The organism is Nocardioides sp. zg-1230, from assembly GCF_013155335.1.
Lineage (GTDB): Bacteria > Actinomycetota > Actinomycetes > Propionibacteriales > Nocardioidaceae > Nocardioides.
The window spans coordinates 564,028-617,894 of record NZ_JABJQZ010000002.1; the positions used below are offsets into that span (position 1 = coordinate 564,028).

Below are 53,867 nucleotides of genomic sequence, written 5' to 3' on the forward strand. Positions count from 1 at the left end.
GCGGCGAACTTGAGGCCTTCGACGTCGACGAGGTCCTGTTCCAGTACTCGCGTGCCGCGAAAGAGCTATGGAAGTTCTGCAACATCGGCAACGTCCAGGTCACCGCGGGCCAGCTGCATGAAGGCCCGCCGATCGACTGGTGGGAACGCGGGGCGCCGAAACGCGCACGCCGTCCCGCCACCGAAGTGCCGACCAAGGATCTTGGTTGACCGTCACGCGATCAAACGTGTGTCTTTCCGCCGCTTGTCGCCGTCATGAGTTGCTGTGGCATCGGAGACCTCACTGCGAGTTGACCTCGGTTAGTTGGCTTTCCACCGATACGGTGCGAGCGGAAGCTCGAGATGGCGAATCGGGGGATGAGTCGGTGTCTGCACTGGACGCGCTAGGTCAACGACTGCGAGCGTCCCTACGCGATTGGCTTCAAGCGGAGCCACCGAGCGATGGTAGTACCCACCTCGAGCGCGTCCGGTCCGGATGGTCCGACGGACGCAAAGCACTCGAACTGATCAGCACTCAGCAGGAATGGACTCACCGACGAGTTGAGACCTACTCACTTGAAGAGCACGGCGAGACGCGTCAGAGAATTTCGTGGGATTTCACAGTCGACCAGTCGCTCGCCATACCTGCGAGCAGGGGCCGGACTGCTGTGCCTCTTGCCACAATTCGAAAACAGTCCTTGAAACGCCTCGACGTGACCGATGCCAGTGGCACGGCCCTGTCCGTGTGGGGAAGAGACGACAACGGCCGCCTCGCGCAGGCGGCTCTGACCTCCTACCTGACCGGGCTCCTCGGCCGCGACTTAACAGATCGCGAGGGGCTAACCCTGCACAGAATCGTGTTCGCCACGGACGCCGACGCCGCCTACCCGGAACTGCAGCGCTTGGGTCGAACTCTTTCCAAAGCGGGCGACGGCGGTGCGAGCTAATGGCTATCGCCAGCGATCTCGCGGCTAACTTCCTTCTTGTCGTTGAGGTGCCCAACGACTTCGTCGGCTCACGCTCGCTGGTGAAGCTGCAACATGAGGGCGACATCGGTGAGGGCGAGCAGTTCAATGCCCTAGCCACAGTTCACGGCTATCGGTTCGAGGGGGCTGCGTGGTCCAGTGTTGCCAGTTGGCACGTTGAGATACACGCCCCGCCTGGTTTGGCAATCGCTGGCCTCACCGCTCGAGTCTCGGACACGGATGACAGGGGAGAGTTGGTCACGCGGGAAGTCCTAATCTCGCCGGCGACGGGGCCGACGGCGCACATCAGCGGCGAGAAGACGCCGCTTGGGTCCTTGTCGTTCGCCGATCTGGAGTTACGCCCTGCCGCCGCGGGGCTTGTCAACCAGACTGTCGCTGGCGCGATCGTTGCCTCGTTGCTCCTCGGTGCAGGGTGCATCTGGACCGACCGGCTCTTCGACGCGATACAAGAAGCCGATCGAGCAGCCGCCGTCGCAGCGGTGATGCTCGCTGTCCCAGCCGTCCTCATCGCGCTCGTGGCCAGAGGTCCCGAGCATCCGTTGGTATCCCGCCTTTTGCTCGCTCCCCGACTCGTGAACTTCGCGGTCGCGACGGTCCTGCTTGCGACAGCGGCCGCGCTAGTCCTGGGACTTGACCAAGGCTCCTTTGAGTGGACGTTGAGAGCCTTGCTAGTAGGCCAACTGGTGCTCCTCGCCGTCGCGATCGGCATTCGGATTCGCGCTGTCGGTGGTCGCACCTAGCCTTCGCTTCACAGGTAGAGTCGATCTCGCACCATCAGGTGCACGGCTGGAGGAGCACACATGGCGAAGAAGAAGCACCTGCGCGTGACTCGCAAGGGCTCCACTGTGTCCGCCCCCAAGAAGGGACTCATGGTCCGCTCGGCTGAGAGCACGCGAATGACCGGCTTGCGGAGCCTGCCAGTAGAGAAGCGCCAGGCGGCTGTCACTGCCATGCTGCGCACTGCCCGCTGAGCTCAGAGTATCCAGCCCTGAAGGGCCGTTCGTCCCTCCTCGTACGCAGCAAGCAATGGGCGAGGCCAGCCCGCCTGCGGGCGGGTAGCGCGTCAAGCCGCTAGTGGATTGGACTGAACCTGCGTCACCCATTCAGCCCTCAAGCCAACAGCGTGACAACGTCGCCGTGGTTCTTCTCCCACCACCCAGCGAACAGTCCGTGGTGCCTCCTGACGAGAGCTTTCATCTTCTTCACCTGCTTAGAGTTCGCCCAGGGCGGCAGGTCACCGTCGATCTCGGCGGTCTCGAGGTTGATCTTGATGTACTCGTGGTCGGGCTCGGACTTCTTGAGGATGTGCACGTGCGGCGGCGGGTGGTCATTCGGCCATACGTGGACGCTGATGCCACCGTCGAAAAGTTTGCCGTCCGCGACCAGGGCGGTGATGAAACCATCGTCGTTGAATGCGACCGACCAGTCGTCCTTGTTCTCGCCGAACTCGAAGAGCGTAATCGCGACGAGTCGCCCCAATACGTCGTCGGCCTCGAGGCGGTCCTCCGACTCGGCCAACTCCCATCCTGCCGGCTCGCCGAGGTTGTACCCGGCTCGCTCGCGCGGAGTCAGGTCGGTGTCCTTCACGGGGTAAGTCTCCCAGCCCGGGGACGACCTAATCGACTGTTCTCGGTGACGGGACTGTTGCGTGAATCCGTGACATCCAGACCTAGCCCATTCCGCCGCCAATGGCCCACATCGTCGACCGTCCCTAGGCGAACGGGTCTCTTGCCCTCCCAGGGTGACTCGGGCCAGAAGCGGTCCAGCCCCGACCAACCGGGCGCTGGCAGACTCGCCCGGTGGTTGCCGACCCTGGCGACGCGGGTGGAGACTGGTCGGTGCGGTCGAGGGGTGCCCGACCGCAGGGAGGGACCGCCCGTGGTCGAACCTGCACCGTTCCCGGACCGGGGAACCGTCAGCGCCGCGGAGCACGAGCGGCTCCGCCGGGACTATGACGCCCTGGCTGACCAGTTCGGCGCCACGTCCGAGGTGCTCGAGGCCATGGGCCGGTCGACCGCGGATCCGGACGCGGTGCTCACGACCATCGTCGAGAACGCGCGCAGGCTGTGCCGGTCGGAGGCCGCGCACCTCTACCTCTTGGAAGGCGACACGTTCCGCCTCATGGAGACGGTCGGGATGTCCGAGGAGTCCCGGCGGGTGCTGACCGAGCACCCGATCTCCATGGACCGGGAGACCCTCACCGGACGCGTCGGTCTGGAGCGGAGGACGCTCCAGATCCGCGACGTGCTGGCCGACCCGGACTTCGGCCGCCACGACCTGCAGAGATCGGCGGGCTTCCGCACCGTGATCGCCGCCCCTCTGATCGTCGACGACGCGGTCGTCGGCGCCCTCAACGTGTGGCGCAACGAGGTCCGCCCGTTCGACGACCGAGAGGTGGGCATCGTCAGCGCGTTCGCCGTCCAGGCGGCCATTGCCGTCAACGGAGTCGGGCTGGTCCAGCAGCTGGAGATGCGAGGAGCGGAGCTGGCCCGCAAGGTCGACGAGCTGGAGGCGCTCCGCGCGGTCGGCGAGGCAGTCAGCTCCACCCTCGACCTCCAGGACGTTCTCGACACGATCGCCGAGCATGCGGTCGCACTGTCCGGCACCGACGGTGGCTCGATCATGGAGTACGACGAGCGAGAACGCCGGTTCGTCGTGCGCAGCGTCCACCGCACGGCTCCCGAGGTCGTCGAGCAGCTGCGCTCCGTGAGGATCGACCTCGACACGACGCTCGTCGGGAGAGCTGCGCTGGAGCGGCGCCCCATCGTCGTCCCCGACCTCACGGCCGTCGAGCTCGACCCGCACCTGGCGATCCTGCACGGCGCCGGGTGGTCCTCCCTCGTCGCCGTCCCCCTGCTTCGCGAGGACACGATCGTCGGCTCGCTGATCGTGCGGCGCAAGCGCACCGGCGACTTCTCCCCGGAGGTCGTCGACCTCCTGGAGACCTTCGCCAGCCAGTCGGCGCTGACGCTGCTGAACGCCCAGCTCTTCCGGGAGCTGAAGGAGCAGAGCCTGGCGCTGGAGCTGGCGAGCCGGCACAAGTCGGAGTTCCTGGCGAGCATGTCGCACGAGCTGCGCACCCCGCTCAACGCGGTGCTCGGCTTCTCGGAGGTGCTGCTCGAGCGCATGTTCGGCGACATCAACGAACGACAGGAGGAGTACCTGCGCGACATCCATGGCTCCGGGAAGCACCTGCTCGAGCTGCTGAACGAGATCCTCGACCTCTCGAAGGTCGAAGCCGGACGGATGGAGCTCGACTACTCCGCGTTCGACCTGCGCCTGCTCCTCGAGGAGGCGGTGACCATGCTCCGTGAGCGGGCGACGGCGCACGGGGTCGACCTCACCGTCGACGTCGAGCCGGGCCTGGTCCAGGCGTACTCCGACCAGCTGCGGCTCAAGCAGGTCGTGCTCAACCTCGTGACGAACGCCGTCAAGTTCACCGGCGACGGCGGCTCGGTGACGGTGCGGGCACGGCGTACGCCGATCGACATCGAGGTCACGGTGACCGATACCGGGGTCGGCGTCCCGGAGGTGGATCGTGAGCGCATCTTCGAGTCCTTCCAACAGGGCGGGCGGGGTCCCTCCCGCGAGGAGGGCACCGGACTCGGGCTGACCCTGTCGCGCCGCATCGTCGAGCTGCTCGGCGGCCGGATGTGGCTGGAGAGCGAGGTGGGTGTCGGCAGCACCTTCGGCTTCACGCTTCCGTCGCGCACCAGCGACGACGCCGCCGCTCCGGTGTCGACCTCCGGGATGTGCGAGGTCGTGGTGATCGAGGACGACCGACCCTCGCTCGATCTGTTCACGGCCTTCCTCGACGGCGCCTCGGTGCGGGTCATCGCCGCGCGCGACGGGGCGGCTGGGCTCGAGGCCGTGCGCTGGAGCCGGCCGAGCGCGGTGCTGCTGGACATCAGGCTGCCGGGCATGGACGGCTGGGCGGTGCTGACCGCCCTCAAGCAGGACCCCGAGACCCGCGACATCCCCGTGATCGTGGTGTCGATCGTGGACGAGCAGCAACGCGGCGCCGCGCTGGGGGCCGCGGCCTACCTCGTGAAGCCGGTCGGGCGCGGCGCACTGCTCGACGCCCTTGCTCGGGTCGGTGTGCTTCACTGACGCCGTGTGGCGGCTGCTCGAACCGCTGCGAGCCGAGGATCGGGAGGCGTTCCTCGCCCTCGCCCACCCCCGCACGTTCGCGCGCAACGAGATCTTGTGCCACGAGGGCGACCCGGCGGACTCGCTGCACCTCGTCGAACGCGGCCACCTGGCCGTGAGCGGCACACTGGCGTCGGGCGCCGCCGCGACCTTCACGGTCCTCTCGCCCGGGGACTACTTCGGCGAGCTTGCGCTGCTGCGCACCGACAGACGTCGCACGGCGACGGTGACGGCGCTCGAGCAGAGCCGGACACTCGCGGTCGCGGTTACGGCTTTCGACCGGCTCTGCGAGCACAACCCGGGCATCGAGCGGGTCGTGTCCACGCTCCTGGCCGATCGGATCGACCTCCTCAGCCGGCGACTCCTCGAGACCATGTACGAGAGCTTGGATCACCGGGTCTGCCGCCGTCTCCTGGACCTCGCAGATGCCTACGGCGGGGGCGACGGCGCCGTCGTGATCCCGCTCAGCCAGGCCCAGCTCGCGGACCTGGTGGGTGCGACGCGGCCGCCGGTCAACCAGGTCCTGCAGCGGCTCGCGGACCGCGACGTGGTCCGCCTGAGCCGCTCACGGATCGAGGTCCTCGACCGGGCGGAGCTGCGCAGACTCAGTCCCTGAGAAAGGGCGGAGTGTCTTCGGGCGAACAGAACTTTCCATGGCAGCGGCTCAGGATCGGTTCATCACCCAGATCCCAGCGAAGGAGCCCGACATGTCCCCCTACGAAGCCGAAGCCATCAGCCGAGTCATCATCGCCGACCGCCTCCGCGAGGCGGACCACCAGCGCCTCGCCCGCGAGCTCAGGCAGTCAAAGCGCCGCAGCAACGTCGGTGCCGCGACCGCGTCCGCCAGCCGGCGCACCCGCCTCTGGAAGCTGGTCCACCTCTCGCACGCCTACGGCTGACCGGACGGAGCCGACCATGTCCACCCAGCCCGCCACGCAGCCCGCCACCCAGCACGCCACCCAGACCCACCTGCTCCACGACGCGCTGCGTCAGGAGCTGCTGCGTCTGGCGCAGCACGAAGACGACGCGGCCAGCCGGGAGGCGGCACGCGTGCACTACTGGGAGCCCACTCCCGTCACCGTGGTCGTCCACCGACAGTGCGCCGCAGCCCTGCGCGACGCCGCTGACGAGCTTCTTGCGAAGGACGGTCCGGATCACGTCGCCGGCGCCCAGGCGTAGAAGCACAGCTCGTCGACGTCCTGCTCGATCAGCGCGGACCGGGTGGTGCCGCCGCCGTGTCCGGAGTCGCGCAGCGGCAGCAGCAGGTACGGCCCGCCGTCGGTGGCGTCTGCCTGCATCCGGGCGACCATCTTCACCGGGTCGTACGGCGGCGCCAACGTGTCGTTCATCGCCGGCACGAACGCGATCGCCGGGTACCGGACCCCTGGCCGGACGTTGTGGTACGGCGAGTACCCGGCGAGGTACGCACCTTCGACCGGGTCCTCGGGCGAGCCGAGCTCGACGGTCGCGGTTCGGCCGTTGTCGAACCGGGTGAACCGGATCATGTCCAGCGTCGGCGCCCGGCAGAAGACGGCCCGGAACGCGTCCGGCGCCTGCAGGGCGGTGACAGCCACGAGGATGCCGCCATTGCTGTTCCCGCGCGAGACCAGCTGGCCGGTCGTCGTGCAGCCGTTGTCCACGAGCCAACGGGCGGCGGCGATGTAGTCGTCGAACGCGTTCTGCCGGTTGGTCTTGATGGCGGCCTCGTGCCACTCCCGTCCGTACTCACCGCCGCCGCGGATGTTGGGGAAGGCAAGGGCTCCGCCGTTCTCGAGCCAGACCGCGTGGACGGGTGAGTACCACGGCGAGATGTCGATGTTGAACCCGCCGTACCCGCTGATCCGCGTCGGCAGTGGTCCGTCGGCCCCTCTGGGCCGCACGATGAACATCGAGACCTGCGTGCCGTCCTTCGACTCGTACCAGACCTGTTCGGTCACGGCGTCGATCGCCCCATCAGGCACGTGGTAGCCCGTGAGCTCGTCGTCATCGAAGTCGTAGCGGTAGATCGACAAGGGTTGGACGAATGACTGGAACTCGACCCACACCTCGTCGCCGTTCCAGCTTCCGGTGACGCCGCTGACGACCCCGCCCCCCTCGTTCCCGTTGACCGATCCGAGACCGGGCAGTGCGACATCGCGGATCTTGGCGCCGTCTGGGGCGTGCACGGTGATTCGGTGCGACGCGGCGTGGGAGTAGACCGCGTACAAGCGCCCACCGATCCCGCTGACGGTCTGCAGGGTGTCGTTGCCCTCGGCGATGACGGTGTGCCACACGGTTGGGCTCATCAGTGGTGCCCTGCACAGCCGGCCGCGCGGTGCCTCGAGGTCGGTGACGATGAGCAGGTCGTCGTCGACCACCTGGACCTGGTTCACGGCTTGCATGGTCGTCGTCACCGGCAGCAGCTCGTCGTCGGCCAGCCTGAGCAGGGACACGGTGTTCGCGTGGACGAAGTCCCACTGGTACAGGACGGCGTACCGGCCACACTCGGTCACGTCGACCCAGCACCAGTAGTCGGCGTGACCGCCGAAGACCTGCCGATCCTGAGCCGTGCCGATGCGGTGCTCGAGGATGACTTCGTTCGCGTCGGCAACCGCGGGATAGAAGAACGACCCCGAGTCCGGTCGCCATGCGGGGCGATAGTGGCTCGTGCCGCTGGGCTCGTCGGCGAGAACGGTTCCGGTGTCGATCTCGAGGACCTGGATCCGCGCGTCGTGGGTGCTTCCGGTCGCCGTGCCGAAGGCGACCAACCTGCCGTCGGGTGACGGTACGGCGTACACGAGCGCCTCGGCGGTCGGCCAGGTGTTCGGGTCGAGGACGGTCTCGAGCGGCCCGTCCGCCTCGCGGCGCATCCGCAACGCGAGCTTCTCGTCGTCGGGTGCGGCCTGCCAGACGAACTCGCGTCCGCCCGCGCGCACCGGCCGGGACAGCCGCTCGTAGCGCGACGCACGGCTCACGGCGGCGCGGAACCGGTCCCGCGCCGGGACCGCGTCGAGGAGCACGTGAGTGGCCGTCTCCTGCTCCGCGATCCAGTCCATCACCTCGGCGTCGTCGAACCGTTCGAGCCATTCGTAGGGATCAGGGATCCACTCGCCGTGAAACCAGAACCCACTGCCCGGATCGACCCTCACCATCCCGTCCCTCCGCTCGATGCGCCCGATGATGCCGCAGCCCGCACGCCACGAGGTACGACACGCGACCCGCGAGAACTGTTGTCGCTCTACCACGCCGGGCCAGGAAGCGAACCACCAAAATTGGGCCTGCTGCTGGCCGGACGCCGGTGTTTTACTTTTAGCTTGTTCCTAGCGCGGGGAGAAGCCATGAACCACCGCAGGCGTACGTCAGTCCTCACCTCGGCCCTCGCCCTCGGCCTGCTGGCCGCGGTCGCGCCCGCCGCGGCCGATCCACGCGAGGACCACCCGGTCCGCGAGCAGGAGTCTCGCGACCTCCGCGTCGACCACGCCCCGGATCCGGGCGCCGGCAAGGCGCTCGACGTCGCCCGGGGCGTCGACCGTGCGTTCCCGCGCCAGACCGTCCTGGAGGAGCCGCCGGCCGACCCGTCCGACGCCGCGATCAAGCTCGGGCTCGTGCCGTACCACGAGATCGCCCCGAAGCTGAATGAGCTGCAGCAGGCCAGCGACCGGGTCAGTGCCGAGGTCATCGCCGAGACCGCGCGCGGGCGTGACGTCTACCTGGTCACGGTCACGTCCCCCGAGTCTCCGGGACAGGCCCGGCGTCAGGAGCAGCTGCGTCGGCGCATCGTGGACCAGGCCGCGCAGGCCACCCGCGACGCGAGCATCGTCAAGGGCTACAAGGCCCCGCTGTTCTTCAACGGCAACATCCACGGCAACGAGTTCGAGGGGGCCGACGCCAACCTGCGCGTCATCGAGGACCTGGCGACGAGTGACGACCCGGCGGTCGAGTCGCTGCTGGACCGGACCCGTCTCTACTTCGTCGTGACGATGAACCCCGACGGCCGGGTGGCCAACACGCGCGCCAACGGCAACGGGTTCGACATGAACCGCGACTTCATCACGGGCAGCCAGCCAGAGGTGCGGGGCGTGCGCCAGGCGCTGATCGACACCCAGCCCCTCGTGATGCTCGACCTGCACGGGTACGTCAACGGCACGCTCATCGAGCCCACGACACCGCCGCACGGTGAGAACTACGAGTACGACCTGTTCATCAAGCACGCCTACCCCAACGGTCTCGGGATGGAGGCCGCCGTGAACGGTCTCGGCTACACCCCGGCGAGGGACGGGGTCCAGCCCGCGGTGATCCCGTTCCGCGACTGGGACGAGGGCTGGGACGACTGGCCGCCGATCTTCACCCCGCAGTACGCCGCCTTCCACGGCACCGTCTCGCACACCGTCGAGATCCCGCTGCGGGTCAACAACGCCTCCTACAACTTGCCGGTGGACGAGCTGCGCCGGCGGAGCGCCATCAACACCGACGTCGCCGAGGCGGCCGTCCGCGCCTCCATCGCGTACGCCGACGAGAACCGCGCCGAGCTGATCGCCGATCAAATCGAGATCTTCCGCCGCGGTGCCGCAGGGGAGGAGCAGCGGGAAGTCACCTCCGACCTGTTCCCCGAGATCGGTCCCGAGGACGTCTACACCACCGACTTCCCCCGCGCCTACGTGATCCCGGCCGGCGCGGACCAGCGATCGGCCGTCGCCGCAGCCCGGCTCGTCGACCACCTCGTCGCCAACGACGTGGACGTCGCGAGGGCCACGAAGGCGTTCTCGGCCGGAGGGAAGCAGTACCCCGCCGGCAGCTACGTCGTGGACATGCACCAGCCGAAGCGCGGCCTGGCCAACGTGATCCTCGACGAGGGCTCCGACATCAGTGACCGGGTCGACCAGATGTACGACATCTCCGGCTGGAGCCTCAGCCTGCTCTGGGGCGCCACCGTGGACACCGTCGAGGACGGTGCTCTCTCCGTCGTGAGCAAGCCGGTCGCGGTCGCCGACGGCACCGGCAGCGTCGAGGGCAGCGGTCCGCTCGAGCTCCGTCTCGACGACCCGAAGGACGTCGAGGCCCTGAACTACCTCACCGGTACGGGGACCGAGGTCCAGTGGACGGACCAGGGAACCGTCGTGCTGCCCGCCCCGGACCCCGCTGTCGTGGCGGAGGTCGCCGACCGGTACGGCGTGGTCCTCCGCGCCGCGGGGAGCACCGGTGGGACGCCGATGGAGGAGACGGTCATCGCGGCTGCGGCTCCGCCGGACGAGCTCTTCGCGTTGGCGGAGATGGGCTTCACAGTGCAGCAGGTGTCGACGACGACCCTGAACAGCGGGTTCGACTGGACCGGTGTGGACACCCTGTTCGTCTCCAGCGGGCTGTCGTACGCCGCCCTGACGCCGCAGGCGCGAGCCGCTTTCACCGCGTTCCTCGAGTCCGGGGGTGGCGTCGTCACGCGAGGCGCCACCGGCGCCACGTTCAACCAGGCCGCCGGGCTCCTCGTGGCCTCCCGGGTCGCCGGCAGGCCCGACGCGAACGGCGTCGTACGCGTCGACAACTCCGGCGGTCCGCTCACCGACCGAGCGACCCCGCACACCTTCGTCAGCGCTCCGTCCTGGTTCACCGGGCTCGGCAGCGACGTGACCGTCGAGCAGACCTACAGCATCGACGGCCCCCTGGTCTCGGGGCACTGGCGGGCAAGGCCCGACGGCACGGGCGGCCCCGAGGCCGCGCGTGGTCAGGCCGTGGTGGTCCGGGGCGAGGACGAGACCGGTGCCGGCGTGGTGCTGTTCGGCAGCGAACCGCTGTACCGGGCCCACCCCAAGGGTCAGTACGCCCTCGTCGGACGGGCGCTCGTCTGGTCCACCCTCTAGGTCGCGTGCCTGGCCCGTACGGCGTCTACGACGCCGTGCGGGGCCACGCCCACGCGGAGCGGAGGATGTAGGCGAGCAGGATCACCTCGACCACGACGCCGAGGCCGTAGAACCACAGCCAGGACCCGCCGGACAGGTTGAACACCGACACGGGGATGTAGAGCGATGCCACGACGAGGTTGAGCGTGCGGTTCGCCCGGGCCGGCAACGCCGTGGACAGCACGACCATGAGGGCCGGGATCCCCACGAGCGCGAGCGAGGTGAAGGCGAAGGTCTGGCTGATGTCGAACTCGAAGACGACGCCGGCCAGGATGTCCTCGATGGCGCCGGGCTTGTAGAGGTGCAGGTGGTCGACGTAGACGTAGAAGAACATGAAACTGGCCCAGGTCGCGGCGAGCCGTGACCTGACCGGCATCGGCGGATCGTGCAGGGCTGTCGTCGTCTCTGTCGAGGTCATGGTCGAAGTGCTCACGGTCTCTTCCTTCTTCTCGGGTCGTTGGTGCCACGATCTCCGGACGGCTGCTCGGTGCCATCGGTCTGCGGGCACGCCTCTCCGGCCGCTGGGACGGTGGTTCCTCGTCCATTCGGCTGATCTCCGGCTGATCTGGGGTGCCCGTGGGGCGCACGATCCGGGGTTCTCACCCACATTGGGAGGGTGAGCCATCAGCTGTCCACCACACGCGGCACGGTCGCCGACGCGGCCGCCACGCTCGCCGTGCTGGTGGCTGGGGCTTCGCTGCTGGCCATGACCGCCCCGCTGGTCTCCGCGCTGGCGGTCGTGCTGACGCTCGCGCTCTACGTCCCGGCGCGCGCTCGTGCCCGTGCGCGCTCGGTGGGCAGCGGTACGCCGACGGGTTAGCGCGCGAGGGCTACGCGCCGCCGACCCATGCCAGCAGCTCCATCTCCTGCGCGTCGCGGGGCCCGAAGTGGTCGCCGTCCACCCAGACCACCTCCCCGTTGGTCAGGTGCTGCGACCACCACGCTGCATGACTCGGCGGGACCGACGTGTCCTCACGAGCCAGCATCACCTTGGTCGGCACCGCGACGTCGCCGATTGCGAAGCCCCATGCGGTGGTCACGGCCAGAAAGTCGTCGACGAAGCCCCACGGGCCCGAGCGAACCCCCTCGGCGAAGGCTTCCTGCAGCATCTCTCGATAGCCCGGTGTCCCGGACCCGAGGTCGGGCATCCCCGCTCGCACCCAGGCCGCCGCGTCCTCGAACTCGCCGAGCAGGTACTCCTCGCCGCGCTCGCTGGCCTGTCGCCAGAACGCGCGATCCTCCTCGGTCAGGTCGGCGAGGAAGTCCAGGCCGTCGGCTTCCGGGGGAGGACCACACACGATCGCTGCGCAGCGGGTCACCCGATCCGTGGCCAGGGCGGCGACGGCGAGCGCGGGAGGTCCTCCGCCGGAGACTCCCGCCACCCCGAAACGGTCGAGCCCGAAGGCGTCCGCGATGGCGGTCACGTCTGCCGCGGAGTCGGACACGGTGCGCCCGGGTGCGCGGGTCGACTCGCCGTAGCCCGGCCGGTCGTAGGTGAGCACGCGCAGCCCGGCACGCTCGTAACGGTCGCCCGGGTGACGCAGGTACCGGCTGCCCGGAGTGCCGTGCAGCCAGAAGATCGGACTGCCGTCAGCGGGCCCCCACTCGCAGACCGCCAGAGCTCGACCATCCCCGGTCGTGACCATCGTCGTCGACTGCATCAGCGCCTCCTCCGGTGTCTCGAGGATAAGCCTCCGCCCCGCTCGCCGGGACGAGAAGTGATCGTCAGCGAGCAGGGTCGACGAGCGTGATGCCGGCCGCGGTGGCCTGGTCGAAGGTGGGCAGGAGTGCCGCGGCCTCGTCGAGACCGATGGTGCGCCCGATCAGCTGGTCGGGCCGGAGCAGGCCCTGCTCGACGAGGGCCAGCATGTCCGGGTAGTCGACGGCGGCCATCCCGTGGCTGCCCAGCACGTCGAGCTCCCAGCCGATCACCCGGTCCATCGGCACGCGCGGGTGACCGTCGACCGGCGGCAGCAGGCCCACCTGCACGTGGCGACCGCGGCGCCGGAGGCTGTGGATCGCGTCGGCGCAGGTCTGCTCGCTGCCCACGGCGTCCACCGCGACGTGGCTCCCGCCGCCCGTGAGGTCGGCGACGGCGGCCGGGACGTCCGAGCCGTCGGATAGAAGCACGCAGCTCGCGCCGAGGTCCGCGGCCAGGGCGAGGGCGTCGGGGTTGCGGTCAACCGCGACCACGCGGCATCCCAGCGCGCGGGCGATCATCACCGTGCTGAGTCCCACGCCCCCTGCGCCGAGGACGGTCACCCACTCACCCTCGGTGACGCGGGCACGTCCGACGAGGGCGCGGTACGCCGTCGCGAAGCGGCACCCGAGGCCGGCGGCGGTTGCGAAGTCGACCGACTCGGGGAGGGCGATGAGGTTGGTGTCCGCGGAGTGCAGGGCGACGTGCTCGGCGAAGGATCCCCAGTGGGTGAAGCCCGGCTGCTGCTGGTCGGGGCACACCTGGGCGTTCCCGGACAGGCACCACTCGCAGCGACCGCACCCGCAGACGAACGGCACCGTCACCCGGTCGCCGACCTTCCACCGGCCGACACAGTCGCCGACCTCCACGACCACGCCGGCCAGCTCGTGGCCCGGCACGTGCGGGAACGCGATCTCGTCGTGTCCCGCCCACGCGTGCCAGTCGCTCCGGCACATCCCGGTGGCTATGACGCGCACGACCACCCCGCCGGGCGGACACGCCGGGTCGGCGACCGGCCGGACCGTCGGACGTCCCCGGACTGCATCGATGACCACCGCACGCACCCCGGCATCGTGTCACCCGGGCGGCTCACCCGCCGGTAGCCACAGCTCACCGAGCGGACGGCCGCCGGCACGCCCGATCGCCGCCAGGAGTGGTTCGGCCCAGAGGTGCTCCAGTAGTGCGACGGCGGCGACCCCGCCCGGCGGCACCGCGTCCGCCAGCGACCACGCCTCGTCGAGGGGCACGTCGGCATCTGTCTCGCCACCTCCGCCGAGGACCTCTGCCGCGACCTTGCCCAGGTCGGGATCGCTGCCGGGCGGCGGCTCGAGGACCTCGAAGGTCCCGTCGTCGCCGCGCTCGACCAGCAGGACGTCGACCAGTCGTACGACGCCGCGCTCGCGCAGCCGGGTGAGCTCGGCCAGCACCTCGCCGGAGAACGACGGCGCCTCGAACCCGACCACCAGGACTTGGACCGGCCCGCTCACCGCTCGACCCGCTCCCGCAGCTCGTCGAACTCCTGCTGCGTGAGCACGCCGGCGTCGAGCAGGTGCTGAAGGGCCTCCATCGGGTCCTGCGCGGGCCGGGCCGACGGCTGCTCGGCGGCAGGCGGGGCGGGCGGCGGCGACGGGTGCGAGGCGGCGTACGCCTGCGCCGGGGTGAAGCGCCCGCCGTAGTAGGGCACGCTGCCTGTCATCCCGGTCATCCGGATCTGTCGCGGCACCAGAACGACCACACGTCGATGATGCCGCACGCGACACCTGTTCCTCTACGGCCGACTGTCGGGCAGAGCGGACCCGATGGCGGACGGGAGGCTCAGCCCGCCGCGGCGTACGCCTCCCGGAGCCACGCGCGGACCTGGTCGTCGACCTGGGCGGCGTCGCGCAGCTCGAGGTGGTGCATCCACACGTGGCGCGCCGGGTGGGCGACCTCCTTGAAACGGTCGGACGTGACCTCGTGGGGCAGGGCGATCGAGAGCACCGCGGGCACGTCGCTGTCGACGTACTGCCCCGGTCGCCAGACGTAGGCGAAACCTCGGCGGCGTCGGAAGGCGACCTGGCTCTTCGTCACCGCCATGGATGCGTCGCCGATCGTGGACACGGCCTGCTCGACCGCCCGGCACACCGCGAGGCCCGCGGGGAACCCGTCGAAGAGGTCCTCCGGCGCCCGCCCGGCCATCCCCGTCACCCCGGCGCGTCCCGCTGCAGCAGGCTGAGCACGGCGCGCGCGGCCGCGTCGGCCGGCCCGACGTCGACGTGCTCCTCCTCCGCCTGCCCGACCTGCACGCGTACGACGTGCCCGCCCGAGCGCGCGGTCAGGCTGAGGAAGCGCGCGCCGAGGACGTCGAGCAGCTGGTCGAGGCGGGGCAGCCACACCGCCTCGTGGTCCTCCACGCCGTCGAGTGCCCACTCGGTGGTCCCGTTGAAGGCGAGGACGCGCCCGGCGGCCACGTCGCGCACCTCGATCACCATGTCGCTGACGAGGAAGTCAGCCTCGTCGAGATCGCGTTCGGGCAGCCAGAACCGGTCGCCGTTGCTCGGCGACCAGGCGAGTCCAGCGTCGTGCAGGCGGCGTGCGAGGTCACGGGAGATCACCTCGCCAGTGTCGCTCAGCACCGGTGGCGCACGCGCGCCCGAGGCTGCAGGGTGTCGTCATGGCGTGGAGAGGGGGCGGTCCGGTGCTGCCGACGGTGGACCTGGCCTACCCGTTCGAGGGTCGGTGGCTGACGCAGAACAGCCCCGGAGATCGCGTGCCGAGCCACGGCACCTCCCTGCTCGCCACGTCCTTCTCGATCGACTTCGTCCCGGTCGACCGGGCGGGTCGCACGGCACCGTTCACGCTGCGGTCGTTGCTGCGTCCCGAGCCGCCGGAGCGGTTCCCGGGGTTCGGTCGCCCGGTCCTCGCGCCTGCCGAGGGCACGGTCGTCGCTGTGCACGACGAGGAGCCCGACCACGACGCCTACCGAGGGCTGCCGTCCGTGGGGTACGCCGTCACCCAGCGCCGGCGGTTGGCAGCGGGCTGGCTGGGGCTGGCCGGCAACCACGTCATGGTCGAGACCGTCGACGGCACGGTGGTCGCGGTCTGCCACCTGCGACGCGGCAGCGTCCAGGTGGGGCTCGGGCAGCACGTCCGGGTGGGCGAGGTCCTGGGGCGGTGCGGCAGCTCCGGCAACAGCACCGAACCCCACGTCCACCTGCAGGCGATGGACCACACCGACCCCTCACGGGCGTCCGCCGTCGCCATCAGCTTCGGCGGTGGCCTGCCGCGCAACGGCGACGTCGTCGACGCGGGGCCAGCGTGACGGGTGGCGCCCGAGCGGCTACTGCTCGAGTGCCCGCAGCGCGAGGCCCTGGGCGCGGGAGAACTGGCCGGTCTTCCGTCCCCACTCCGTCACGTCGGCGTCGCGCAGGCTGGCGAGCTGGTGGGGGTCGCGCTCGAGGTCGTAGAGCTCCCACTCGCCCGCGTCGTGGTGCTCGACGTAGGCGGACGAGCCCTCACGGATCATCGACCAGTCGAGGTTCGTGTTCTCGACGAGCAGCCGGCGGCGCCAGCCGGACCAGTCACCCGACCTCAGGGGCTCCAGCATCGAGCGGCCGTCGAGGTCGCGGCCGGCGTCGGGGTCCAGACCGGCCACGTCGAGCGTCGTGGGCATCAGGTCGACCTGCGACACCAGCGCGTCGACCGTGCGCGGCTCGACGCCGGGACCGCGGACGGCGAACGGGATGCCCGCCGACTCCTCGTAGGGCTGGGACTTGTGGAAGAGCCGGTGCTCGCCGAGCAGGTAGCCGTTGTCGGAGACGAAGAAGATCCAGGTGCGCCTGAGCTGGCCGGTCTCCCGCAGGACGTCGAGCACGCTCGCGACCTGGTCGTCGACGTCCTGCAGCTCCTCGAGCTTGCCTTCGTAGATCCTGCGCATGCGCTGGCGGTCCTGTGGCGGCAGGTCCTGCATCCACGTCGGCTTGTCGCCCATGTCGGCCTCGTTGGAGGCGGGCGGGTCCCACGCGACGTCGTCGAAGTCGTCGGCGTGCTCGGGGCTCGGCGTGTAGGGCCCGTGGGGCGCCGTGGGCGCGAACACCGCGAACCACGGTCCGTCGTCCTCGCGGCGCCGGATGAAGCGTCGGAGCCTCTTCGCCGCGAACCGGTCGAACTCGCGCTGCGACGCGACCTGTCGCACGGTGCCGTCGACGTTCACCCGCGGGTCGTCGATCATGCCGTCGAGCAGCGCGACCCAGCGGTCCCAGCCGGGGGCGACGTACGACGGCTGCTGGGCGAGGCCGTTCATGTACTTGCCGAAGTAGCCGGTGTCGTAGCCGGCAGCCTTGATCCGGGTGGCGACCGTGTCTCGGTCGTGGCCCTGGGCCACGAACGGCGGATGGGTCATGTTGCTGTCGCACCCGTGGTTGTGGGGGTAGCGGCTGGTGAGGATCGAGGCGCGTGCCGGCCCGCACAGCGGCATCGCGCTGTAGCCCCGCCGGAAGTGCACCCCCTTGCGCACCAGGCGCCGCCACGTCCGGTCCATCGACCTCAGCGTGGAACGCATCTGGTCGTCCGTGACGATCCACAGGACGTTGTCGGGCATGGCCGACACCCTACGCACGCGCGTCAGCCCAGCTTGCGCAGCAGCCCTGTCGGCACGCGCTTGACGACGAACCCGAGCGGCACCCAGGGCCAGGCGGGGACGACGGCGGACCGCTTCTCCTTCTCCATCGCCTCGACCATGGCGCGCACGCCCTTCTCGGTCGAGACCATGAGGGGCGTCTTCGCCGAGGTGCCGGACATCTCGGAGACGATGTAGCCGGGGTAGAGCACCGTGACCTTGATGGGCGTGCCGTGCACGTCGGCGCGGAAGCCCTCGGCGAGGTGGGCGACCGCGGCCTTCGTGGCGGCGTACGTCGTGATGTTCCTCGGCATCCCGCGCAGCGCGGAGAACGACGAGACCATCACGAGGTGGCCCGAGCTCTGGGCGCGGAAGATCGCGGCGGCGGCCTCGGTCTGGGCGAGGGCGCCGATCACGTTGGTCTCGGCGGTCTCCCGGTTGGCGTCGAAGCGGCCGGTGCCCAGGGGCTGGCCCTTGCCCAGGCCGGCGTTGACGACGACCCGGTCGAGGCCGCCGAGCTCGTCGCGGAACTCCTCGAAGACGCGGAACACGGCGTCGTGGTCGTTGACGTCGAGTGCCTTGACGACGACGCGGACGCCCGGGTGCGCGACCAGGATCTCGGCGCGGAGTGAGTCGAGGCGGTCCGTACGTCGTGCGCAGAGCGCGAGGTCGTGCCCGCGGGCGGCGAGCTGGCGGGCCATCTCGGCACCGAGGCCGCTGCTGGCGCCGGTGATGAGTGTCGTCGGCATGGAGGATCTCCTGGGAGTGGGGCCGGAAGCGTGGGGCTAGCGGTAGGTGATCAGGTCGGGGGAGAGGTGGTCGGCGGCATTGAACGTGACGAGCGTCGTGCCGCGCGAGCCGCGCACGATCGTCGAGGTGCCGGTGTTCAGGGAGACCGGGTTGAGCCGCAGCCACAGGTCGGTGCGCGCCCGGTCGGCGTCGGCGAGCAGCGACGCGGCGGCCCATGCGACGGGACCGCCGCTGGTCAGCACCACGGCCGTGCCGCTCCGGGGCAGCGCGTCCGCGAGCCGGGACAGCGCAGCCCCGACCCGCGCCGTGAAGGCGGCGAAGGACTCGTCGTACGCCTCGTCGTGGTCGCCCGATGTCCAGCGCCGGGTCGCCTCCTCGAACCACCGCTGGAACGCGGCCTTCTCCGACTCGCCCTCCACCGTGGTCGGCTCGTCGTGGACCGCCAGTACCTGCAGGTGGTCGAACTCGTTCCAGCCGGGATCGACGTCGACGGGAGCCGACCAACCCGCCCCCTCGAGCGCCCCGGCCGCGGTTTGCGCGTGGCGCCTCATCTCACCCGCCACGACGAGGTCGGGCACGACCCCGCGGGCCGCGAGCGCGGCACCGAGCACGCGGGACTGCTCGTGGCCGGTGGGGGAGAGGTCGTCGTAGTCCGCGGCGCCGAACGACGCCTGCCCGTGCCGCACCAGGAGGATGCGGCTCACGAGTCTCCCTGCTCGACGAGCCCGTCGAGGCGGCGGCAGATGATCTGCACGGCCGGGCCGAAGAGGGCGTACATCTCGTTGGTCGTCTGCCCGTGGAAGAAGCGGTAGTAGATCTGCTGGGCGATCACCGCCATCCGGAAGAGCCCGAACACCTCGTAGAAGCGCCACTGCTCCGGTGTGACCGTCCGGCCGGTGCGCTCGGCGTACGCCGCCACGAACTCGTCACGGGTCAGCATCCCGGGCAGGTGCGTCGGCACCCGCCGCACCATCTGGAACTCCTCGGAGTCGTCGGCCTGCACCCAGTAGGCCATCGACCCGGCGAGGTCCATCAGGGGGTCGCCGAGGGTGGCCATCTCCCAGTCGAGCACGCCCACGACGCGCGTGACGTCGTCGGCGTCGAGCACGAGGTTGTCGAGCTTGAAGTCGTTGTGGATCACGCAGGTCGCCACGTCGTCGGGCTGGTGGGCGTCGAGCCAGGCCATGACCGACTCGAGGTCGGGGACGTCGTCGGTGCGGGCGTTGCGGTAGCGCGTCGACCAGCCCTCGACCTGGCGGCGGACGTAGCCCGCGCCCTTGCCGAGGTCGGCCAGCCCGGCGGCCTCCGGGTCGATGCCGTGCAGCTCGGCGAGCACGTCGACGGCGTGGAGGCACAGCTCGCGCGCCTGCTCGGGGGAGAGCGGGACATCGGCTGGCCACTCGCTGCGAGGGATCACGCCGGGGATGCGGTCCATCGCGTAGAAGTCGCCGCCGATGACGTCGGGGTCGTCGCAGAAGGCGACCATCGTCGCCACGTGGTCGAAGACCGGCGCGAGCGCCGACTGGATGACGTACTCGCGCCGCATGTCGTGGGCGCCCCTGGCCTTGGTGCCTGCCGGGGCACGTCGCACGATGAGGTCGCGGCCGGACGGGTAGCGCAGCAGGTAGGTGAGGTTGGACGCGCCGCCGGTGAACTGCCGGACCTCCGGCTCCCCGTCGAGGCCTTCGGGGGTCGTCGCCTGGGCCCGGATCCACGCCGCGACCCGCGCGACGTCGAAGGCGTCCTCCGCGCGCACCTCGCGGGCGCCCGGCACCGCGGCGGTCATGCGTCCGCCCCAGCCGCCTGGAGCTTCACCGCCTGGTCGCGCATGACCGCGTCGTAGGCGGGTCGGTCGGCCCACTTGAGGAAGTAGGCCTGGCGCGCTGCCTCGTCGGGGACGATGACGTCCTCCCCGGCGTCTATGCCGGCCAGCACGGCGGCGGCGATCTCCTCGGCGGTGACCTTGGAGCGCTCGACGAGCCCGCCGACGACGCGGCCGACGACCTCGTCCGTGCCCTGCATCGAGTCCATCAGGTTGGTGCGGAAGTAGGAGGGGCAGACCACGCTCGCCCGGATGCCGAACGACGCCAGCTCGTGGCCGCAGGTCTCGGTGAACGCCACCACCGCGGCCTTCGTGGCGTTGTAGGAGCCCATGCCGCCGGGGTGGACGAGGCCGGCGAGCGAGGCCACGTTGACCAGGTGCCCGGAGCCCTGCTCCTTGAGCATCGGGACGAACGCCCTGGTGCCGCGGACCAGCCCGAAGAGGTTGATGTCGGTGATCCATTGCCACTCCTCGAGCGTGCAGCGGTCCACCCGGCCACCGCCGGCGACGCCGGCGTTGTTGACGAGCACGTCGAGGCCGCCCCAGCGCTCCCGGACGGCGTCGACGGCCGCGGCCCAGTCGTCGTCGGAGGTGATGTCGAGGACGAGGTCGATGCCACCCTCGACAGACGACGTGGCGACGCGGTCGGTGGCGAGCACGTCGTCGCCCCGGGACCGGAAGGCAGCGACGAGCGCCGCCCCGAGGCCGGAGGCTGCCCCGGTGACCAGCACACGCCGGCTCTCGGTGGCGCTCATGCCGTGTGCTTCCCGAGCTCGATCTTGGCGACCACGTTGCGGTGCACCTCGTCGGGCCCGTCGGCCAGGCGCAGCGTGCGGGCGCCGACCCAGGCGGCGGCCAGCGGGAAGTCGTCGCTCATCCCACCACCGCCGTGGAGCTGGATGGCCATGTCGATGACGTCGAGGGCCATGTTGGGCACCTCCACCTTGATCTCGCTCACCGCGGAGTAGGCCTCGCGGCTCATCCCCTGGTCGAGCAGCCACGCGGCGTGCATGACCAGCAGCCGGGAGCGGTTGATCGCGATCCGCGCGTCGGCGATGCGCTCGCGGTTGCCGCCGAGGTTGGCGATCGGCTTGCCGAAGGCGGTGCGCGACACCGCGCGGGCGCAGGCCAGCTCGAGGGCGCGCTCGGCGAGGCCGATCGCCCGCATGCAGTGGTGGACCCGGCCGGGCCCGAGGCGGCCCTGGGCGATCTCGAACGCGCGACCGGGGCCGAGCAGCACGTTGGACGCCGGCACCCGCACGTCGTCGAACGACACCTCGCCGTGGCCCAGCGGCTCGTCGTAGTAGCCCATCGTGGTGAGCATCCGCTCGACCTTCACCCCGGGGGTGTCGCGCGGCACGAGCACCATCGTGTGGCGCGAGTGGCGGTCGGCGTCGGGGTCGGAGAGACCCATGAACACGAAGATCCTGCAGTCGGGGTTGCCGACGCCGGTGGACCACCACTTGCGCCCGTTGATGACGACCTCGTCGCCGTCGACCTCCGCCGTGGCGGCCATGTTGGTCGCGTCGGAGGACGCGACGGCCGGCTCGGTCATGCAGAAGGCGCTGCGGATCTCCCCGCGCAGCAGCGGCTCGAGCCACTGCTCGCGCTGCTCGTCGGTGCCGTACTTGAGCAGCACCTCCATGTTGCCGGTGTCGGGGGCGTTGGAGTTGAAGACCAGGGGAGCCAGGAACGAGCGCCCCATCGCCTCGGCCACCGGGGCGTAGTCGACGTTGCTGAGGCCCTCGCCGCCGTCGGTGCCGAAGTCGGCGGCGTAGCGCCCGGCGTGGGCGGCGGGCAGGAAGAGGTTCCACAGGCCCTGGGCCCGCGCCTTCGCCTGCAGCTCGCCGATGACGGGGTCGGGGGTCCAGCTGTCGCCACCGGACTCGCGCAGGCGGGTGATCCGCTCGTGCGCCTCGGCCTCGATCGGCTCGATCTCGTCGGCGACGAACGCGCGCACGCGGTCGCGGAGGTCGGCGGCGCGTGGGGAGAGGGAGAAGTCCATGACGTTGACCTTCGCACACTGTTGAGCAATGCTCAACAGCATGTCCGACACCGCCGCGACCGCTCCCACGGAGGGCGTACGCCGTCGGTTGAGCGCGGACGAGCGACGTCGCCAGCTCGTCGCCATCGGTCTGGCCAAGATCGTCGAGACGCCGATCCAGGACCTGTCGATGGACGACATCGCCACCGAGGCCGGCATCTCCCGGGGACTGCTGTTCCACTACTTCCCGACCAAGACCGACTTCTACCTCGCCTGCATCGCGGCGGCCGGCCGCCGCATCCTGCGCACGACGGCGCCCGACGAGGACGCGCCGGGGGAGGCGCAGGTCGAGATGACCACGCGGCTGATGATCGAGCAGATCGAGCGCCGGCGCGGGTTCTACCTCGCGCTCGTCCACGGCCACGGCGTCGCCGATCCACGCGTCAGCGAGGTCATGGACTCGGTCCGCGACGGCAGCACGGAGCGCGTGGTGGCCGCGCTCGACGTGCCGGAGGAGCGGCGTGACGTCGTACGCGCGTGGTGGGCCTACACAGAGGACCGGGCGCTCACCTGGTCGGCAGTGCCGCCCGGCGAACGCCCGGTCTCGTTGTCGCAGCTGGTCGAGGAGTGCGTCGCCGCGCTCCACGCCCTGCTGCGGATCAGGTCCTGATCATCACTTGGTGACGCGCCCCTTGACCGCGAAGCGCAGGCGGTCGTCGAGGGGCTTGCCCGCGCAGGCGAGCAGCGTCTCGCGACCGCACCGGTAGCGGGTCGAGCCGTTGACGAGCGTCACCGACACGGCGCCCACCTTGCGGTTGTCGAAGGCCACCTTGAGGTGTCCGTCGCCGCCGCGGTTGAGGCGGACCATCTTGACCTTGCGCTTGCCGTCCAGCTGGTGCACGACCACCACGGCGGCCGGCGAGGTGCGCTTGGCGGGGCCCTTGACCATCAGCTTGAGCTTCCACTTCTTGCCGTCGAGGCCCTTGCCGGGGCCGTAGACGTAGGACGCGGAGGCGAGGTGGTTGACCTTGGTGCCGAAGCGCTTGGCGCGCTTGCGCTTGCTCAGCAGCTTGGCGCCCCGGACCTTGGGGCCGGGGTACTCCGCGCCCTCGGGGAAGTTGGCGGCCGGGGTCAGGTTGCCGGCGGCGAACTGGGCGTAGTTCTTGTGGAAGCCGCCCTTGCGCTTGAGCACCTTCTGCAGCGCGGGGAGGCTGTTCTTCCCGCCGTCCTTCTTGAGGCTGCCGGCCTGCTTCCACGTCTTCAGCACCAGGCCGTTGCCGTAGCGCGAGGTGAGGTACTCCCAGAACACCCAGTTGCCGTACTGGAAGCCGTTGGTGCGGCTGAACGCGTCGAGCGGGATGTTGGGGGCGTAGATCTGGCTGACCGGGAGGTACTGGCGGTTGTCGTTGACCGTCGTCGCGATCCGCTCCTCCATCCAGGTGGCCGTGGACTCCATCATCCACGGGTCCTCGGCGTAGTCGTAGGCGTATTGGACGGCGTGGAAGAACTCGTGGCCCGCGGTCACGACCAGGTTGTCGTAGGGGGTGCCGTTGGGGAACTGCGCGGCGGCGAAGTCGTTGTCGAGCACGCAGTAGCCGGAGGCGGTGCGCTTCTTGGCGCGGTCCTCGCCGGCGCAGAAGCCGTAGAGGTCGCCGCCGAGGTCCTTGAGGTAGACGTCGAAGAGCGGGCTGCCGCCACGCGCCCCGTCGCTCACCGGCGCGCGGTAGCCCATCGCGTCGACGATCGTCGTCCACACCGAGTCCATCACCGCGAGGTTCTGGGCCGGCCAGTCGGGCGACGGCGGCGCGTCGGCTCCGGTCGGCACGTAGTGGACGCACAGGCGGGTGTTGCACAGCGGCGGCGCCTCGGGAACGGTGTAGCCGAACCCCTGGTCGTCGCTCACGCCGTCGGTGGGGCGGGCGAGGAGGGCGTCGGCCTGGCGCCGCTCGGCACCGCGCAGCTGGGACCGCTTCATCCACAGGTCGCGCAGGACGAGCGTCGCGGACGGGTCGCTGGGACGGGCGTTGCCGGCGAGGACACGGCGCGCGGTCGTCAGGGTCTCGGTGGCCGTGGGCTCCAGCTGCTCCTCGAGCACCGGCAGTGCGGCCTCGGGCGTGAGCTCGAGCAGGTCGGAGGGGTCGAGGACCCCGGCCGATCCCGGGAAGGATCCGGGCACGCCCGGACGGTCGTTGTCAGCAGCGACGGCCGGGGCGCCGAGCGCCCCGCCCACCAGTGCGATGGCCACGGCGGTGGTGACGAGTCTGCGCATGGTTCCCCTCGTGTAGGTCATGTCCGCACGACCCTAACCCGGCGGCACCGCCGGGACACGATCAGAGATCCGCGATGTGCTCGATGATCGCGGTGGTGGAGATCGCCGGGGTGCGGGCCAGGTAGACGACCTCGCAGACGTCGCCGAGCTCGTCGAACTTGCCGGCCCAGTCGTCACCCATCACCAGCACGTCCGCGCCGTGCTCGAGGATGTAGTCGCGCTTCTGCTCCAGGCTCTCCTCGACGAAGACGGCGTCGACGACCTTCAGGGCGCCGACGATCGCGAGCCGCTCGCGCTCGCTGAAGATGGGGGCACGGCCCTTCTTGCGCTCGTTGAGGGCGTCGGCGGAGACGCCGACGACGAGGCGGTCACCCAGCTCGGCCGCGCGCTCGAGGACGCGCAGGTGCCCGACGTGGAAGACGTCGAACGTGCCGAAGGTGATCACGGTGCGAGACATGCGCGGCATTCTGGCACGCGGGTCGTCACAGGGGTTGGGGGAGGATGGCTGCCATGGCCGCCACCTCTGCCACCTCCTCCCGGGGCTCCTCCGCGCGCTCCTCGACGAGCCCGCCGCCGAGCCCACCCCCGATCTCCCTCATCACGCCCGACCCGGGCGCCGACGAGGCCCGTCGCCGCGGCCTGCGCCGGATGCGTACGGTCGCCGTGGGGCTGCTGCTGTTCGCGGCCTGCGTGTACGTCGCCACGCTGGGACGCGACGGGTTCTGGGGCTTCGTCAACGCGGGCGCCGAGGCGTCGATGGTCGGCGCCATCGCGGACTGGTTCGCCGTGACGGCGCTCTTCAAGCACCCGCTCGGCCTGCCCATCCCGCACACCGCCCTCGTGCCCAAGCGCAAGGACGAGCTCGGCAAGGGGCTCGAGGAGTTCGTGGGGGAGAACTTCCTCCAGGAGGACATCATCCGCGAGCGCGTGGCCGCGGCCACGATCTCCGCGCGGGTGGGCGCCTGGCTGGAGGAGCCGGCCCACGCCCGGCGGGTGGTCGACGAGGCGGCGGAGGTCGCCGTCATCGCGCTCGGCAAGGTCCGCGACGACCACATCGCCGACCTGGTCACCCACGCCCTGGTGCCGCGGTTCCGTGAGGAGCCGATCTCTCCGCTGCTGGGCTCGACGCTGATGGAGGTGCTCCGCGACGACCTGCACCACGGGCTGGTCGACCTCGCCGTCGAGGAGCTCTACAGCTGGCTGCGCGACAACCCGGAGACCTTCACCCGGGTGCTGGAGGAGCGGGCCCCGTGGTGGGCACCGCCCAAGCTCAACGACGCGGTCACGTCACGGCTGCACGTGCAGGCACTCGCGTGGCTGGAGGACATCCGCGACGACCCGCACCACCGCGCCCGCGAGGCGCTCGACTCGATGCTGGGCCAGCTCGCCCACGACCTGCTCAACGACGAGGAGACGGTCCGCCGGACCGAGGCGCTCAAGGAGCGCCTGCTCGAGCACCCGCAGGTCGTCACGACCGCGATCTCCCTGTGGAAGGCGATGCGCTCCGCACTGCTGGGCTCGATCCGCGACCCCGAGGGAGCCGTACGGCACCGCCTCCTCGTCGAGCTCAGCTCCTTCGCTGAGCGGCTGCGCGACGACGCCGCGCTGCGCGAGCGCCTCGACCGGGTCGCCGCCGACCTCACGGTCTTCGCCGTCGAGCGCTACGGCGCCGAGGTCACCACCGTGATCACCCACACGATCGAGCGCTGGGACGGCAAGGAGGCGGCGCGCCGCATCGAGCTGCACGTCGGGCGCGACCTGCAGTTCATCCGGATCAACGGCACCATCGTCGGCGGCCTGGTCGGCGTGCTGATCCACGCGATCAGCCTGCTCGTGCACTGACGTCGAGTCAGCGGCGGCAGGGCTTCATGACGGGCATGATCCGCGAGCGGCTCTGCCACGCGCGGGCGTACGCGTCGTCGAAGTGCGCGAGGTACTGGTCGTGCAGCCAGCTGTTGCCCACCACGCGGAGCATGACCTCGTCGTTGTAGAGCAGGCCCCCGCAGGTGGTGTTGGAGGTGCCGGTGAGGACGAGCTGGGTCGCCTTTCCGCGGAACTTCGCGTCCACCACGAGCATCTTGTCGTGGGTGAGGACAGTGCGGACCTGGCGGTCCGGGATGTCGCCGCTGGGCAGCGACCGCTGCACCCAGTTCTCGACCGTGTCGCGCGAGGTGATGATCCGCACCCGGCAGCCGCGGTCCGAGAGACGGGCGAGCTGGGCGCGCACGTCGGCGCGCTGGATCACCGCGAACATCGCCGACACGTCCCGCGCGCCCCTGCTGCAGGAGATGTCCTTGAGCGTGGAGAGCAGCAGGTCGCTGCGGTTGGGGTAGACGGCCGCCGTCACCGACCCGCCCTTCCAGACCTTGCGCCGGTCGTCCCACCGCTCGCCGTCGACCTTCAGGCCCTCGGCCTCCAGACGGGAGAAGTACGCCACCCCGAAGGCGTACAGGCCCGGGTCGTCGATCTTGATGAACGAGTTGTACTGGCGGTACTGCCGGTCCTCGAGGTTGGCCGACGACGTCATGAACGACTGCACGCCGCCGATGTCGGTGACGTAGAACTTCAGGTGCTGCACGTCCTGGCTGTCGGGGTAGGGCCCGGGAGCGCGCCACGGCAGGCAGGCGCCCTTGCAGATCGTCACGTTGCGTCGTGCCGGGTCCTGCTCCTCGAGGGTCTTGATGAGGCGGCGTCCGTGCCGGTTCAGGCGCAGGTCGTCGTCACCGACGAGGAGCACCGTCGCGCCGCGACGTTGGGCGGCCAGGATCGCGTCGGTCGGCGCCTTGATGTCCCAGCGGAACATCGCGACCCGGATCGTGTCGCCCGGGCCGGCGGTGTCGAAGAGGCGACTCGCCCGGTCGAGCACCGTCGGGTCGCGCGGGACGGTGGGGGGCGAGGTGAAGCACACCTCGAACCCGGCTTGGGCCTCGCAACCGGTCTTGCCGGCCACGGCGGCAGGGCGCGCGTCGGCGGGCGCGGCGGGCGTGGTCGCGGCGAACAGGGACGTCACGAGGCACAGCGATGCCACGGCGAGGAGGAGGCTTCGGGTGCGCACGGACACCTACCCTAGAGACATGCCACCGACCAGCGAGCCTGTCGACGTCCCGATCCGCGACGAGTCGATCCGGCTGGGCCAGTTCCTCAAGCTCGCCAACCTCGTCGAGAGCGGTGCGGAGGCCAAGCCGGTCATCGCGGACGGAGCGGTGCAGGTCAACGGGGAGGTCGAGACGCGGCGAGGCCGCCAGCTCGCCCCTGGTGACGTGGTCACGCTGGGCGGGCTGGCGGCCCGTGTCGCCACCGGAGAGGTCGAGATCGACGTCCCCTGGTGAGGGGTGGCGACGCGATGAGGTGAAGCGCCCCCCGGCTACTTCACCTCACGGTTGAGGACCCGCCAGGTGCCGATCGCCAGGGGCAGCAGCACCCAGAAGCCGACGCCGGTGCCGAGCTGGGCCCAGTCCTGCCCCGCCATCTCCCCGTCGAACAACGGGCGGGTGACCGCATCCAGGTCGAGCCACTGCCCGACGTCGGCGAGCGAGCTGAAGACCTGCGTGACGATGCTCCAGGCGGTCGGCAGGACCAGGACGGTCACGATCGCGATGGGCGTGTTGAGGAAGAGCAGCCCGAACGCCACGCCCTGCAGGACGTAGATCAGCAGCGCCAGCACGAGCCCGCCCCCCGCCGCGGCGTCGAGGTCCCACGTGCCCGTGCCGGCCAGGTTGGCGAGCGCGGCGGCTGCGAAGGCCACGGCCATGACGACCAGTCCGAGCGCCAGGGCGCCGAGCGCCTTGGCGAGCACGACGCGACCGCGCCGCGGCTCGAGGGTGAAGGTGACGAGGCCGGTGCGCTGGGTCCACTCGGCAGTGGCGGCCATGATGCCGACGACGGGCAGCAGGATCGCCAGCGGCAGCGTGGAGATCTGGAGCAGGTTGCCGAACGTCGCGTCCTCGGCGGGGCCCCAGAGGACGAAGGCGGCCAGGATCACCACGGTCAGCGCGGCCATCACGATGACCATCCAGCGGCCGGCGCGGGTGTCGACCATCTTGCGCACCTCGGCCTGCAGGGTGCGCGAGAAGGGAACTCCCGGACGACCGGGCAGGGCGGTGGGTGCGCCGGCGGAGCCGCTGGGGCCGCCGACAGCGGGTGCGGTGCTCTGGGTGCTTGCGGTGGCGCTCATGCTGCGTCTCCTTCACGAGAGGTGGCGGCCGTGAGGCCGAGGAACATCTCCTCCAGGCCCTCCGAGCCGCCGGATCGCAGCTCGAGGAGGACGACGGACTCGCGGGCGGCGATCTCGCCGACCACGCGCGGCTCGGCCTCGACCACCAGTCCGGAGCCGGTCCGGGTGACGGGTACGTCGGCGGCCTGCAGCAGCCGGGCGAGGCGGCCGTCGTCGGTGGAGGACACCGTGGTGCCGCCGCGGCTGAGGAGCTCCTCCTTGGAGCCCATGGCGACGATCCGGCCGCGACCGATCATCACGAGGTCGTCGGCGACGATCTGCACCTCGTGCAGGAGGTGGCTCGACAGCAGCACGGTCCCGCCGCCGTCGGCGAAGCGTCGCAGCAGCCCGCGCATCCAGTGGATGCCCTGCGGGTCGAGGCCGTTGGCGGGCTCGTCGAGCACGAGGACCTGCGGCTCGCCGAGCAGCGCGGCGGCGATGCCGAGACGCTGGCGCATGCCGAGCGAGTAGTTGCGGACCCGGCGTCCCGCCTCCTCGTCGGTCAGGCCGACGAGCGCGAGCGCCTCCTCGACGCGCGCCTTGGAGACGCCGATCGAGACGGCGGCGACCCGGAGCACCTCGCGGCCGGTGCGGCCGGGGTGCTGCGCGGACGCGTCGAGCATGACGCCGACCTGGCGGCCGGGGTTGTGGAGCTCGCGGTAGGGCTGGCCGAGGATGGTGGCCCGCCCGGACGTCGGCGGGGTGAGACCGGTCATCATCCGCATCGCGGTGGACTTGCCGGCGCCGTTGGGCCCGAGGAAGCCGACGACGCTGCCGGGACGGACCTCGAAGGAGATGTCGTCGACGGCGGTGAACCCGCCGTAGCGCTTGGTGAGGTTCTCGACTGTGATCATGGCTCCAGCCTCGTCGCGACAGACGTCCGGGACATCGGGCGCAGGGGTCGGCGGGGTCCGACCTGGGTATCGGCGTGAGCCTCGCGACGACACCTTGGTCGGACGCGGTCAGCCGGGCGGTGCGCCTAGGGTCGGTGCCATGGTGGGGACAGGCCGGCTCGCAGCGACCTGGCGCTACGGGTTGGCGGCGCTCATCAGCCTGACCGTCTGGGGGATCCCGCTGGTGGCCGCCGCGGAGCGCGCCCCGGAACCTGTGGTCCTGTGGTGGCTGGTCGGCGACCCGGTGCTCGGGCTCGTGTCGTTCGTGCTGATCCGCTGGCGCCACCGGCGTCCCGCGCTCGTCGCCGGCCTGCTCGCGGCGTTCTCCTTCGTCTCCGCGTCGAGCGCCGGTCCCGGGTCGTGGATCATCGGCTCGCTCGCATCCCACCGGCGCTGGCGTCTGCTGGCGGTCGTGGCTCCGCTCAACGTGCTCGCCGGGATCGTCCAGGAGCGGGTGGGGATCACCGAGGACACCCTGCCCCTGTGGGCGTCCACGGCGTTCGGCTGCCTCGTCGTGGGCATCCTGGTCGCCACCGGCTACGCGATGGGCTCCCAGCGCGACCTCGTGGACTCCTACCGCGATCGCGCCCTGACCGCCGAGCGCGAGCAGCGGGCCCGCGTGGCCCAGGCGCAGGCGGCGGAGCGCACCCGGATCGCCCGCGAGATGCACGACGTGCTGGCGCACCGCATCTCGCTGGTGGCGATGCACGCCGGTGCCCTCAGCTACCGCACCGACCTGAGCGAGGAGGAGCGGGGGAGTGCCGCGAAGTCGATCGAGGACAACGCCCACCGGGCCCTCTCCGACCTCCGGGCCGTCCTCGGCGTGCTCCGCGACCCGACCCAGCCGACCGACTCCGTCCCCGAGCCGCCCCAGCCCGGGTTCGACGACGTGGCCGCGCTGGTGGCGGAGGAGCAGGCCGGTGGGATGCGCGTACGCCTGTCCAACCGCGTCGCGGACGACGTACCTCCCGGCACCGGCCGGACGGCGTACCGGATCGTGCAGGAGGCGCTCACCAACGTCCGCAAGCACGCGCCCGGCACCGCGGTGACCGTGGACGTGGCCGGCTCGCCCGACGACGGGCTGGTCATCGGGGTGCGCAACGCGGCCCCGGTCGGACCGGCACCGCAGCACCTCCCGGCGTCAGGCCTGGGCCTGCTGGGCCTGGCCGAGCGCGCGGCCCTCGCGGGTGGCCGGATCAGCCACGGCACCGACCCGGGAGGCGGCTACGCCGTACGGGCGTGGATACCGTGGACCACGTGACGGGCACGAGCAGCGGGGGCGTGGTCCGGCTCGCCGTCGTCGACGACGACCCCATGGTGCGCGCAGCCCTGCGGATGATGCTCGGCGGCGACTCCGGGCTGGCCGTCGTCGCCGAGGCCGGCGACGGCGAGGAGGCGCTGCGGATGGTGCCGGCGTCGGGCGCCGACGTGGTGCTGATGGACATCCGGATGCCGGTGCGTGACGGGCTCAGTGCGACCGAGGAGCTGCTGGCCGCCGACCCCGGCCTCAAGGTCATCGTGCTGACGACCTTCGACACCGACGACATGGTGCTGCGCGCGCTGCGCATCGGTGCGGCCGGCTTCCTGTTGAAGGACACCCCGCCGGCCCGCCTCGTGGAGGCGATCCGCACGGTGGCAGCCGGCCAGCCGATGCTGTCGCCCAGCGTGACCGCCCAGCTGATCGCTGCCGTCACCCGCGCGGCCCGCGACACCGGCGGGCAGGACCGGGCGCGGTCGGCACGCGCGGCCCTCGATGCCCTCACCGACCGCGAGCGCGACGTGGCCGACGCGGTCGCGCGCGGGCTGAGCAACGCCGACATCGCGGCCGAGCTCTACATGGGCGTCCCGACGGTCAAGACCCATGTCGGGAGGCTGTTCACCAAGCTGGGCGTCGAGAACCGGGTGCAGGTGGCGATCCTGGTCCACGACGCCCAGGCCTGACGAACGTCCGGGCAGGACGGGTCAGCGGACCTCGAGCAGGTCCACCACGAAGATCAGCGTCTCGCCCGGCTTGATGGCACCGCCGGCGCCACGGTCGCCGTAGCCGAGGTGCGGCGGGATGACGAGCCGGCGACGACCGCCGACCTTCATGCCCTGCACCCCGGTGTCCCAGCCGGAGATGACCTGGCCGATGCCGAGGCGGAACTGCAGGGGCGTGCCGCGGTTGTAGGACGCGTCGAACTCCTCGCCCGTGGAGTGGGCGACGCCGACGTAGTGGACGGAGACGGTGGAGCCGGACGTGGCCTCGGCACCGTCTCCCTCGACGAGGTCGGTGACCTCGAGGTCGGCGGGCGCGTCGCCCATGTGCGGGTCGACGTCGGGCTTCTCGCTCACAAGTGTCTCCAATTCGTTGGTGTGTCAGGTCTGGTGCACGTAGTGGTCGAGCTGGTCGCGCTCGAACTCGAGCTCGCCGATCCGGTTCTTGACCACGTCACCGATGGAGATGATGCCGGTCAGCCGACCGTCGGCCACCACCGGGACGTGCCTGATGCGGTGCTCGGTCATGGTCTGCATGAGGTCGGTGAGGCCGTCGTCGCCCGCGCAGGTCCGCACGTCGGCGGTCATGATCGTGCTCACGGCGCTGTCGAGGACCGCGGTGTCCTCGTGCAGGCGGCGTACGACGTCGCGCTCGCTGACGATCCCGGCGACCCGCTCGCCGTCCTCGCTCACCACCAGAGCGCCGACGTTGTGCTCGGCCAGAAGCGCGACCAGCTCGCGCACGGTGGCCTCCGGGGCGATGGTCACGACCGCCTGGCTGGCCTTGCCCTTGATGACGTCCTTGATCTTCATGGTGTCCGCCCTCTCGTCCCGCAGAACTGGTGAGAAGTCACCGTAGCCAAGCCGGACCGCGAGGGACAGTGCCGAACGCCCCGACTGGAAGCGGACTCAGTCCAGCACCGGCGGGGCCTGCCGGGCCCGCAGGCTGCTCACCGAGCCGGGCCCGCGACTGGGCACGTCGGGGTCGGTGCCGTCGTCGTCCGTCGCGCCCAGGAAGGAGAGCGCGGCGTCGTGCAGGTGGCCGTTGGAGGCCAGCGCGTTGCCGCCCCACGGCCCGTCGGTGCCGTCGAGCGAGGTGAACCGGCCGCCGGCCTCCCGGACGATGACGTCGAGGGCTGCCATGTCGTAGAGCTCGAGCTCGGGCTCGGCGGCGAGGTCGACGGCGCCCTCGGCCAGCAGCATGTAGGACCAGAAGTCGCCGTAGGCGCGGGTGCGCCAGCAGCGACGGGACAGGGACACGAAGTCGTCGAGGCGGTCGCGCTCGTCCCACCCGGACAGCGACGAGTAGCTCAGCGACGCGTCCTCGAGGCGGCGTACGTCGGAGACCTCGCACTTCGTGGCCTTCAGCAGGGAGCGACCCGTCCAGGCGCCGTTGCCCGCCGAGGCCCACCACCGGCGCTGCAGCTGCGGGGCGGACACCACGCCCAGCACGACCTCGTCGTCGATGGCGAGCGCGATGAGGGTCGCCCACACCGGCACCCCGCGCACGTAGTTCTTGGTGCCGTCGATCGGGTCGACGATCCACCGGCGCTGGCTGTGCCCGGTCGTGCCCTGCTCCTCACCGACGACCGCGTCGCGGGAGCGCACGCGCGACAGCGTGCGTCGGATGCCCTCCTCCACGGCCTTGTCGGCGTCGGTCACCGGCGTGAGGTCGGGCTTGCTCATGACGTGCAGGTCGAGCGCCTTGAAGCGGGCCTGGGTCAGCGAGTCCGCGTCGTCGGCCAGGACGTGGGCCAGCCGCAGGTCGTCGGTGTGGTCGTTGGAGCCGGTGATGGGCATGTTCACAGGCTATTCCCAGCAACACGCCCTACATTGCAGGCATGGAGCTCAACGGTGTGCCGCTGCACCCGCTCGTCGTGCACGCAGTCGTCGTCCTCGGGCCGCTCGCGGCGCTCACCGGCCTGGTCTACGCCGCCGTGCCGAGGTGGCGCTGGCTGCTGCGGTGGCCCGTCGTGGTGCTGGCCGCCGTCACCGCCGTCACCGCGCTCGTCGCTGTCGTGGCCGGTGAGGACCTGCTGGCGGCGCGCCCCGAGCTGGCGCCGATCGTGGAGGACCACCAGGAGGCGGGGGAGATGCTGCGCAACGTGGCGCTGGGCTACGTCGCCGTCGCCGGCCTGGCGGCGTGGGCGTTGGGCGGGAGCTCTGCGCTGGCATCGGGGCGCGGGGCGCGGGAGACGCGCTTCGGCATCCCGGTCGCGGTGCTGCTGGCGGCCGGTGCGGTGGCGCTGCTCGTCACGGTCTACCTCGCCGGCGACTCCGGAGCGCGGGCCGTCTGGGGTGGCTGATCGGCGTCACCAGTCGCTGGACGCCTCCCGGGCGGCCAGCAGCCGACGGAAGGACTCGACCCGGTCGGGGTCGGCCTCGCCGGCCTCGATGGCCTCGTCGAGCCCGCACTCGGGCTCGTCGCCGCCGTGGGTGCAGCCCCGCGGACACGTCTCGGTCATCTCGTCGAGGTCGGGGAACGCCTCGATGAGGTTCTCCGGCTGCACGTGCGCAAGCCCGAAGGACCGGATGCCGGGAGTGTCGATGATCCAGCCCTCGGCGTCGGGGAGCTCGAGCAGGTAGGCGCTCGTGGAGGTGTGCCGGCCGCGACCGGTCACCGCGTTGACGATCCCGACCTCGCGGTGGGCATCGGGCACGAGGGCGTTGACGAGGGTCGACTTCCCGACGCCGCTGTGGCCGACGAGGACGCTGGTGCGCCCGCGCAGGCGGTCTCGCAGCTCGGTCAGGTCGCCGGCGCCCTCACCCTTGAGCTGGGTGACGACCCACGGCACGCCGAGCGAGCGGTAGGTCGACAGCAGGGTCTCGGGATCGGCGAGGTCGGCCTTGGTGAGGCAGAGCAGCGGCGCCATCCCGGCGTCGTACGCCGCCACCAGCGCGCGGTCGATCAGGCGCGGGCGCGGCTCGGGGTCGGCCAGGGCGGTGACCACGACGAGCTGGTCGGCGTTGGAGACGATGACGCGCTCGACCGGGTCGTCGTCGTCAGCCGTGCGGCGCAGCGTGGTCGTCCGCTCGACGACCTCGACGATGCGCGCGAGCGACCCGTCGGCGCCGCTGGTGTCGCCGACCACCCGGACGTGGTCGCCCACCACGACGCCCTTGCGACCCAGGGGCCGCGACTTCATCGCCATCACCCGGCGGCCGTCGAGCAGCAGCGTGAAGCGGCCGCGGTCGACGGTGACGACGCGGGCGTCGACGGCATCGTCGTAGGTGGGCCGGTCCTTGGTGCGCGGGCGGGTGCGGCGGCGCGGTCGCTCGTAGTGCTCGTGGTCGTGCTCGGAGTAGCGACCCGTCACGGCTGACCGCCGTGCACCGCGCGGCTCCACGCGCCGGCGAAGTCGGGGAACGTCTTCGACGTCGTCGCGACGTCCTCGACGAGCACGTCGTCCACGGCCAGCCCGAGGATGACGGCGGCGTGCGCCATGCGGTGGTCGGCGTAGGTGTGGAACGTGCCGCCGTGCAGCGTCGACGGCCGGATGGTCAACCCGTCCTCGCGCTCGGTGACGTCGGTTCCCAGGCGTCCGAGCTCCGTGGCGAGCGCGGTGATCCGGTCGGTCTCGTGGCCGCGGATGTGGGCGACCCCGCGGAGGTGGGAGGGCGAGTCGGCGAGGGCGCAGAGGGCGGCGATGGCAGGGGTCAGCTCGCCCACGTCGTGGAGGTCGAGGTCGACCCCGGACAGGCGCGGGGGTCCGACGACGGTGAGGTCGCCGCCAGCGAGCGTCACCTCGCAGCCCATGAGCGTGAGGATCTCGCGCAGCTCGTCACCGGGTTGCGTGGTGGCGGCGGGCCAGTCGGTGATGGTGACCCGGCCGCCGGTGGCGGCGGCGAGGGCGAGGAAGGGCGCGGCGTTGGAGAGGTCGGGCTCGATGTCGTGGTCGACCGCCCGGACGGGGCCCGGCGCGACCGCCCAGCGGTTGGCGTCGGCGTCGTCCACCTCGACGTCGTGCTGCCGGAGCATCTGGACGGTCATCTCGATGTGGGGGAGGGAGGGCACCGGCTTGCCGACGTGGCGCACGTCCACGCCCCGGTCGTAGCGGGCCCCCGCGAGCAGCAGCGCCGAGACGAACTGCGACGACGCACTGGCGTCGATCGTGACGGTGCCGCCGGGCACGGACCCCGTCCCGTGCACCGCGAACGGCAGGGCACCTCGGCCCCCGTCGTCGACCCGCACACCGAGCGCGCTGAGCGCGCTGAGCATCTGGCCGACCGGGCGCAGCCGCATGTGGGGGTCGCCGTCGAAGCGCACGGTGCCGTCGGCCAGCCCGACGACGGGCGGGACGAAGCGCATCACCGTTCCGGCGAGGCCGCAGTCGACGTCGGCGTCGCGGTCCCAGGCGCCGGGGGTCACGCGCCAGTCGCCGGCTCCCGGGCCGTCGGTGTCCTCGACGCCGGTGCCCAGCGAGGTGAGGGCGGCGGCCATGAGCAGCGTGTCGCGCGAGCGCAGTGGACGGCGTACGACGCTGGGGCCGTCGGCGATCGCGGCGAGGACCAGCGCGCGGTTGGTGAGCGACTTGCTCCCCGGCAACGACACGACCCGATCGAGGGGGGCGGTGGGGCGCGGGGCCGGCCAGAGGTCAGTCACCCGCGCACCCTATCGAGGTCAGGTCAGCTGGGCCCTGGCCAACTTCGCCTCGCGACGCGCTTCCCTGGCGACGTGCTTGGCCTCGCGGCGCACGTCGGCGGCGGCGCGGCGGGCCCGCCAGGCCAGCCCGGGCCTGCCCTCGGTGTCGACAGCGGCGAGGAGCAGCCCGCCGAGGACGGAGGTGTTCTTGTAGAACTGCAGGCGCTGCGCGTTCTTGGCCTGCGGGTCGGTCTCGTTCCAGAAGGCGTGACCGGCGAGCGTGGTCGGCACGAGCGAGGCCGCCAGGACGCTGGCGCTCAGCCGCGGGGCGCGTCCGGTGGCGAGCGCGGCGGCGGCGAGGATCTGGGCGCCGGCGTTGATGCGGACGAGGGTGGCCGGGTCGGACGGGATCGGCACCTGGGGCGCCGCCTTCTGGGCGGCCGGGACCACCTTGTCGGTCACCTTCTTCGCCTTCGCGGCGTGGCCTTCGGTGTTGCGGAGGGCGTTGACACCGCCGGCGACGAAGATCGTGGCCAGCATGGGACGTGCGAGCAACCGGGTGATCGTCATGGGCCCCTGTCTACACGATGCGCGGGGAGCACGCTCCGTCCGCAGGGGTGCGTGGCTGGGGGGCCGGTCGGGGTCAGCCGAGGGTCGCGCGCCAGGTGTTGTTGCCGGCGTTCGAGTCGGCCCCGGACGGGGCGAGGGTGGCGACGACGCTGCCGCCCCGCGGGATCACCACCTCGACGGCGACGGAGGTGTCGCCGGAGACCTGGCAGGTGGCGACCGTCTTCACTGCCGTGCAGCGCCCGTCAGCCGTGCGCACGACCTCCGCGTCGACGCCCTCGATCCTCAGCTGCGCTGTCGCCCCCCCGGCGAGGCCGGCAACGCGCACCACGACGACGTACGTCGGACGGGCCCCGCCCACGGTCCCGGTCACCGAGGCGTCGGCTGCGGGCGGCTCGGGGGTGGGTTCCTGCGTCGGTTCCTGCGTCGGTTCCTGCGTCGGTTCCTGCGTGGGGTCCTGGGTGGGGTTCTGGGTGGGATCCGACGTCGGGTTCTGGGTGGGGTTCTGGGTGGGGTTCTGGGTCGGGTTCGAGGTCGGGTTGCCGGTCGGGTTGCCGGTCGGGTTCGAGGTCGGGTTGCCGGTCGGGTTGCCGGTCGGGTTCCCGGTCGGGTTCCCGGTCGGGTCGCCGGTGGGGTTGCCCGTCGGGTCGCCGGTGGGGTTGCCCGTCGGGTCCGAGGTGGGGTTGCCGGTCGGGTCGTCCGAACCCTGCGTCGGGTCGGTGGTGTCGGCCCCCGGGGGCGCGTCGGAGCCGGGCACGGATCCCGGCGTGTCCTCGACGTCGCCGGGTGGCAGGGCGAGCGCCGGTGAGTCGGACCCGCCCCGAGCGTTGGTCGCGGACTCACCGGTGGAGGAGGCGTCACCCGAGCTCGTCGTCCCCGAGCCCCCCGAGCCCGCTGACCCCGCCGATCCCGGCGCGCTCTCCGACGTGGAGGCCTGCGTCGGTGCCGCCGTCGGCGCGTCGGTGCCGCGCATGCTCAGGGCGATCCCGCCGGCGACGACGACGGTGCTCACTGCCACGCCGGCGACGGCCGCGACGCCGGCATTGGACGTGACGAGATCGCGGATGCGTCCCACGAGCACCCCCACGCCGACGGGGGCCGCGGCGGAGACGGCAGTGGTGCCGAGGTAGGCGGTCGCGACGCCGCCGAGGAGCAGCGGGGCGAGGAGGCCGCCGAGGTTGGAGTTGACCTCGGTCAGCTCGAGGTAGATCGCCATGCACGAGCGGCACTCGTCGAGGTGGTGCTCCACCTTGGCGGCGTCGCGTCGCGACGTGGCGTTGCGCACGTAGGCGCCGAGCTGGCCGTGGGTCCACCGGCAGGTGTCCTCGTCGAGCTCCGCCGCGTGCTGGGTCAGGAAGGCCTGGCGCAGGCCCTCGCGGGCGCGGTAGGCGAGCGCGGAGACCGAGTTGGCGCTCATCCCGAGCATGGGCGCGATGTCGGCGGGCTTGTCGCCCTCGACCTCGGTGTGCCACAGGACGAGCTGCCAGCGCTCGGGGAGGCTGGCGAAGGCGCGGGCGGCCGCGGCACTCTCGAAACCCTCGACGGCCGTGTCGCGGAACGGCACGCCCGGGTCGAAGGCCTCCATGTCGTCGGTGGTGTGCAGCCGGGCCCCGGCGCGGAAGCGGTCGACCTGGAGTCGCCGCACGGCGGTGAGCAGGTAGGCGCGGAAGGCGAGGTCGGGCCCGCCACCCCGCTGCAGCACCCCGAGCACCTTCACGAAGGCCTCGGACACGAGGTCCTCGGCGTCGCCCGCGGGCACGAGCTGGCGCGCGAGCCGGCGGGCCGCGTCGACGTGGCGCTCGAAGAGCGTGCCGTAGGAGTCGATGTCCCCGCCGCGGACAGCAGAGATCAGCTCAGCGTCGCTGGGCGCCTCGACGCTGGTGGTCACGCTCATGACTGCACGCTCATGGTTGGACGCTTCCCGAACACCACCCGGCGGTCGCCGGGCCATCCGACTGTAGCCCCGGTGGGGCGTCGACCACCCCCGAAAGTGAAGAATCGGGATTTTCGCCCGAGTTCGCGTCATGGGTGGCCATGAGGCCCGTCACACCACCAGAGCATGCCCAGAGCATGACTGGAGTAACCCGGAGGGGGTGTGCCGTGAGGATCTTCGCCATGCGTGGGCGTCGAGTCACGGCCGCCGATCCTGGGGTGAGCGAGCCGGAGCCCACCGTCGAGCGGTCGGGGTTGCCGCACCGGTTCGAGGCTGTCGGCGAGGCGCTCACCTCAGGATCGGACGTCCTCGGCGTCTGCGCCGTCGCGGGCCAGGAGCTGGCTCGCGACGGGGCGTCGATGGAGGAGACCCTCGCGGGGCTGCGCGACACGTGGCGGTTCCTGACCGGCGCCGATCCGTCGTACGACGTCGTCACCGCGCTGCTCACCGCGTGGAGCGAGACCACGCTGGGCTACCTCAACCAGCTGTCCTGCGAGGACCCGCTCACCGGGTTGTCCAGCCAGGCGCACCTGCGCAGCCGCCTCTCGGAGCTCTACCGGCTCGGGGGAGCCGGGACCGACAACGGCATCGGCGGCTTCGCGCTGGTCGTCTTCGAGATGCCGTCCGGTGACGACCCGTCCGACGAGCCCGGTGACCACTTCACCCGGGCCATGCGCCTGGCGCGGGCGGGGGAGCTCGCGCGCACGGCGTTCGCGCGTGACGAGACGGTGGCCCGGCTCGGGCTGCACCGGGTCGGGATCCTGACGCGGCGCGACGGTCACCTCGGGCGACGGGTCCGGGTGCTGCGCACGCTGCTCGACCGGGCGGAGCCGGACTCCCCGGTCCGCGTGTGGATCGAGGGGCTGCCGAGCACGGACGCGATCGCCGGCATGCTGCTCGACGAGCTGGCCCGCGGCTGAGCCTGGATCCACGCTGAGCCGACCCTGTCGGCCGGCTCCCCTAGGGTGGGTGCCGTGTGTGGTCGCTACGCCTCATCCCGGAGCCCGGACGACCTCGTCGAGGAGTTCGAGGTCGTCGAGACCCGGATCGCCGCGCCGCTCGCGCCCGACTACAACGTCGCGCCGACCAAGGAGGTCTACGCCGTGGTCGAGCGGCCCCCGTCGCGGGAGAGCGAGGAGCCTCCGCAGCGCCAGCTGCGCGTCCTCACGTGGGGACTCGTCCCGTCGTGGGCCAAGGACCCCTCGATCGGCAACCGGATGATCAACGCACGGATGGAGACCGTCGCGGAGAAGCCGGCCTACCGCAAGGCGTTCGCCACCCGACGGGCGCTCCTGCCCGCCGACGGCTACTTCGAGTGGTACCCCACGTCCCGCACCAACGCGAAGGGCAAGCCGGTCAAGCAGCCGTTCTTCATCCGTCCCAAGGACGGCGGCGTGCTCGCGATGGCCGGGCTCTACGAGATCTGGCGTGATCCGACGAGGTCCGAGGACGACCCCGACCGCTTCCGCTGGACCTGCACGGTGCTGACCACCGAGGCAGAGGACTCGCTCGGCCACATCCACGACCGGATGCCGCTGATGGTCGAGCGCGAGCGCTGGCACGCGTGGCTCGACCCGACCACACCCGGAGACATCTCCCTCCTCGTGCCCGCCGCCCCCGGCCGCCTCGAGGCCTACCCGGTGCCGACCCTGGTGAGCAACGTGCGCAACAACGGACCCGAGCTCGTGGAGCCGCTGCCCGTGGAGGAGATCGAGTGAAGAAGGCGTCCGTCCGGTCGGTCGACACCCCCCACGGCGAGGGTCGTCTGCACACGCGACGTGCCACCAGCCCGATGGCGACCCTGCTGCTCAGCCACGGCGCCGGCGGCGGCGTGGACGCCCGCGACCTGTGGGCGCTGGCCGACGCGCTGCCCGCCCAGGGCGTGACGGTCGTCCTGTTCGAGCAGCCCTGGCGGGTCGCGGGCCGCAAGATCGCGACCGCCCCGCCGACCCTCGACACGGCGCTGCGGTGTGCCGCCGACGTGATGCGCGTGCGCACGCCCCTCGTCGTGGGTGGCCGGTCGGCGGGCGCCCGCTCGGCGGCCCGCACGGCGCGGTCGCTCGGCGCCACGGGCTGCTTGGCCCTGTCGTTCCCGCTCCACGCTCCCGGGCGGACCGAACCGACCCGGCTGGGGGAGCTGCAGGCCGTCGGCCTGCCGACGCTCGTGGTGCAGGGGGAGCGCGACCCGATGGGCCGGCCCGAGGAGTTCCCCGGCGACCTCGACGGGCTCGACCTGGTGGTGATCCCGGGCGGCGACCACTCCCTGAAGGTGTCCGCGCGGGGTGAGGTGACCCAGGACGAGGCGATGGGGATCGTCGTCGAGTCGACCCTGGAGTGGCTGGTGCGCGAGGTGGTCGGGAATCCCCGGCGAGGGTGACGTGTTCTGGTCGGTGTGACTGCGATGACCCTCGATCGGCCCACGGCGGTACTGTGGGAGGCGATGACTGAATCCCTCCGGGACGAGATGTCCCCACCTGCAGAGGTCGCCGTCGAGGACGAGACCGCCGACCAGCGCTCCGCGCGCTTCGAGCGCGACGCACTGCCCTACCTCGACCAGCTCTACGGCGCAGCGATGCGGATGACCCGCAACCCGGCCGATGCCGAGGACCTGGTGCAGGAGACCTTCGCCAAGGCCTACAGCGCCTTCCACCAGTTCAAGCCCGGCACCAACCTCAAGGCCTGGCTCTACCGCATCCTCACCAACACCTACATCAACTCCTACCGCAAGAAGCAGCGGCAGCCGCAGCAGTCGATGTCGGAGGACGTCGAGGACTGGCAGCTCGCCCGGGCGGAGTCGCACTCCTCGACCGGCCTCCGGTCCGCGGAGATGGAGGCGCTCGAGCACCTGCCCGACTCGGAGGTCAAGGACGCGCTGCAGCGCCTGCCCGAGGAGTTCCGCCTGGCGGTCTACCTCGCCGACGTCGAGGGGTTCCCCTACAAGGAGATCGCCGAGATCATGGACACCCCGATCGGCACCGTCATGTCGCGCCTGCACCGCGGGCGCCGCCAGCTGCGCGACATGCTCGCCGACTACGTGCGGGCCAACGACCTCCTGCCGGCGTCCACCGTGCCCGGTCCGGGAGAGGGGAGCGAGTCGTGAGCAGCCACGAGCACGGCATGGAGAGCAGCGACGACTGCGTCGACTACATCGAGCGCATCGTCTACTTCATCGACAACGAGCTCGACCAGGCCGACTGCGCCGTCGTCGAGATGCACCTGCGCGAGTGCGGGCCCTGCCTCGAGCGCCACGACCTGCAGAAGGCCGTCAAGCAGCTCGTCGCCCGCTCCTGCTCGGAGTCGGCTCCGGAGTCGCTGCGCGACCGCGTACGCCTGCAGCTGCGCGAGGTGCGGGTCCAGATCACCGAGGGCAACGCCTGACCCGATTCGCCGCCTCCGGGCGGATTTGAGACACTGCTCCGAGCACCGATTCCAGGAGGACCACCATGGGCAAGACCGGACGCAAGCGCCGCGCTCGCAAGAAGAAGGGCGCGAACCACGGCAAGCGCCCCAACGCCTGACGCGCACCCGCGCCGTCATCTCGTAGAAGTCCCCGCCGCGGCGGGGACTTTTGCATGTCCGCGGTCAGGTGCGGACGAAGGTCTCCGCCGCACCGCGCAGGTGGGTGTGGGCGATGCTGCGACCGGCGGCGGCGAGGAGCAGCCACTGGACCGGTCCCTCCACCCGGCGTCCCGATCCGGCCTCCCACCCCACGTCGGTGGCGACGAGGTGGACGCCGCGCAGGCGGGGACCGATCGGGAAGCGCCGCGACCACCAGACCACGCGCTCGAGCGCGGCAACGGCGGCGTCGGTCGGCATCGGGTGCTCGAGGCCGAGGGGGAGGCAGATGTCCTGCGTGTGGACCAGGACGTCGAGCAGCGGCTCCTGCTCGGACACCATCGGCACGGTCCGCCTCGAGCCGACGAAGCTGCGCAGCCGGTCCACGATCTGCTCGTGGGTGAGCGGGCAGCGGATCGCGGTGTCGCGGATCATCGCCCGGTAGCGGAAGCCCGACCGCACGGAGGCCCCGAGGAGCTCGCGCACGCCGGAGTGGGAGAGCGCCAGGTGGGCGGCCACGTCGCGGACCGTCCAGTCGGCGCACAGCGACGGCACCCGCCACCGGTCGTCAGGCAGCCCGGCGAGGACGTCGGCGAGGGCGGCGCGTTCCGTGTCGATGTGGCGCCAGGTCGTGTCGCTGTCCATGGTGTGCTCCATTGGTCAGATTCTCTGACTATCATGGACCCGTGCCGGACGAGACGTCAACGGACGACCCGCAGCCCAACGTCGGCGTGCTGATGTACGTCGCCGCCCGCTCGCTGGAGGCACGGGCGTACGACGCCCTGGTGGCCGCGGGTGCAGCCGACGTGACGCCGACGCAGGCCCGCCTGATGGCGCAGGTGGACCCCGATGGGTCGCGCCTGGTGACGCTGGCGGCGAGGGCGCGGATCACCAAGCAGTCCGCGAGCTTCCTCGTCGACCAGCTCGAGCGCGCGGGCTACGTCGAGCGCGTCCCCGACCCGTACGACGGCCGGGCCAAGCTGGTCCGGCTCACCCCGCGGGCCCGGGAGGTGGGCGACGCGGCCGACGCCGTCGTGGCCGTCGCGTTGGGGCAGTGGGAGGAGCACCTCGGCTCCGCCCGCATGCGCGCGCTCGAGGAGACGATGCGCCTGCTGCGCCAGGTCACGGACCCGTGGGCGTGACGTCAGCCGGGTGAGCGGCGATGGCCGGGACGGCGTCGGGACATCTGTCCGATGCGGTCGGGACAGCGGGAACCGCAGAGTCAGGGCCATGACCACACACCACGTCACCCAGCCCCACGTCCCCTCGACCACCGGCGACCCGACCCGCGCGATCGGTCGCGGCCGGCGATCGCTCCTGGCCGCCAGCGGTCTGCTCGCGTGCGCCGTGCCGGCGATGTTCGCCGTCAACATCACCCGCATGCTCCTGACCGGTGCGGACGCCGACCACAGGTTCCACCAGCTCACCGGACAGGGGGAGATCCTCTGCGCGCTCTGGCTCGTGCCGATCCTGGCCATGCTCCGCGCCGGGTGGCACGGCCGCCGACCCAGTGCCGCCGCCGGCTGGGCACACCTCGTGCTCGTGCTGGCGGGGGCCGTCTCGGCCGCGGTGTCGCAGGGCGGCGGTGCGCCGGTCCTCATGCTCGTCGTCGGCGTCCCCGGTGCGTTCCTGTGGGCCTGCCTGCCCCTCCGCCCGCGCCTGCGCGTCCCGGTCCAGGTTCACCCGGTGCTGATGCCGGTCGCGCTGGTGGCCAGCGCCGTCCTCCTGCCCTACGCCATCGACCAGCTCGCGCTCCAGGACGCAGCGACCGGCTACCACGCGGAGAACCCGCACTACTTCGACATGGCGTGGATCTCGATCGTCCTGGCCTCCTACTCCCTGCTCGCCGCGTTGCTGCCCGCGGCACGGGTGCTGGCGCTCGGTTTCGCCGCGGCCATGGTCTGGACGGGCTCCGCGGGGCTGGCGCTCGGGGAGGGCGTGGCCTGGTCCGCGTCCGTCCTCGCTTGCGGGGTCCTCGCCGGGACGGCCTGGGCCGCCGACCGACGACGCGGTCGCTGAAAGCGTCACCGGCCACGTCCACCACACCTAGGATCCGCCTCGTGCAGCCAGCGTCGCGACCCCGGTCACGTCCCGTCACCGTGGGCGCGACGCTGGCTGCCGCTCCGGGGATCCTCGGTGGCGCGCTCGCGCTTGCGCTGGTGACGGTCCTCGACGCGTGGGACCTGGCGGTGGCCGGCGAGGTGCCGGTCGACGCCGTCGTCGCAATCATCTACCCGGTGACAGCACTCCTGGTGCTCAGCTCGCCGGCCCTGCGTCCTGGCGGACGCACCCTCGCGTGGATCCTCCTGGCGGCCGGCGGCTGCTCGGGCGTCGCCACCCTCGCCACCGTCGGCGCCCAGGCAGCCACGGAGTCCTCGACCGCGACGGGCGTCGCGGTCGTGCTCCTGAGCAGCATGTGGGTGCCGGGCTTCCTCACCCTGCTCACGCTCGTCCCGCTGTTCTACCCCGACGGGCTGCTCCCGGGCCGGCTGTGGCTATCCGCCGCCGCGGCAGCGGTCGTGGGCCTGGTGCTGCTGACGGCGGGACTCGCGCTCCACCCGCTCACCTTCGAGGGCCGGATCGAGCTCACCAAGCCGTTCACCCACCTGGCGGCCTCGCGCGGGCTGACGGTGATCGCCGTCGTGCTCCTCGTCCCCGCCGGCCTGGCCGCCATGGCGTCGCTCGTCGTACGACTGGTGCGCTCGCGCGGGCTCGCACGCCGCCAGGTGGTCGTCTTCCTCGCGGCCGCGGGCCTGCTCGTCGTGGTGACCCTCGCGCAGGGACCGCTGCCCTCCCCGGTGGACATCCTGGCGCAGGCCCTCGCCGCGGCACTGGTCCCCGTCGCGATCGGTGTGGCCATCACCCGGCACGGCCTCTACGACCTCGACGTCGCCGTACGGCGCGCACTGGTCGCGGGGAGCCTCGGCGCGTGCCTCGCCGGGGCCTACCTCAGCCTGTTCGCCGTCCTGCAGGCCCTGCCCCAGCACAGGTCGGCGCTGAGCGCCGCCGTGGCCGCCGGTGTGACGGGTGCCGTCATGCAGCCCCTCGCCAGGCGGCTGGCGGCCGGCGTGGACCGCATGTTCTACGGCGACCGTGCCGACCCGTTCGCCGTGACCAGCGAGCTGGGCGCCCGGCTCACCCGGGCCGGCCTCGACGTCGACCTCGTCCCCCAGGTCGTGTGCTACACCGTCGTCGACACCCTCCGGTTGCCGGGGGCACGGGTGTGGTTGTCCGGCGACGACCGTGACCGTCCGGTCGCGGTGGCAGGAGCGGTCGGCGAACGTCGCCCGACGGCCTTCGAGCTGCGACATCGCGGCGAGGTGGTGGCCGAGCTGGACGTGTGGCCGCGTGCCGGGGAGCAGGAGCTGCACCCACGCGACCGTGTCGTGCTGAGCGGCGTTGCCGACCAGGTCGCGCCGGCGGTCGCCGCGCTGCAGCTGCACCGCCAGCTGCAGAGGAGCCGCGAGGCTCTGGTGGCGGCCCGGGAGGACGAGCGCCTGCGGCTGCGTCGCGACCTCCACGACGGTCTGGGCGCGACATTGGCAGGTCTGCGCCTGCAGGTCGAGACCGCGCAGGAGGTGTGCGAGCAGCCGGACGTCGACCGTCTGCTCGGGTCGGCCGTCGCCGGCATCTCCCAGGCGGTCGACGAGGTCCGTGCGATCACCGACGGTCTGCGGCCGGCTGCACTCGACGAGCTCGGCCTCGCACGAGCGCTGTCCGCGCTGGCGGAGCGGGTCCGGACGCCGGGACGCGAGGTCGAGGCCGACATAGACGAGCACGTCGCGGCGGACCCCGCGGTCGAGGTCGCACTCCACCGCATCGCCGCGGAGGCCTTGGCGAACGCCGTACGCCATTCACGAGCGGGACGGGTGGTCCTGCGGGTCCGTGACGGCGCGGGGGTCGTGCTCGAGGTCACCGACGACGGGGTGGGGATGGACCCGGCGGGGAGCCCTGCCACCGGGTCGGGTCTGGGACTGGCGTCGATGCGGCAGCGGGCCGAGGAGGTCGGTGGGACCCTGCAGGTGCACACCTCTGAGTCGGGGACGACCGTCCACGCCCTGCTCCCGCACGCCGTAGGAGATCTGCGATGACAACCGTCCTGCTCGTCGACGACCACCCGCTCTTCCTCGACGGCGTCCGGGCCGCACTCACGGGGGCACCCGACACGGAGGTGGTGGGAGAAGCGCGCGACTGCCGGGAGGCCGTCGAGATGGCCGCCGCTCTCCGGCCCGACGTCGTCCTCATGGACCTGAACCTGCCGGACGGCTCCGGGGTCGACGCGGCGCGCGAGATCCTCGCCACGTCACCGGACACCGGGATCCTGGTCATCACGATGTCGGCCGACGACGACGCGGTGGTCGCCGCGATGCGTGCCGGTGCCCGCGGGTACGTCGTCAAGGGAGCCGGTCGCGCCGACCTGCTTCACGCCGTCGCGACCGTGGCGGCCGGGGGCGCAGTCTTCAGTCCGGCGGTCGCCGCCCGGCTGGGCGGCTGGTTCAGCGGTGTGGCCGACCGCCCGGGACGCGAGGCGTTCCCCCAGCTCAGCGAGCGCGAGCGGGAGGTGCTCGACCTCGTGGCGCGGGGGCTCGACAACCGCAGGATCGCCCGCGAGCTGTTCCTCTCGGAGAAGACGGTGCGCAACCACGTCTCGACGCTGCTCGGCAAGCTGGACGCGGCCGACCGCGCCGAGGCGATCGCGCGTGGCAGGCGCGCCGGTCTCGGCCAGGACCCGAACTGACCCGACGTGATCCGACCGCCTTGTACGTTGGGCCGATGAGCGGGAAGAGCATGCGCGAGCGGATGCTGGCGGGGGACCCCTACATCGCCGACGACCCGGTCCTGGCCGAGGAGTCGCGGCGTGCGCAGGGCCTGGCCCACCGGATCAACACGATGGACCCCAACGACGGCGACGGACGTCGGACGCTGCTCGAGGAGCTGCTGGGCGGCTTCGGCGAGCACAGCGAGGTACGACCGCCGTTGCACTGCGACTACGGCTACCAGACGACGATCGGCGCCCGGACCTTCGTCAACTGGGGCGTGACCTTCCTCGACGTCGCCACGATCACGATCGGCGACGACGTCCAGATCGGCCCCCACGTCCAGCTGCTCACCGCCACGCACCCGCTCGAGCCGCAACCGCGCCGCGACAAGTGGGAGGCGGCCGAGCCCATCACGATCGGCGACAACGTCTGGCTCGGCGGCGGCGTGATCGTCTGCCCGGGCGTCACCATCGGGGCGGACACGGTCGTCGGCGCCGGTTCGGTCGTCACCCGCGACCTGCCGGCCGGGGTCGTCGCCGTCGGATCCCCGGCCCGGGTGCTCCGCGAGCTCTGAGGGCCGACCGGCTCTCCAGAACCTGAACATGTCCGGCCGTGCACGGGCCGACAACTTCAGCGATCCCCGGCCAGCCGGGGGTTCCTGGACATGTCAGGCCTTGCACAGGCCGACAACTTCAGCGACCAGCTCTGAGCCCCGGCCCGGATCACCCGAGCCGGGACAGGAACCGCTCGGAGTCGACCACGACCCGGGTGATCTCGCCGGCCGCGAGCACCTTGCCGCTCGTGATGTCGCGCGCGCTGACCGTGAAGCGGTGGAGGCGGCCGTCCTCGTAGGCGCTGGACGCGCTGACCTCGACCGCTGCGCCGACGGGGCTGGCGACGAGGTGCTCGACCTGCACCCGCGTGCCGACGCTGGTCGACCCGTCCGGCAGCACGGGCTCGAGGCAGGCGCAGGTGGCGGCCTCGAGCCAGGCGAGCAGGCGCGGCGTACCGAGGACGGGTAGCGACCCGCTGCCGACGGCTGCGGCGGTGTCGTCGTCGGTGACGACGTACGTCAGCGTGGCGGGCTCGAGCTGCGGCATGGGCAGGCCTTCCGGGATTCGGGGGCGTGGTGGGGCAACCTGTGGGACTGACACACGTCTACCAGACATGGGAGCGAGGACCGCGGGGGTGGGGACCGGGATCGAGCCATCGGTGGACATCACCGAGCTCTACGCCGCCCACCGGCTGTCGCTGGTACGTCTCGCGGTGCTGCTCGTCGACGACCTCGCCTCGGCCGAGGACGTCGTCCAGGACGCGTTCGCCGCGCTCGCCCGCCGACCCCATGCGGTCGAGGACCCGTCGAAGGCCCTCGCCTACCTGCGCGTCGCGGTCGTCAACACGGCGCGGTCCGCGCTGCGGAGACGTCGTACGGCACGGGCGTACTCACCACCCCACGACCTGTCGCCGCCCACGCCCGAGGACAGCGCGGTGCTGGCGGAGGAGCACCGGGAGGTCATCGAGGCGTTGCAGCAGCTCGCTCCCCGGCAGCGGGAGGTCCTGGTGCTGCGCTACTGGTCGAACCTGTCGGAGGCCGAGATCGCTCGGACGCTCGACATCAGCCAGGGGACGGTGAAGTCCACCGCCAGCCGCGCGCTCGTCGCGCTGGAGCGGGCCATGACCGTCACGAGCTCGGGGAAGGAGGAGCGATGAACGAGATGGAGGACCGCCTCCGCGCCGCCCTGTCCGCGCGCGCCGAGCTGGTGCAGCCCGAGCACCTGGCCCCGCTCACCCCGGCCGTCGACCTGCGGCCGCGCTGGCAGTCGCCCTGGGTGCTGCTCGCCACCGCGGCGGTCGTGCTGCTCGTGCTCGGTGCCGTCTTCCAGGGCCTCGCCCGCGACCCGCGGTCCGACGACGTCGCGCCGCGGCCGGGTCAGCCCGAGCTCGAGCTTCCGGCCGACGTCGGCCGGGGCTGGGAGCGCAACGACCTCGACACCCCGCCGCGGCTCGACCTCGACGGTGATGGGGTCGACGAGAAGGTCGTCTTCCGCGGTGAGCCCACCCCGGATTTCGACGGCCGCTTCCGTCTGGAGACGACGCTCAGCAGCACGGGCGAGGACGCCTACGGCATCGCGGAGGTGGGGACGACGATCGCCACCAACGTCCTCGATCCGATCGACGCAGACGGGGACGGCGACCAGGAGCTCGTCCTCTACTACGACGACGCCGAGGCAGTCGGCGGAGGCGGTCGCCCGCTGGTCTTCGACCTGCGCGACGGCCTCCTGGTCCAGGCCGTGCCGGAGCACCCCGACCTGCTCCAGCGCGGCCAGGTGCCGCTGCCGGGCACGGCGTCGGCGCACTACGAGATGGTGCGGCTCCACGACTACTGGTTCGAGGACGGCGCGCTGTGGTCGAGCCGGACGGTCGACGCCTATGCCGCGGGCAACATGACGTTGTTGCGCCCCGAGCGCTACGAGGTCGACGCCTACGAGTGGCGGTTGGGCGACGACGGGGTCCTGCGCGCCGGGGACGCCTCGTGCCGCGTGATGTTCCCGGAAGGACAGGAGCCGTGCGGGTCGGAGGCCGAGGAGGGCTTCCTCCCCTACATCAACACCGTCGCGACCGAGACCTTCGGCATCGGGGAGAGGGCGGACTTCCGCGAGGGCTATCGCTACAGCGCACGCCTGGAGGCCTTCGCCGACCCGAGCCTCGTGGTCGAGGGGGACGACGGCCGCACGGTGCGCTACGACGACTTCGCGATCGGCGACCCGCGGATCTCCACCGTGCAGCCCATGGGCGTCGACGGCGCCTCGTTCTTCGTGACGTCGGCCTCCGACCCGTCGTACGTCGAGGTGCTGGCGCAAGACGGTGACCAGCTGCGTTCGCTGCAGGCGGTTGGCGAGATCGACCTCCTCGACGAGGGCGATGTGCGGACGTGGCTGACGCCGAACGGCAGCGTGGTCACCGTGACGGCGCAGGAGGATGGCTCGTGGATCGCCTGGACCTGGCAGCACGTGCGCTCGGGGATGACCGCTCTCCCGTGGGGCACCGTGTGCTTCGACGACGTCGACGACCCGTCCACGGCGCGCCGCTGCTGATCGCCTCAGAAGGACTTGTGGAAGGCGAGCAGGTCGACGCCCGGCACCGGTGACCAGTCGCGGCCGGGGTCGCGGACGTAGCCGAGTCGCGCGTAGACCCGGTGGGCCGCGGCCATCGTCGCCAGCGATGACAGCGCCATCCCGGTGGCGTCGTCCTCGCGTGCGCGCTGCTCGCACAGCCGGGCCAGTGCCGTGCCGGCACCGGAGCCCTGCGCGGCCGGGTGGACCGCCAGCATCCGGAACTCGCCCTCGTCGTCGCGCCCGATCTCCCGCCACGGCGAGCCGGGCGGGCAGTAGGTCACCACGCCGACCACCCGGTCGTCGAGGGCGGCCACCCACACCTCGGCCTGCGCGTCACGGGTCGCGACGTCGCGCAGCCGGTCGCGGTAGTCGTCCTCGGCGCCCGTGAGCAGCGGGTCGTACGCCGCCACGCACACCTCGCCGGCCGCTGCGTGCTCCTGGGGGCGGATGCGACGCACCTCCAGCCCGGTCACGGCCGGGACCTCAGATGCCGAACGTGTTGCGGGGGTAGGCCGCCTCGACGTCGGTGATGACGTTGACGAGGTAGGGCACTCCGGCGGCGTACGCCCGGTCGAGGGCCGGCCCGATCTGCTTCGGGTCGGTGACCGTCTCCCCGGCTCCACCGAGCGCCTTCACCACGTCGTCGTACGGCGTGCGCTGGGCGAGGTCGGCGGCGACGTCGTAGCCGTAGAGCATCTGCATCGGGCCCTTCTCCAGGCCCCAGGCGGAGTTGTTGCCCATCACCATGACGACCGGGAGGTCGTGGCGCACGAGGGTGTCGACGTCCATGAGCGAGAAACCGGCCGCGCCGTCGCCGAGCAGGAGCGTCACCTGCGCGTCGGGTCTCGCGATGCGGGCCGCGATCGCCGCGCCGAGGCCGGCGCCGAGGCAGCCGTAGGGACCGGGGTCGAGCCAGCCGCCGGGCCGCTTCGGCTCGACGTACTTGCCGGCGAAGGAGACGAAGTCGCCGCCGTCGCCGATGACGACCGAGTCGTCCTCGAGCCGGGGGACCAGCTCACCGTAGATGCGGGCGGGGTGGATCGGGTCGGCCTCGGCGGTGAGGAGCTGGGCGTCCCGCTCGGCAGCCGTCCTCACCTGGTCGGCGAGCTGGTCGGACCACGCACGCCAGTCGGGCTTGTCGCCGCGCTCGACGGCTGCCTGCAGGCCGTCGAGGACGGTGGTGAGGTCACCGGACACGGAGGCGGCGAGCTCGGCGTGGCCGGCGACCTGGCCGGGGGAGTCGGCGATGTGGACGACCCGCGCGAACTCGCCGGTCGGGTTCTTGTCGGGACCACCGAAGGCGCCGTAGCCGAGGCGGAAGTCGAGAGGCGTGCCGACCACGACGACCAGGTCGGCGCCGGACAGGGCGGCGCCGCGGGCCTTGGTGACCAGCGAGCGGTGCCCGCCCGGGATGACGCCGCGGCCCATGCCGTTGGTCAGGGTCGGGATGCCGAGGTCCTCCACGAAGCGCAGCGCGGCCGCCTCGGCGTGGTCGGCCCAGACGTCGGTGCCCAGGATGAGCACCGGCCGCTCGGCGCGGGCGAGGAGGCCCGCGATCGCGACGATGGCGTCGCCGTCCGGCTCGATGCGGGTGCCCTCGCCGGAGCCGACGCTGCCGGAGGCGGAGTTGAAGAACTCGTCCATCGGGATGTCCACGAAGACCGGGCCCCGGTGGCTCGAGCGGGCCAGGGTGAAGGCCTCGTCCATGCCGGCCGCCACGTCGCCGGCCGTCATGAGCGTCTTCGCCGACTTCGCCACCGGCGCGATGATCGGCGGCTGGTCGAGCTCCTGCAGCGAGCCGGTGCCCCAGCGGTTCTGTGGCGCGCGACCGCCGACGACGACCATCGGGGAGCCCGCGAACTGGGCCTGCGCGATGGCGCTGATGCCGTTGGTGACGCCCGGCCCCGCGGTGAGCACGGCCAGGCCGGGGACGCGGGTGAGCTTGCCGGTCGCCTCGGCTGCGAAGGCGGCGGTCTGCTCGTGGCGCACGTCGAGCAGCCGCATCTGCGGGCCCTGCCCCTCCTGCTGCGTCTTCACCGCGCCGTCGTACATCGGGAAGACGTGGGCCCCCGACAAGGTGAACATGGTCTCGACGCCGTGGGCTCGGGCGACCTGGACGGCCAGCTCGCCGCTGTGGCCGGTGATCTCGCTGCTGCTCATGCCCGCAGGTTAGCGGGTGTCTACTCGCAAGTAGGGAGCGTTCGTCATGCGGAGCGCCTCGATCACGACGAGCAGCAGGTCAGGCCGCACGGCCGGCGGGTCGGGCGCCAGCGAGAGGTGGACGAACAGGGCGCGGAGGAACGCCTGGGGGGCCGCGCTCGACGCGAACGGGTCGTGGTCGACCGGGCCCCCGAACGGGTTGCCGGCGGCCCCGACGCGGTGCACCCACGGCTCGAGGACGTCCACGCCGAGCGCGTTGCGGCGCAGGATCCGCATCGCCGCGTGGGCCATCCGGTCCGGCTCGCCGGCCGCGAGCGGCGCGTCGGCCGGCTGCTGCAGGAGCCGCTCGGCGAGCACGTCGAGCAGCACCGCGAGCTCCGGGCCGGCCAGGTGCGGCGACTCGCCGAGGGCGCCCAGGGTGTCGGCGCCGTGCGCGACCGCATGGGCCCACCCCTTGTCGGCCACGAAGCCGCGGGTGTCCTGCTCGGCGAGGAACCACGTCACGATGCGGTCGCCCCACTCCATGACCTTGGCGCCGGGGAGCAGGTGCTGGGTGTTGTCGCGCTCGAGGCAGTCGGCGAGGACGAGCGCGCTGAAGCTGCGCCGGAACACGGTGTCGGTGCCGACCTCGCCGATCCCGACGGCGAGGCCCGCGACCATCCCGTCGCCGAGCCCGCCCAGCAGGTCGTCGTAGACGCCGTTGTCGATCCAGGTGGCCAGGGCGGGGTAGGCGGTGCCGTCGCGGACCTCGGGACGCGTCGAGCCGAGCATCGTGGTGAGCTCGGCGGTGAGGTCGTCGAGCGGGCGGTCCGAGGGAACCTCGAACCCGGCCTTCTGCACCTGGTCCCAGTACCCGAGCGACATGCCGCCCATCCTGCCAGCCCTCCCCGACACAGCCCCAGCCCGGTCCGTCCGGGGCCCTAGGCTGGCCGGGTGCCCTCCCTCCACGAGCTCGTGCGAGCCCACACCGACCTCGTCGAGGACGACGTCGCCTGGCTCCAGCTGCTCATGGCGGACTGGCAGATCCTCGCCGACCTTTCCTTCGCCGACCTCGTGCTCTGGCTCCCCGACCGCGAGGGCAGGGGCTACTGGGCGGGCGGGCAGATGCGTCCCACGACCGGCCCGACGGCGCTGGTCGACGACGTCCTCGGGACCTTCATCCCGACCGGGCGCCGCCGGATGCTCGACGAGGCCTACACGACCGGTCGGCTGGTGCGCGAGGGCGACCCGGAGTGGCGCGACGACGTACCCGTGCGCGTGGAGGTCATCCCCGTGCGCCGGGCCGGACGGGTGATCGCGACGATCGCCCGCAACACCAACCTGCTCGGCGTACGCACCCCGAGCCGCCTCGAGCTCAGCTATCTCCAGACCGCCGCCGAGCTCACCCAGATGATCGCGGCCGGGCACTTCCCGCTCAGCGGGCAGCGCAGCGACCACGCCGACTCACCCCGCGTCGGCGACGGCTTCGTCCGTCTCGATCCGGCCGGTCGGGTCGTCTACGCCAGCCCCAACGGCCTCTCGGCCTACCGCCGGCTCGGCCTGCAGGGAGACCTCGCCGGCCACGTCCTCACCGACCTCACCCGCGAGCTGGTGCCGGCCCGCTGGCGCCCCGACGAGGAGACGCTGAGCGCGGTGCTGGGTGGGCGCGACGGCCGTGCGACCGAGGTGGGCACCGACGAAGTCACCCTCATCGTGCGCAGCATCCCGCTCCGTCCGCAGGGTGAGCGCAGCGGTGCGCTGCTGCTGGTGCGGGACGTCACCGAGCTGCGCAGCCGCGACCGGGAGCTGGTGACCAAGGACGTCACGATCCGTGAGATCCACCACCGGGTGAAGAACAACCTGCAGACCGTCGCCGCCCTGCTGCGGCTCCAGGCGCGTCGTACGCCCGCGGAGGACGCGAAGGCGGCGCTGGAGGAGGCCGTGCGCCGGGTCGGGTCGATCGCGATCGTGCACGAGACGCTCAGCCACGCGGTGGAGGAGACGGTCGACTTCGACGAGATCGCC

61 protein-coding genes (1 of these 61 running past the window's edge) are annotated in these 53,867 nt (G+C 71.8%); 29 read left to right on the forward strand and 32 right to left on the reverse strand.

The window, feature by feature from the left end; genetic code table 11:
* Positions 1-676 precede the first annotated feature (676 nt).
* From HOO61_RS10740 to HOO61_RS10750, 3 genes are read left to right on the forward strand one after another with little or no spacing between them, the layout of a single operon-like run.
* The gene (locus HOO61_RS10740) at positions 677-925 is read left to right on the forward strand and encodes a hypothetical protein (RefSeq protein ID WP_172258664.1); all 249 of its coding nucleotides are present in this window, start codon (positions 677-679) and stop codon (positions 923-925) included.
* Positions 925-1,704, forward strand: coding sequence for a hypothetical protein (locus tag HOO61_RS10745; protein ID WP_172258665.1), 780 nt, complete (start codon positions 925-927; stop codon positions 1,702-1,704). The genes HOO61_RS10740 and HOO61_RS10745 overlap by 1 nt, the downstream gene beginning before the upstream one ends.
* Before the next feature lie 60 nt (positions 1,705-1,764).
* On the forward strand, positions 1,765-1,935 hold the full coding sequence (locus tag HOO61_RS10750) for a hypothetical protein (protein WP_172258666.1): 171 nt from the start codon (positions 1,765-1,767) through the stop codon (positions 1,933-1,935).
* 139 nt (positions 1,936-2,074) lie between these two features.
* On the opposite strand, the gene HOO61_RS10755 is transcribed toward HOO61_RS10750, so the two are convergent.
* The gene (locus HOO61_RS10755; RefSeq protein WP_172258667.1) at positions 2,075-2,551 is read right to left on the reverse strand and encodes a DUF4160 domain-containing protein; all 477 of its coding nucleotides are present in this window, start codon (positions 2,549-2,551) and stop codon (positions 2,075-2,077) included.
* Positions 2,552-2,842: 291 nt separating this feature from the next.
* Here HOO61_RS10755 and HOO61_RS10760 point away from each other — a divergent pair, with 291 nt between their 5' ends.
* From HOO61_RS10760 to HOO61_RS10775, 4 genes are all read left to right on the forward strand, one after another.
* Complete coding sequence (locus HOO61_RS10760; RefSeq protein WP_172258668.1) at positions 2,843-5,074, forward strand: GAF domain-containing protein; 2,232 nt, start codon at positions 2,843-2,845, stop codon at positions 5,072-5,074.
* A 4-nt stretch (positions 5,075-5,078) separates the two neighbouring features.
* Positions 5,079-5,729 carry a Crp/Fnr family transcriptional regulator gene (locus tag HOO61_RS10765; protein WP_172258669.1) on the forward strand — a complete coding sequence of 217 codons (651 nt, stop codon included), beginning with the start codon at positions 5,079-5,081 and terminating at the stop codon, positions 5,727-5,729.
* 91 nt (positions 5,730-5,820) lie between these two features.
* Entirely contained in the window at positions 5,821-6,012 is a 192-nt protein-coding gene (locus HOO61_RS10770) for a hypothetical protein (RefSeq protein ID WP_172258670.1), read from the forward strand.
* A gap of 16 nt (positions 6,013-6,028) precedes the next feature.
* Positions 6,029-6,292: a hypothetical protein gene (locus tag HOO61_RS10775; RefSeq protein WP_172258671.1), complete on the forward strand. Its 264-nt coding sequence runs from the start codon at positions 6,029-6,031 to the stop codon at positions 6,290-6,292.
* Here HOO61_RS10775 and HOO61_RS10780 read toward each other — a convergent pair.
* Positions 6,268-8,241, reverse strand: a complete 1,974-nt coding sequence (locus tag HOO61_RS10780; protein ID WP_216658784.1) for a prolyl oligopeptidase family serine peptidase — start codon at positions 8,239-8,241, stop codon at positions 6,268-6,270. The two genes, HOO61_RS10775 and HOO61_RS10780, sit on opposite strands and share 25 nt — an antisense overlap.
* Positions 8,242-8,430: 189 nt before the next feature.
* Between HOO61_RS10780 and HOO61_RS10785 the strand changes: the two genes are divergently transcribed.
* Positions 8,431-10,947: a M14 family zinc carboxypeptidase gene (locus HOO61_RS10785; RefSeq protein WP_172258673.1), complete on the forward strand. Its 2,517-nt coding sequence runs from the start codon at positions 8,431-8,433 to the stop codon at positions 10,945-10,947.
* Between the two features lie 25 nt (positions 10,948-10,972).
* Here HOO61_RS10785 and HOO61_RS10790 read toward each other — a convergent pair whose 3' ends face one another.
* Positions 10,973-11,419 (reverse strand): DUF6326 family protein, encoded by a 447-nt coding sequence (locus HOO61_RS10790; protein WP_367650121.1) that lies wholly within the window; start codon positions 11,417-11,419, stop codon positions 10,973-10,975.
* Between the two features lie 183 nt (positions 11,420-11,602).
* On the opposite strand from HOO61_RS10790, the gene HOO61_RS10795 reads away from it, so the two are divergent.
* Positions 11,603-11,806 carry a hypothetical protein gene (locus HOO61_RS10795; protein WP_172258674.1) on the forward strand — a complete coding sequence of 68 codons (204 nt, stop codon included), beginning with the start codon at positions 11,603-11,605 and terminating at the stop codon, positions 11,804-11,806.
* 10 nt (positions 11,807-11,816) lie between these two features.
* Here HOO61_RS10795 and HOO61_RS10800 read toward each other — a convergent pair whose 3' ends face one another.
* The 6 genes from HOO61_RS10800 to HOO61_RS10825 all read right to left on the reverse strand — a co-directional run bounded on the left by HOO61_RS10800 (position 11,817) and on the right by HOO61_RS10825 (position 15,279).
* Positions 11,817-12,647 (reverse strand): alpha/beta fold hydrolase, encoded by an 831-nt coding sequence (locus HOO61_RS10800; RefSeq protein ID WP_172258675.1) that lies wholly within the window; start codon positions 12,645-12,647, stop codon positions 11,817-11,819.
* Between the two features lie 64 nt (positions 12,648-12,711).
* Positions 12,712-13,749, reverse strand: coding sequence for a zinc-dependent alcohol dehydrogenase family protein (locus tag HOO61_RS24860; RefSeq protein ID WP_172258676.1), 1,038 nt, complete (start codon positions 13,747-13,749; stop codon positions 12,712-12,714).
* Between the two features lie 12 nt (positions 13,750-13,761).
* Positions 13,762-14,172, reverse strand: a complete 411-nt coding sequence (locus HOO61_RS10810; RefSeq protein WP_172258677.1) for a DUF6325 family protein — start codon at positions 14,170-14,172, stop codon at positions 13,762-13,764.
* A complete protein-coding gene (locus HOO61_RS10815) occupies positions 14,169-14,381 on the reverse strand; it encodes an SHOCT domain-containing protein (protein WP_172258678.1) in 213 nt (70 codons plus the stop codon). The genes HOO61_RS10810 and HOO61_RS10815 overlap by 4 nt, the downstream gene beginning before the upstream one ends.
* Before the next feature lie 119 nt (positions 14,382-14,500).
* The gene (locus HOO61_RS10820) at positions 14,501-14,863 is read right to left on the reverse strand and encodes a DUF5655 domain-containing protein (protein ID WP_172258679.1); all 363 of its coding nucleotides are present in this window, start codon (positions 14,861-14,863) and stop codon (positions 14,501-14,503) included.
* Positions 14,864-14,868: 5 nt separating this feature from the next.
* Complete coding sequence (locus HOO61_RS10825) at positions 14,869-15,279, reverse strand: pilus assembly protein CpaE (RefSeq protein WP_172258680.1); 411 nt, start codon at positions 15,277-15,279, stop codon at positions 14,869-14,871.
* Positions 15,280-15,338: 59 nt separating this feature from the next.
* On the opposite strand from HOO61_RS10825, the gene HOO61_RS10830 reads away from it, so the two are divergent.
* Positions 15,339-15,986 (forward strand): M23 family metallopeptidase, encoded by a 648-nt coding sequence (locus HOO61_RS10830; protein WP_172258681.1) that lies wholly within the window; start codon positions 15,339-15,341, stop codon positions 15,984-15,986.
* 18 nt (positions 15,987-16,004) lie between these two features.
* On the opposite strand, the gene HOO61_RS10835 is transcribed toward HOO61_RS10830, so the two are convergent.
* From HOO61_RS10835 to HOO61_RS10860, 6 genes are read right to left on the reverse strand one after another with little or no spacing between them, the layout of a single operon-like run.
* Entirely contained in the window at positions 16,005-17,264 is a 1,260-nt protein-coding gene (locus tag HOO61_RS10835) for a sulfatase (RefSeq protein WP_172258682.1), read from the reverse strand.
* Positions 17,265-17,287: 23 nt separating this feature from the next.
* Positions 17,288-18,031: an SDR family oxidoreductase gene (locus HOO61_RS10840; protein WP_172258683.1), complete on the reverse strand. Its 744-nt coding sequence runs from the start codon at positions 18,029-18,031 to the stop codon at positions 17,288-17,290.
* Positions 18,032-18,067: 36 nt separating this feature from the next.
* Positions 18,068-18,736: a histidine phosphatase family protein gene (locus HOO61_RS10845; protein ID WP_172258684.1), complete on the reverse strand. Its 669-nt coding sequence runs from the start codon at positions 18,734-18,736 to the stop codon at positions 18,068-18,070.
* Positions 18,733-19,818: a phosphotransferase family protein gene (locus tag HOO61_RS10850; RefSeq protein ID WP_172258685.1), complete on the reverse strand. Its 1,086-nt coding sequence runs from the start codon at positions 19,816-19,818 to the stop codon at positions 18,733-18,735. Before HOO61_RS10850 ends, HOO61_RS10845 begins: the two co-directional genes overlap by 4 nt.
* The gene (locus HOO61_RS10855) at positions 19,815-20,609 is read right to left on the reverse strand and encodes an SDR family NAD(P)-dependent oxidoreductase (protein WP_172258686.1); all 795 of its coding nucleotides are present in this window, start codon (positions 20,607-20,609) and stop codon (positions 19,815-19,817) included. Before HOO61_RS10855 ends, HOO61_RS10850 begins: the two co-directional genes overlap by 4 nt.
* Entirely contained in the window at positions 20,606-21,859 is a 1,254-nt protein-coding gene (locus tag HOO61_RS10860; RefSeq protein ID WP_172258687.1) for an acyl-CoA dehydrogenase family protein, read from the reverse strand. The genes HOO61_RS10855 and HOO61_RS10860 overlap by 4 nt, the downstream gene beginning before the upstream one ends.
* A 40-nt stretch (positions 21,860-21,899) precedes the next feature.
* On the opposite strand from HOO61_RS10860, the gene HOO61_RS10865 reads away from it, so the two are divergent.
* Positions 21,900-22,508 carry a TetR/AcrR family transcriptional regulator gene (locus HOO61_RS10865; RefSeq protein ID WP_216658785.1) on the forward strand — a complete coding sequence of 203 codons (609 nt, stop codon included), beginning with the start codon at positions 21,900-21,902 and terminating at the stop codon, positions 22,506-22,508.
* A 3-nt stretch (positions 22,509-22,511) separates the two neighbouring features.
* Here the strand turns inward: HOO61_RS10865 and HOO61_RS10870 are convergent, their stop codons facing one another.
* Together HOO61_RS10870 and HOO61_RS10875 are read right to left on the reverse strand one after the other, a co-directional pair.
* Entirely contained in the window at positions 22,512-24,107 is a 1,596-nt protein-coding gene (locus HOO61_RS10870; RefSeq protein WP_172258688.1) for an MXAN_6640 family putative metalloprotease, read from the reverse strand.
* Between the two features lie 61 nt (positions 24,108-24,168).
* Entirely contained in the window at positions 24,169-24,564 is a 396-nt protein-coding gene (locus HOO61_RS10875; protein WP_172258689.1) for an adenylyltransferase/cytidyltransferase family protein, read from the reverse strand.
* Positions 24,565-24,617: 53 nt separating this feature from the next.
* Between HOO61_RS10875 and HOO61_RS10880 the strand changes: the two genes are divergently transcribed.
* Positions 24,618-25,949 carry a DUF445 domain-containing protein gene (locus HOO61_RS10880; protein WP_172258690.1) on the forward strand — a complete coding sequence of 444 codons (1,332 nt, stop codon included), beginning with the start codon at positions 24,618-24,620 and terminating at the stop codon, positions 25,947-25,949.
* A gap of 7 nt (positions 25,950-25,956) precedes the next feature.
* Here the strand turns inward: HOO61_RS10880 and HOO61_RS24865 are convergent, their stop codons facing one another.
* Positions 25,957-27,162 carry a phospholipase D-like domain-containing protein gene (locus tag HOO61_RS24865; protein ID WP_172258691.1) on the reverse strand — a complete coding sequence of 402 codons (1,206 nt, stop codon included), beginning with the start codon at positions 27,160-27,162 and terminating at the stop codon, positions 25,957-25,959.
* 19 nt (positions 27,163-27,181) lie between these two features.
* Between HOO61_RS24865 and HOO61_RS10890 the strand changes: the two genes are divergently transcribed.
* The gene (locus tag HOO61_RS10890; protein WP_172258692.1) at positions 27,182-27,436 is read left to right on the forward strand and encodes an RNA-binding S4 domain-containing protein; all 255 of its coding nucleotides are present in this window, start codon (positions 27,182-27,184) and stop codon (positions 27,434-27,436) included.
* A 35-nt stretch (positions 27,437-27,471) separates the two neighbouring features.
* On the opposite strand, the gene HOO61_RS10895 is transcribed toward HOO61_RS10890, so the two are convergent.
* Together HOO61_RS10895 and HOO61_RS10900 are read right to left on the reverse strand one after the other, a co-directional pair.
* The gene (locus tag HOO61_RS10895) at positions 27,472-28,281 is read right to left on the reverse strand and encodes an ABC transporter permease (protein WP_172258693.1); all 810 of its coding nucleotides are present in this window, start codon (positions 28,279-28,281) and stop codon (positions 27,472-27,474) included.
* On the reverse strand, positions 28,278-29,174 hold the full coding sequence (locus tag HOO61_RS10900; protein ID WP_172258694.1) for an ABC transporter ATP-binding protein: 897 nt from the start codon (positions 29,172-29,174) through the stop codon (positions 28,278-28,280). The genes HOO61_RS10895 and HOO61_RS10900 overlap by 4 nt, the downstream gene beginning before the upstream one ends.
* 139 nt (positions 29,175-29,313) lie before the next feature.
* Between HOO61_RS10900 and HOO61_RS10905 the strand changes: the two genes are divergently transcribed.
* Entirely contained in the window at positions 29,314-30,474 is a 1,161-nt protein-coding gene (locus HOO61_RS10905) for a sensor histidine kinase (protein WP_172258695.1), read from the forward strand.
* The gene (locus tag HOO61_RS10910; protein ID WP_367650122.1) at positions 30,471-31,154 is read left to right on the forward strand and encodes a response regulator; all 684 of its coding nucleotides are present in this window, start codon (positions 30,471-30,473) and stop codon (positions 31,152-31,154) included. The genes HOO61_RS10905 and HOO61_RS10910 overlap by 4 nt, the downstream gene beginning before the upstream one ends.
* A gap of 21 nt (positions 31,155-31,175) precedes the next feature.
* Here the strand turns inward: HOO61_RS10910 and HOO61_RS10915 are convergent, their stop codons facing one another.
* The 3 genes from HOO61_RS10915 to HOO61_RS10925 all read right to left on the reverse strand — a co-directional run bounded on the left by HOO61_RS10915 (position 31,176) and on the right by HOO61_RS10925 (position 32,990).
* Entirely contained in the window at positions 31,176-31,517 is a 342-nt protein-coding gene (locus tag HOO61_RS10915) for an FKBP-type peptidyl-prolyl cis-trans isomerase (RefSeq protein WP_056602267.1), read from the reverse strand.
* A 54-nt stretch (positions 31,518-31,571) separates the two neighbouring features.
* The gene (locus HOO61_RS10920; RefSeq protein WP_172258697.1) at positions 31,572-32,003 is read right to left on the reverse strand and encodes a CBS domain-containing protein; all 432 of its coding nucleotides are present in this window, start codon (positions 32,001-32,003) and stop codon (positions 31,572-31,574) included.
* Between the two features lie 96 nt (positions 32,004-32,099).
* Complete coding sequence (locus HOO61_RS10925; RefSeq protein WP_172258698.1) at positions 32,100-32,990, reverse strand: inositol monophosphatase family protein; 891 nt, start codon at positions 32,988-32,990, stop codon at positions 32,100-32,102.
* Between the two features lie 41 nt (positions 32,991-33,031).
* Between HOO61_RS10925 and HOO61_RS10930 the strand changes: the two genes are divergently transcribed.
* Positions 33,032-33,496 (forward strand): DUF2231 domain-containing protein, encoded by a 465-nt coding sequence (locus HOO61_RS10930; protein ID WP_172258699.1) that lies wholly within the window; start codon positions 33,032-33,034, stop codon positions 33,494-33,496.
* 6 nt (positions 33,497-33,502) lie between these two features.
* Here the strand turns inward: HOO61_RS10930 and rsgA are convergent, their stop codons facing one another.
* The 4 genes from rsgA to HOO61_RS24525 all read right to left on the reverse strand — a co-directional run bounded on the left by rsgA (position 33,503) and on the right by HOO61_RS24525 (position 38,233).
* Positions 33,503-34,507: a ribosome small subunit-dependent GTPase A gene (gene rsgA, locus HOO61_RS10935; protein ID WP_172258700.1), complete on the reverse strand. Its 1,005-nt coding sequence runs from the start codon at positions 34,505-34,507 to the stop codon at positions 33,503-33,505.
* Entirely contained in the window at positions 34,504-35,793 is a 1,290-nt protein-coding gene (gene aroA, locus HOO61_RS10940; RefSeq protein ID WP_172258701.1) for a 3-phosphoshikimate 1-carboxyvinyltransferase, read from the reverse strand. The genes rsgA and aroA overlap by 4 nt, the downstream gene beginning before the upstream one ends.
* Positions 35,794-35,811: 18 nt before the next feature.
* Positions 35,812-36,342, reverse strand: coding sequence for a DoxX family membrane protein (locus HOO61_RS10945; protein ID WP_172258702.1), 531 nt, complete (start codon positions 36,340-36,342; stop codon positions 35,812-35,814).
* Positions 36,343-36,415: 73 nt separating this feature from the next.
* The gene (locus tag HOO61_RS24525; RefSeq protein ID WP_172258703.1) at positions 36,416-38,233 is read right to left on the reverse strand and encodes a sigma-70 family RNA polymerase sigma factor; all 1,818 of its coding nucleotides are present in this window, start codon (positions 38,231-38,233) and stop codon (positions 36,416-36,418) included.
* A 221-nt stretch (positions 38,234-38,454) separates the two neighbouring features.
* Between HOO61_RS24525 and HOO61_RS10955 the strand changes: the two genes are divergently transcribed.
* The 5 genes from HOO61_RS10955 to rsrA all read left to right on the forward strand — a co-directional run bounded on the left by HOO61_RS10955 (position 38,455) and on the right by rsrA (position 41,650).
* Positions 38,455-39,192: a hypothetical protein gene (locus HOO61_RS10955; protein WP_172258704.1), complete on the forward strand. Its 738-nt coding sequence runs from the start codon at positions 38,455-38,457 to the stop codon at positions 39,190-39,192.
* Positions 39,193-39,246: 54 nt separating this feature from the next.
* On the forward strand, positions 39,247-39,990 hold the full coding sequence (locus tag HOO61_RS10960; RefSeq protein ID WP_172258705.1) for an SOS response-associated peptidase: 744 nt from the start codon (positions 39,247-39,249) through the stop codon (positions 39,988-39,990).
* On the forward strand, positions 39,987-40,649 hold the full coding sequence (locus HOO61_RS10965) for an alpha/beta family hydrolase (RefSeq protein WP_172258706.1): 663 nt from the start codon (positions 39,987-39,989) through the stop codon (positions 40,647-40,649). Before HOO61_RS10960 ends, HOO61_RS10965 begins: the two co-directional genes overlap by 4 nt.
* A gap of 63 nt (positions 40,650-40,712) precedes the next feature.
* A complete protein-coding gene (locus HOO61_RS10970; RefSeq protein WP_172258707.1) occupies positions 40,713-41,372 on the forward strand; it encodes a sigma-70 family RNA polymerase sigma factor in 660 nt (219 codons plus the stop codon).
* Positions 41,369-41,650, forward strand: coding sequence for a mycothiol system anti-sigma-R factor (gene rsrA / locus HOO61_RS10975; RefSeq protein ID WP_367650123.1), 282 nt, complete (start codon positions 41,369-41,371; stop codon positions 41,648-41,650). Before HOO61_RS10970 ends, rsrA begins: the two co-directional genes overlap by 4 nt.
* A gap of 204 nt (positions 41,651-41,854) precedes the next feature.
* On the opposite strand, the gene HOO61_RS10980 is transcribed toward rsrA, so the two are convergent.
* Complete coding sequence (locus HOO61_RS10980) at positions 41,855-42,484, reverse strand: maleylpyruvate isomerase family mycothiol-dependent enzyme (RefSeq protein WP_216658786.1); 630 nt, start codon at positions 42,482-42,484, stop codon at positions 41,855-41,857.
* Between the two features lie 29 nt (positions 42,485-42,513).
* Here HOO61_RS10980 and HOO61_RS10985 point away from each other — a divergent pair, with 29 nt between their 5' ends.
* From HOO61_RS10985 to HOO61_RS11005, 5 genes are all read left to right on the forward strand, one after another.
* Entirely contained in the window at positions 42,514-42,969 is a 456-nt protein-coding gene (locus tag HOO61_RS10985) for a MarR family transcriptional regulator (protein WP_216658787.1), read from the forward strand.
* 88 nt (positions 42,970-43,057) lie between these two features.
* The gene (locus tag HOO61_RS10990) at positions 43,058-43,846 is read left to right on the forward strand and encodes a hypothetical protein (protein WP_172258708.1); all 789 of its coding nucleotides are present in this window, start codon (positions 43,058-43,060) and stop codon (positions 43,844-43,846) included.
* Positions 43,847-43,887: 41 nt separating this feature from the next.
* Complete coding sequence (locus HOO61_RS24870; RefSeq protein WP_172258709.1) at positions 43,888-45,918, forward strand: ATP-binding protein; 2,031 nt, start codon at positions 43,888-43,890, stop codon at positions 45,916-45,918.
* Complete coding sequence (locus tag HOO61_RS11000; protein WP_172258710.1) at positions 45,915-46,565, forward strand: response regulator transcription factor; 651 nt, start codon at positions 45,915-45,917, stop codon at positions 46,563-46,565. The genes HOO61_RS24870 and HOO61_RS11000 overlap by 4 nt, the downstream gene beginning before the upstream one ends.
* A 35-nt stretch (positions 46,566-46,600) precedes the next feature.
* Positions 46,601-47,161, forward strand: a complete 561-nt coding sequence (locus HOO61_RS11005) for a sugar O-acetyltransferase (RefSeq protein WP_172258711.1) — start codon at positions 46,601-46,603, stop codon at positions 47,159-47,161.
* 148 nt (positions 47,162-47,309) lie between these two features.
* Here HOO61_RS11005 and HOO61_RS11010 read toward each other — a convergent pair whose 3' ends face one another.
* Complete coding sequence (locus tag HOO61_RS11010; RefSeq protein WP_172258712.1) at positions 47,310-47,687, reverse strand: thioesterase family protein; 378 nt, start codon at positions 47,685-47,687, stop codon at positions 47,310-47,312.
* Positions 47,688-47,775: 88 nt separating this feature from the next.
* Here HOO61_RS11010 and HOO61_RS11015 point away from each other — a divergent pair, with 88 nt between their 5' ends.
* Positions 47,776-48,297 carry a SigE family RNA polymerase sigma factor gene (locus HOO61_RS11015; protein ID WP_367650124.1) on the forward strand — a complete coding sequence of 174 codons (522 nt, stop codon included), beginning with the start codon at positions 47,776-47,778 and terminating at the stop codon, positions 48,295-48,297.
* Positions 48,294-49,682, forward strand: a complete 1,389-nt coding sequence (locus tag HOO61_RS11020; protein ID WP_172258714.1) for a hypothetical protein — start codon at positions 48,294-48,296, stop codon at positions 49,680-49,682. The genes HOO61_RS11015 and HOO61_RS11020 overlap by 4 nt, the downstream gene beginning before the upstream one ends.
* A 5-nt stretch (positions 49,683-49,687) precedes the next feature.
* Here the strand turns inward: HOO61_RS11020 and HOO61_RS11025 are convergent, their stop codons facing one another.
* Genes HOO61_RS11025 through HOO61_RS11035 form a run of 3 tightly spaced genes read right to left on the reverse strand, consistent with a single transcriptional unit; the run spans position 49,688 to position 52,727 of the window.
* Entirely contained in the window at positions 49,688-50,176 is a 489-nt protein-coding gene (locus tag HOO61_RS11025) for a GNAT family N-acetyltransferase (RefSeq protein ID WP_367650125.1), read from the reverse strand.
* A 10-nt stretch (positions 50,177-50,186) separates the two neighbouring features.
* Positions 50,187-51,863: an acetolactate synthase gene (locus HOO61_RS11030; protein WP_172258715.1), complete on the reverse strand. Its 1,677-nt coding sequence runs from the start codon at positions 51,861-51,863 to the stop codon at positions 50,187-50,189.
* Positions 51,864-51,872: 9 nt separating this feature from the next.
* Entirely contained in the window at positions 51,873-52,727 is an 855-nt protein-coding gene (locus HOO61_RS11035; protein ID WP_172258716.1) for a DUF2785 domain-containing protein, read from the reverse strand.
* A 69-nt stretch (positions 52,728-52,796) separates the two neighbouring features.
* Here HOO61_RS11035 and HOO61_RS11040 point away from each other — a divergent pair, with 69 nt between their 5' ends.
* Positions 52,797-53,867, forward strand: partial view of a PAS domain-containing sensor histidine kinase gene (locus HOO61_RS11040; RefSeq protein ID WP_172258717.1) — the 5' portion only. The gene runs 399 nt beyond the window's last position; the window shows 1,071 of its 1,470 coding nt (coding positions 1-1,071); it begins with the start codon at positions 52,797-52,799; its stop codon lies off the right edge, out of view.

Coding starts and splice junctions, on each gene's coding strand:
- HOO61_RS10830 (WP_172258681.1), top strand. CDS start 15,339: ATGGCGTGGAGAGGGGGCGGTCCGGTGCTGCCGACGGTGGACCTGGCC.
- HOO61_RS11000 (WP_172258710.1), top strand. CDS start 45,915: ATGACAACCGTCCTGCTCGTCGACGACCACCCGCTCTTCCTCGACGGC.
- HOO61_RS11030 (WP_172258715.1), bottom strand. CDS start 51,863: ATGAGCAGCAGCGAGATCACCGGCCACAGCGGCGAGCTGGCCGTCCAG.
- HOO61_RS10840 (WP_172258683.1), bottom strand. CDS start 18,031: ATGCCGACGACACTCATCACCGGCGCCAGCAGCGGCCTCGGTGCCGAG.
- HOO61_RS10895 (WP_172258693.1), bottom strand. CDS start 28,281: ATGAGCGCCACCGCAAGCACCCAGAGCACCGCACCCGCTGTCGGCGGC.
- HOO61_RS10770 (WP_172258670.1), top strand. CDS start 5,821: ATGTCCCCCTACGAAGCCGAAGCCATCAGCCGAGTCATCATCGCCGAC.
- HOO61_RS10930 (WP_172258699.1), top strand. CDS start 33,032: ATGGAGCTCAACGGTGTGCCGCTGCACCCGCTCGTCGTGCACGCAGTC.
- HOO61_RS10890 (WP_172258692.1), top strand. CDS start 27,182: ATGCCACCGACCAGCGAGCCTGTCGACGTCCCGATCCGCGACGAGTCG.
- HOO61_RS10800 (WP_172258675.1), bottom strand. CDS start 12,647: ATGCAGTCGACGACGATGGTCACGACCGGGGATGGTCGAGCTCTGGCG.
- HOO61_RS10835 (WP_172258682.1), bottom strand. CDS start 17,264: ATGCCCGACAACGTCCTGTGGATCGTCACGGACGACCAGATGCGTTCC.
- HOO61_RS10855 (WP_172258686.1), bottom strand. CDS start 20,609: ATGAGCGCCACCGAGAGCCGGCGTGTGCTGGTCACCGGGGCAGCCTCC.
- HOO61_RS10920 (WP_172258697.1), bottom strand. CDS start 32,003: ATGAAGATCAAGGACGTCATCAAGGGCAAGGCCAGCCAGGCGGTCGTG.
- HOO61_RS10925 (WP_172258698.1), bottom strand. CDS start 32,990: ATGCCCATCACCGGCTCCAACGACCACACCGACGACCTGCGGCTGGCC.
- HOO61_RS10955 (WP_172258704.1), top strand. CDS start 38,455: ATGCGTGGGCGTCGAGTCACGGCCGCCGATCCTGGGGTGAGCGAGCCG.
- HOO61_RS10750 (WP_172258666.1), top strand. CDS start 1,765: ATGGCGAAGAAGAAGCACCTGCGCGTGACTCGCAAGGGCTCCACTGTG.
- HOO61_RS10915 (WP_056602267.1), bottom strand. CDS start 31,517: ATGGGCGACGCGCCCGCCGACCTCGAGGTCACCGACCTCGTCGAGGGA.
- HOO61_RS10745 (WP_172258665.1), top strand. CDS start 925: ATGGCTATCGCCAGCGATCTCGCGGCTAACTTCCTTCTTGTCGTTGAG.
- HOO61_RS10900 (WP_172258694.1), bottom strand. CDS start 29,174: ATGATCACAGTCGAGAACCTCACCAAGCGCTACGGCGGGTTCACCGCC.
- HOO61_RS10785 (WP_172258673.1), top strand. CDS start 8,431: ATGAACCACCGCAGGCGTACGTCAGTCCTCACCTCGGCCCTCGCCCTC.
- HOO61_RS10775 (WP_172258671.1), top strand. CDS start 6,029: ATGTCCACCCAGCCCGCCACGCAGCCCGCCACCCAGCACGCCACCCAG.
- HOO61_RS10880 (WP_172258690.1), top strand. CDS start 24,618: ATGGCCGCCACCTCTGCCACCTCCTCCCGGGGCTCCTCCGCGCGCTCC.
- HOO61_RS11035 (WP_172258716.1), bottom strand. CDS start 52,727: ATGTCGCTCGGGTACTGGGACCAGGTGCAGAAGGCCGGGTTCGAGGTT.
- HOO61_RS10905 (WP_172258695.1), top strand. CDS start 29,314: ATGGTGGGGACAGGCCGGCTCGCAGCGACCTGGCGCTACGGGTTGGCG.
- HOO61_RS10815 (WP_172258678.1), bottom strand. CDS start 14,381: ATGACAGGCAGCGTGCCCTACTACGGCGGGCGCTTCACCCCGGCGCAG.
- HOO61_RS10980 (WP_216658786.1), bottom strand. CDS start 42,484: ATGGAGCACACCATGGACAGCGACACGACCTGGCGCCACATCGACACG.
- HOO61_RS10820 (WP_172258679.1), bottom strand. CDS start 14,863: ATGGCCGGGCGGGCGCCGGAGGACCTCTTCGACGGGTTCCCCGCGGGC.
- HOO61_RS10990 (WP_172258708.1), top strand. CDS start 43,058: ATGACCACACACCACGTCACCCAGCCCCACGTCCCCTCGACCACCGGC.
- HOO61_RS10870 (WP_172258688.1), bottom strand. CDS start 24,107: ATGCGCAGACTCGTCACCACCGCCGTGGCCATCGCACTGGTGGGCGGG.
- HOO61_RS10970 (WP_172258707.1), top strand. CDS start 40,713: ATGACTGAATCCCTCCGGGACGAGATGTCCCCACCTGCAGAGGTCGCC.
- HOO61_RS10860 (WP_172258687.1), bottom strand. CDS start 21,859: ATGGACTTCTCCCTCTCCCCACGCGCCGCCGACCTCCGCGACCGCGTG.
- HOO61_RS10945 (WP_172258702.1), bottom strand. CDS start 36,342: ATGACGATCACCCGGTTGCTCGCACGTCCCATGCTGGCCACGATCTTC.
- HOO61_RS10865 (WP_216658785.1), top strand. CDS start 21,900: ATGTCCGACACCGCCGCGACCGCTCCCACGGAGGGCGTACGCCGTCGG.
- HOO61_RS10875 (WP_172258689.1), bottom strand. CDS start 24,564: ATGTCTCGCACCGTGATCACCTTCGGCACGTTCGACGTCTTCCACGTC.
- HOO61_RS24525 (WP_172258703.1), bottom strand. CDS start 38,233: ATGAGCGTGACCACCAGCGTCGAGGCGCCCAGCGACGCTGAGCTGATC.
- HOO61_RS11005 (WP_172258711.1), top strand. CDS start 46,601: ATGAGCGGGAAGAGCATGCGCGAGCGGATGCTGGCGGGGGACCCCTAC.
- HOO61_RS10850 (WP_172258685.1), bottom strand. CDS start 19,818: ATGACCGCCGCGGTGCCGGGCGCCCGCGAGGTGCGCGCGGAGGACGCC.
- HOO61_RS11020 (WP_172258714.1), top strand. CDS start 48,294: ATGAACGAGATGGAGGACCGCCTCCGCGCCGCCCTGTCCGCGCGCGCC.
- HOO61_RS11010 (WP_172258712.1), bottom strand. CDS start 47,687: ATGCCGCAGCTCGAGCCCGCCACGCTGACGTACGTCGTCACCGACGAC.